At 36.2% G+C, this 57,671-nt stretch carries 56 protein-coding genes, 1 pseudogene and 1 other annotated feature (2 of these 58 running past the window's edge); of the genes and pseudogenes, 17 read left to right on the top strand and 40 right to left on the bottom strand.

Going from position 1 to position 57,671, the window contains the following annotated elements:
* Nucleotides 1-46: the start of a peptide ABC transporter substrate-binding protein gene (locus KHA94_RS01425; RefSeq protein ID WP_213100380.1), read on the bottom strand. The gene continues 1,601 nt to the left of window position 1, outside the view; 46 of the gene's 1,647 nt are visible here — the first part of the coding sequence; it begins with the start codon at nt 44-46; its stop codon lies beyond the left edge, outside the window.
* 608 nt (nt 47-654) lie between these two features.
* Nucleotides 655-869: a binding site (T-box leader), on the top strand.
* A 116-nt stretch (nt 870-985) separates the two neighbouring features.
* Here KHA94_RS01425 and trpS point away from each other — a divergent pair.
* The gene (gene trpS, locus KHA94_RS01420) at nt 986-1,975 is read left to right on the top strand and encodes a tryptophan--tRNA ligase (RefSeq protein WP_249365264.1); all 990 of its coding nucleotides are present in this window, start codon (nt 986-988) and stop codon (nt 1,973-1,975) included.
* Between the two features lie 268 nt (nt 1,976-2,243).
* Here trpS and KHA94_RS01415 read toward each other — a convergent pair whose 3' ends face one another.
* From KHA94_RS01415 to KHA94_RS01355, 13 genes are all read right to left on the bottom strand, one after another.
* The gene (locus KHA94_RS01415; protein ID WP_213100379.1) at nt 2,244-2,990 is read right to left on the bottom strand and encodes a YjbA family protein; all 747 of its coding nucleotides are present in this window, start codon (nt 2,988-2,990) and stop codon (nt 2,244-2,246) included.
* 499 nt (nt 2,991-3,489) lie between these two features.
* A complete protein-coding gene (opp4C, locus tag KHA94_RS01410; RefSeq protein WP_213101244.1) occupies nt 3,490-4,389 on the bottom strand; it encodes an oligopeptide ABC transporter permease in 900 nt (299 codons plus the stop codon).
* Nucleotides 4,390-4,417: 28 nt separating this feature from the next.
* Nucleotides 4,418-5,368, bottom strand: a complete 951-nt coding sequence (locus tag KHA94_RS01405) for an ABC transporter permease (protein WP_213100378.1) — start codon at nt 5,366-5,368, stop codon at nt 4,418-4,420.
* Between the two features lie 156 nt (nt 5,369-5,524).
* Nucleotides 5,525-7,195, bottom strand: a complete 1,671-nt coding sequence (locus KHA94_RS01400; RefSeq protein WP_213100377.1) for a peptide-binding protein — start codon at nt 7,193-7,195, stop codon at nt 5,525-5,527.
* Between the two features lie 142 nt (nt 7,196-7,337).
* Complete coding sequence (locus KHA94_RS01395) at nt 7,338-8,336, bottom strand: ABC transporter ATP-binding protein (protein WP_213101243.1); 999 nt, start codon at nt 8,334-8,336, stop codon at nt 7,338-7,340.
* A gap of 20 nt (nt 8,337-8,356) precedes the next feature.
* Nucleotides 8,357-9,340 carry an ABC transporter ATP-binding protein gene (locus KHA94_RS01390; protein WP_213100376.1) on the bottom strand — a complete coding sequence of 328 codons (984 nt, stop codon included), beginning with the start codon at nt 9,338-9,340 and terminating at the stop codon, nt 8,357-8,359.
* 323 nt (nt 9,341-9,663) lie between these two features.
* Nucleotides 9,664-10,512, bottom strand: coding sequence for a DUF2268 domain-containing putative Zn-dependent protease (locus KHA94_RS01385; protein WP_249365263.1), 849 nt, complete (start codon nt 10,510-10,512; stop codon nt 9,664-9,666).
* Nucleotides 10,513-10,677: 165 nt separating this feature from the next.
* Nucleotides 10,678-11,916 (bottom strand): beta-ketoacyl-ACP synthase II, encoded by a 1,239-nt coding sequence (gene fabF, locus KHA94_RS01380; protein ID WP_213100375.1) that lies wholly within the window; start codon nt 11,914-11,916, stop codon nt 10,678-10,680.
* 60 nt (nt 11,917-11,976) lie between these two features.
* Nucleotides 11,977-12,909, bottom strand: coding sequence for a beta-ketoacyl-ACP synthase III (locus KHA94_RS01375; protein WP_213100374.1), 933 nt, complete (start codon nt 12,907-12,909; stop codon nt 11,977-11,979).
* A gap of 640 nt (nt 12,910-13,549) precedes the next feature.
* Complete coding sequence (locus tag KHA94_RS01370) at nt 13,550-13,744, bottom strand: ComZ family protein (protein ID WP_213100373.1); 195 nt, start codon at nt 13,742-13,744, stop codon at nt 13,550-13,552.
* Between the two features lie 27 nt (nt 13,745-13,771).
* A complete protein-coding gene (locus tag KHA94_RS01365; protein ID WP_213101241.1) occupies nt 13,772-14,731 on the bottom strand; it encodes a BMP family ABC transporter substrate-binding protein in 960 nt (319 codons plus the stop codon).
* A 118-nt stretch (nt 14,732-14,849) separates the two neighbouring features.
* Nucleotides 14,850-15,674, bottom strand: a complete 825-nt coding sequence (locus tag KHA94_RS01360) for a Rossmann-fold NAD(P)-binding domain-containing protein (protein WP_213100372.1) — start codon at nt 15,672-15,674, stop codon at nt 14,850-14,852.
* 86 nt (nt 15,675-15,760) lie between these two features.
* Nucleotides 15,761-16,501, bottom strand: coding sequence for a hydrolase (locus KHA94_RS01355; protein ID WP_213100371.1), 741 nt, complete (start codon nt 16,499-16,501; stop codon nt 15,761-15,763).
* A 332-nt stretch (nt 16,502-16,833) separates the two neighbouring features.
* On the opposite strand from KHA94_RS01355, the gene KHA94_RS01350 reads away from it, so the two are divergent.
* A complete protein-coding gene (locus KHA94_RS01350) occupies nt 16,834-17,025 on the top strand; it encodes a DUF2929 family protein (protein ID WP_213100370.1) in 192 nt (63 codons plus the stop codon).
* 114 nt (nt 17,026-17,139) lie between these two features.
* Here KHA94_RS01350 and clpB read toward each other — a convergent pair whose 3' ends face one another.
* The 9 genes from clpB to argC all read right to left on the bottom strand — a co-directional run bounded on the left by clpB (nt 17,140) and on the right by argC (nt 29,148).
* On the bottom strand, nt 17,140-19,752 hold the full coding sequence (gene clpB / locus KHA94_RS01345) for an ATP-dependent chaperone ClpB (protein ID WP_213100369.1): 2,613 nt from the start codon (nt 19,750-19,752) through the stop codon (nt 17,140-17,142).
* Between the two features lie 307 nt (nt 19,753-20,059).
* Entirely contained in the window at nt 20,060-20,239 is a 180-nt protein-coding gene (locus tag KHA94_RS01340; protein WP_213100368.1) for a YjzC family protein, read from the bottom strand.
* 95 nt (nt 20,240-20,334) lie between these two features.
* Entirely contained in the window at nt 20,335-21,291 is a 957-nt protein-coding gene (gene argF, locus KHA94_RS01335) for an ornithine carbamoyltransferase (protein WP_213100367.1), read from the bottom strand.
* Between the two features lie 16 nt (nt 21,292-21,307).
* The gene (locus tag KHA94_RS01330; protein ID WP_213100366.1) at nt 21,308-24,415 is read right to left on the bottom strand and encodes a carbamoyl phosphate synthase large subunit; all 3,108 of its coding nucleotides are present in this window, start codon (nt 24,413-24,415) and stop codon (nt 21,308-21,310) included.
* Nucleotides 24,408-24,857: a carbamoyl-phosphate synthase domain-containing protein gene (locus tag KHA94_RS01325; RefSeq protein WP_213100365.1), complete on the bottom strand. Its 450-nt coding sequence runs from the start codon at nt 24,855-24,857 to the stop codon at nt 24,408-24,410. Before KHA94_RS01325 ends, KHA94_RS01330 begins: the two co-directional genes overlap by 8 nt.
* 73 nt (nt 24,858-24,930) lie before the next feature.
* The gene (locus KHA94_RS01320) at nt 24,931-26,088 is read right to left on the bottom strand and encodes an acetylornithine transaminase (protein ID WP_213100364.1); all 1,158 of its coding nucleotides are present in this window, start codon (nt 26,086-26,088) and stop codon (nt 24,931-24,933) included.
* Nucleotides 26,085-26,858 carry an acetylglutamate kinase gene (gene argB, locus KHA94_RS01315; protein WP_213100363.1) on the bottom strand — a complete coding sequence of 258 codons (774 nt, stop codon included), beginning with the start codon at nt 26,856-26,858 and terminating at the stop codon, nt 26,085-26,087. The genes KHA94_RS01320 and argB overlap by 4 nt, the downstream gene beginning before the upstream one ends.
* A gap of 12 nt (nt 26,859-26,870) precedes the next feature.
* Nucleotides 26,871-28,103: a bifunctional ornithine acetyltransferase/N-acetylglutamate synthase gene (argJ, locus tag KHA94_RS01310; protein ID WP_213100362.1), complete on the bottom strand. Its 1,233-nt coding sequence runs from the start codon at nt 28,101-28,103 to the stop codon at nt 26,871-26,873.
* 13 nt (nt 28,104-28,116) lie between these two features.
* A complete protein-coding gene (argC, locus tag KHA94_RS01305) occupies nt 28,117-29,148 on the bottom strand; it encodes an N-acetyl-gamma-glutamyl-phosphate reductase (protein WP_213100361.1) in 1,032 nt (343 codons plus the stop codon).
* A gap of 240 nt (nt 29,149-29,388) precedes the next feature.
* On the opposite strand from argC, the gene KHA94_RS01300 reads away from it, so the two are divergent.
* Nucleotides 29,389-30,081: a Crp/Fnr family transcriptional regulator gene (locus KHA94_RS01300; protein WP_213100360.1), complete on the top strand. Its 693-nt coding sequence runs from the start codon at nt 29,389-29,391 to the stop codon at nt 30,079-30,081.
* Nucleotides 30,082-30,232: 151 nt separating this feature from the next.
* On the opposite strand, the gene KHA94_RS01295 is transcribed toward KHA94_RS01300, so the two are convergent.
* The 3 genes from KHA94_RS01295 to KHA94_RS01285 form a co-directional block, all read right to left on the bottom strand.
* Nucleotides 30,233-30,949, bottom strand: coding sequence for a YwiC-like family protein (locus KHA94_RS01295; RefSeq protein ID WP_213100359.1), 717 nt, complete (start codon nt 30,947-30,949; stop codon nt 30,233-30,235).
* Nucleotides 30,950-31,067: 118 nt separating this feature from the next.
* Nucleotides 31,068-31,598 carry a molybdopterin-guanine dinucleotide biosynthesis protein B gene (mobB, locus tag KHA94_RS01290; RefSeq protein WP_213100358.1) on the bottom strand — a complete coding sequence of 177 codons (531 nt, stop codon included), beginning with the start codon at nt 31,596-31,598 and terminating at the stop codon, nt 31,068-31,070.
* Nucleotides 31,592-32,857: a molybdopterin molybdotransferase MoeA gene (locus KHA94_RS01285; protein ID WP_213100357.1), complete on the bottom strand. Its 1,266-nt coding sequence runs from the start codon at nt 32,855-32,857 to the stop codon at nt 31,592-31,594. The genes mobB and KHA94_RS01285 overlap by 7 nt, the downstream gene beginning before the upstream one ends.
* A gap of 205 nt (nt 32,858-33,062) precedes the next feature.
* On the opposite strand from KHA94_RS01285, the gene KHA94_RS01280 reads away from it, so the two are divergent.
* Nucleotides 33,063-33,686, top strand: coding sequence for a DUF542 domain-containing protein (locus tag KHA94_RS01280; protein ID WP_249365262.1), 624 nt, complete (start codon nt 33,063-33,065; stop codon nt 33,684-33,686).
* Between the two features lie 593 nt (nt 33,687-34,279).
* Here the strand turns inward: KHA94_RS01280 and moaA are convergent.
* The 5 genes and pseudogenes from moaA to KHA94_RS01255 form a co-directional block, all read right to left on the bottom strand.
* Nucleotides 34,280-35,296: a GTP 3',8-cyclase MoaA gene (gene moaA / locus KHA94_RS01275; protein ID WP_213100356.1), complete on the bottom strand. Its 1,017-nt coding sequence runs from the start codon at nt 35,294-35,296 to the stop codon at nt 34,280-34,282.
* A 150-nt stretch (nt 35,297-35,446) separates the two neighbouring features.
* A pseudogene (locus KHA94_RS01270) lies at nt 35,447-36,205 on the bottom strand (SPASM domain-containing protein); the annotation flags it as partial.
* Nucleotides 36,206-36,529: 324 nt separating this feature from the next.
* The gene (locus KHA94_RS01265; RefSeq protein ID WP_213100355.1) at nt 36,530-36,868 is read right to left on the bottom strand and encodes a DsrE family protein; all 339 of its coding nucleotides are present in this window, start codon (nt 36,866-36,868) and stop codon (nt 36,530-36,532) included.
* A 13-nt stretch (nt 36,869-36,881) separates the two neighbouring features.
* Nucleotides 36,882-37,163, bottom strand: coding sequence for a metal-sulfur cluster assembly factor (locus tag KHA94_RS01260; protein ID WP_249365340.1), 282 nt, complete (start codon nt 37,161-37,163; stop codon nt 36,882-36,884).
* Nucleotides 37,164-37,342: 179 nt separating this feature from the next.
* Nucleotides 37,343-38,110: an alpha/beta fold hydrolase gene (locus tag KHA94_RS01255; protein ID WP_213100353.1), complete on the bottom strand. Its 768-nt coding sequence runs from the start codon at nt 38,108-38,110 to the stop codon at nt 37,343-37,345.
* Between the two features lie 246 nt (nt 38,111-38,356).
* Here KHA94_RS01255 and KHA94_RS01250 point away from each other — a divergent pair, with 246 nt between their 5' ends.
* Genes KHA94_RS01250 through KHA94_RS01240 form a run of 3 tightly spaced genes read left to right on the top strand, consistent with a single transcriptional unit; the run spans nt 38,357 to nt 39,646 of the window.
* The gene (locus KHA94_RS01250) at nt 38,357-39,172 is read left to right on the top strand and encodes a Cof-type HAD-IIB family hydrolase (protein WP_249365261.1); all 816 of its coding nucleotides are present in this window, start codon (nt 38,357-38,359) and stop codon (nt 39,170-39,172) included.
* An 8-nt stretch (nt 39,173-39,180) separates the two neighbouring features.
* Nucleotides 39,181-39,444 (top strand): hypothetical protein, encoded by a 264-nt coding sequence (locus KHA94_RS01245; RefSeq protein ID WP_213101329.1) that lies wholly within the window; start codon nt 39,181-39,183, stop codon nt 39,442-39,444.
* Nucleotide 39,445: 1 nt separating this feature from the next.
* The gene (locus KHA94_RS01240) at nt 39,446-39,646 is read left to right on the top strand and encodes a DUF3813 domain-containing protein (protein ID WP_213100352.1); all 201 of its coding nucleotides are present in this window, start codon (nt 39,446-39,448) and stop codon (nt 39,644-39,646) included.
* A gap of 40 nt (nt 39,647-39,686) precedes the next feature.
* On the opposite strand, the gene KHA94_RS01235 is transcribed toward KHA94_RS01240, so the two are convergent.
* Entirely contained in the window at nt 39,687-40,088 is a 402-nt protein-coding gene (locus tag KHA94_RS01235) for an intracellular proteinase inhibitor (protein ID WP_213100351.1), read from the bottom strand.
* Nucleotides 40,089-40,107: 19 nt separating this feature from the next.
* On the bottom strand, nt 40,108-40,938 hold the full coding sequence (locus KHA94_RS01230) for a YitT family protein (protein ID WP_213100350.1): 831 nt from the start codon (nt 40,936-40,938) through the stop codon (nt 40,108-40,110).
* Between the two features lie 115 nt (nt 40,939-41,053).
* On the opposite strand from KHA94_RS01230, the gene KHA94_RS01225 reads away from it, so the two are divergent.
* Together KHA94_RS01225 and KHA94_RS01220 are read left to right on the top strand one after the other, a co-directional pair.
* A complete protein-coding gene (locus KHA94_RS01225) occupies nt 41,054-41,911 on the top strand; it encodes a DegV family protein (protein ID WP_213100349.1) in 858 nt (285 codons plus the stop codon).
* Between the two features lie 107 nt (nt 41,912-42,018).
* Nucleotides 42,019-42,150 (top strand): DUF3941 domain-containing protein, encoded by a 132-nt coding sequence (locus KHA94_RS01220; RefSeq protein WP_213100348.1) that lies wholly within the window; start codon nt 42,019-42,021, stop codon nt 42,148-42,150.
* Between the two features lie 175 nt (nt 42,151-42,325).
* On the opposite strand, the gene KHA94_RS01215 is transcribed toward KHA94_RS01220, so the two are convergent.
* On the bottom strand, nt 42,326-43,192 hold the full coding sequence (locus KHA94_RS01215; RefSeq protein ID WP_213100347.1) for a CvfB family protein: 867 nt from the start codon (nt 43,190-43,192) through the stop codon (nt 42,326-42,328).
* A 164-nt stretch (nt 43,193-43,356) separates the two neighbouring features.
* On the opposite strand from KHA94_RS01215, the gene KHA94_RS01210 reads away from it, so the two are divergent.
* Entirely contained in the window at nt 43,357-43,848 is a 492-nt protein-coding gene (locus tag KHA94_RS01210; protein ID WP_057774318.1) for a YajQ family cyclic di-GMP-binding protein, read from the top strand.
* A gap of 75 nt (nt 43,849-43,923) precedes the next feature.
* On the opposite strand, the gene KHA94_RS01205 is transcribed toward KHA94_RS01210, so the two are convergent.
* On the bottom strand, nt 43,924-45,468 hold the full coding sequence (locus tag KHA94_RS01205; RefSeq protein WP_213100346.1) for an alpha-amylase family glycosyl hydrolase: 1,545 nt from the start codon (nt 45,466-45,468) through the stop codon (nt 43,924-43,926).
* Nucleotides 45,469-45,793: 325 nt separating this feature from the next.
* Between KHA94_RS01205 and KHA94_RS01200 the strand changes: the two genes are divergently transcribed.
* A complete protein-coding gene (locus KHA94_RS01200; protein WP_213100345.1) occupies nt 45,794-46,357 on the top strand; it encodes a DUF2777 domain-containing protein in 564 nt (187 codons plus the stop codon).
* A gap of 585 nt (nt 46,358-46,942) precedes the next feature.
* Here the strand turns inward: KHA94_RS01200 and KHA94_RS01195 are convergent.
* The 4 genes from KHA94_RS01195 to KHA94_RS01180 all read right to left on the bottom strand — a co-directional run bounded on the left by KHA94_RS01195 (nt 46,943) and on the right by KHA94_RS01180 (nt 53,161).
* Nucleotides 46,943-49,861: a bifunctional diguanylate cyclase/phosphodiesterase gene (locus tag KHA94_RS01195; RefSeq protein ID WP_213100344.1), complete on the bottom strand. Its 2,919-nt coding sequence runs from the start codon at nt 49,859-49,861 to the stop codon at nt 46,943-46,945.
* A 139-nt stretch (nt 49,862-50,000) separates the two neighbouring features.
* Nucleotides 50,001-50,357, bottom strand: coding sequence for a YisL family protein (locus tag KHA94_RS01190; protein WP_213100343.1), 357 nt, complete (start codon nt 50,355-50,357; stop codon nt 50,001-50,003).
* Nucleotides 50,358-50,491: 134 nt separating this feature from the next.
* Nucleotides 50,492-51,391: a fumarylacetoacetate hydrolase family protein gene (locus tag KHA94_RS01185; protein WP_213100342.1), complete on the bottom strand. Its 900-nt coding sequence runs from the start codon at nt 51,389-51,391 to the stop codon at nt 50,492-50,494.
* Nucleotides 51,392-51,565: 174 nt separating this feature from the next.
* A complete protein-coding gene (locus KHA94_RS01180) occupies nt 51,566-53,161 on the bottom strand; it encodes a long-chain-fatty-acid--CoA ligase (RefSeq protein ID WP_213100341.1) in 1,596 nt (531 codons plus the stop codon).
* Nucleotides 53,162-53,367: 206 nt separating this feature from the next.
* Between KHA94_RS01180 and KHA94_RS01175 the strand changes: the two genes are divergently transcribed.
* The 6 genes from KHA94_RS01175 (at nt 53,368) to KHA94_RS01150 (ending at nt 55,350) form a co-directional block, all read left to right on the top strand.
* Nucleotides 53,368-53,589: a spore germination protein gene (locus KHA94_RS01175; protein ID WP_213100340.1), complete on the top strand. Its 222-nt coding sequence runs from the start codon at nt 53,368-53,370 to the stop codon at nt 53,587-53,589.
* Between the two features lie 15 nt (nt 53,590-53,604).
* Nucleotides 53,605-53,802: a spore germination protein GerPB gene (locus tag KHA94_RS01170; RefSeq protein ID WP_213100339.1), complete on the top strand. Its 198-nt coding sequence runs from the start codon at nt 53,605-53,607 to the stop codon at nt 53,800-53,802.
* Nucleotides 53,803-53,865: 63 nt separating this feature from the next.
* Complete coding sequence (gene gerPC / locus KHA94_RS01165; RefSeq protein ID WP_213100338.1) at nt 53,866-54,486, top strand: spore germination protein GerPC; 621 nt, start codon at nt 53,866-53,868, stop codon at nt 54,484-54,486.
* A complete protein-coding gene (locus KHA94_RS01160) occupies nt 54,486-54,662 on the top strand; it encodes a spore gernimation protein GerPD (RefSeq protein ID WP_213100337.1) in 177 nt (58 codons plus the stop codon). Before gerPC ends, KHA94_RS01160 begins: the two co-directional genes overlap by 1 nt.
* Before the next feature lie 2 nt (nt 54,663-54,664).
* Nucleotides 54,665-55,057 carry a spore germination protein GerPE gene (locus KHA94_RS01155; RefSeq protein WP_213100336.1) on the top strand — a complete coding sequence of 131 codons (393 nt, stop codon included), beginning with the start codon at nt 54,665-54,667 and terminating at the stop codon, nt 55,055-55,057.
* A 74-nt stretch (nt 55,058-55,131) separates the two neighbouring features.
* Nucleotides 55,132-55,350 carry a spore germination protein gene (locus KHA94_RS01150; protein WP_213100335.1) on the top strand — a complete coding sequence of 73 codons (219 nt, stop codon included), beginning with the start codon at nt 55,132-55,134 and terminating at the stop codon, nt 55,348-55,350.
* 36 nt (nt 55,351-55,386) lie between these two features.
* Here KHA94_RS01150 and addA read toward each other — a convergent pair whose 3' ends face one another.
* Nucleotides 55,387-57,671 carry the 3' portion of a helicase-exonuclease AddAB subunit AddA gene (gene addA, locus KHA94_RS01145; protein ID WP_213100334.1) on the bottom strand. The gene runs 1,474 nt beyond the window's last position, so the window shows 2,285 of its 3,759 coding nt (coding positions 1,475-3,759); the start codon falls outside the window, past its right edge; its stop codon occupies nt 55,387-55,389.

Raw genomic sequence — 57,671 nt, 5'->3', positions numbered from 1 at the left:
TAAGTACTAACAACATGCTAAAAAAGATCGACAATCTTTTCTTCACGATTTCAACCCCCTGTGTATATTTTTTGCCCCAAACAGTTTCTTTACAATTGTCACCATACAAACACAAGTGTACGCCTCGGGTATATTGCTCAAATAGTCTGTCAATTAAGAGTAAAAAAATGACATACAAGCATAAGATTAAAAAAAAGAAAGTTGATATTCTCTTAAAAGAAAGATTATCCGTTCTATTCTGATAATTTATCAGATTATATAAATGAATCTATCTTTATATGAAAGTTTACAACCTGCTTTTCTAGTATAATAATACACCTCAAAGTAATACTGTAAATTTTTTGTAATATTTGTCACAACTTCGTAAAGAATTCGTTTGTTAGATTTATTATAATTTCTAAAAAATTTTTATGCAAGTAGGTTTTAAAAGCTTTATCGCAATCTAGCAATCACTTTTTCTAATAACCCCTATGAAATAAGAGTTTTTAGACAAATAAAAAAATATTTTTATTCGCCTTTTTTCGACTTTTTTTACAAAATTAGAATAATAATCTTTATTTAAATTTTCCGAAAATAATTTTTTTGGTGTTAAACTGTAAGCCCACTTGATTTCTTCTCCAAGTTACTATATTATTACATTTAATAAAATTAATACAAATGGCTAAGATAAAGAGTAGTATATTTACTTAAGGTTTGAAGAGAGTCTGTGGGTGGTGTGAACAGATAACCCGGTAAATAGAATGGACTTTTGAGCTATCTAGTTTATAGACGTACCCTTACGTTATAGAGGGTCCATGGCTTTTGCATGGAACTAAAGTGACTCATTTTTTGAGTAATTAGGGTGGCAACGCGGACCATTCGTCCCTATTTATTAGGACGAATGGTCTTTTTTGCGTTTAATTTGTCTATCACCGAGCACAATGGACTCTCTGGACTAAGCCAATAATCGGGACTGTCCGCTTTTCTTAATTAAAGGAGGAAAATTATGAAAACTATTTTTTCTGGCATTCAGCCTAGTGGCACCATAACTCTTGGGAACTATATTGGTGCTCTAAAACAGTTTGTAGAACTGCAAAATGAATATAATTGTTATTTTTGCATCGTTGATCAGCATGCCATCACAGTGCCTCAAGATCGACTTGAGCTAAGAAAGAATATTCGCAGTCTAGCTGCACTATATTTAGCAGTGGGAATTGACCCTGAAAAAGTTACACTATTTATTCAATCTGAGGTCCCTGCACATGCACAAGCAGGTTGGATGATGCAATGCATTTCCTACATCGGCGAGCTCGAAAGAATGACACAATTTAAAGATAAATCTGCTGGTAGAGAAGCTGTTTCAGCTGCATTATTAACTTATCCGCCACTAATGGTTGCCGATATTCTTCTATATAGTACTGACCTTGTCCCGGTTGGTGAAGATCAAAAACAGCATCTTGAATTAACACGGGATTTAGCTGAACGATTCAATAAAAAATATAGTGAAATCTTCACCATCCCTGAAATTCGAATCCCTAAAGTTGGTGCACGTATCATGTCTCTGCAAGAACCAACAAAAAAAATGAGTAAATCAGATCCAAATAAAAAAGCATCGATTACTCTATTAGATGATATTAAGCAAATCGAAAAGAAAATAAAAAGTGCCGTTACAGATTCAGAGGGTATCGTCAAGTATGATATAGAAAATAAACCAGGTGTTTCTAATCTTCTATCCATCTATTCAATTTTTTCTGGAAAAGAAATTAGCGATATTGAAAAAATGTATGAAGGAAAAGGATATGGAGATTTTAAAGCAGATTTAGCAGAAATTGTTGTAAATGAAATCAAACCAATTCAAGAAAAATATTATGAGCTCATGGAATCAAGCGAGCTTGATGACATCCTTGATCAAGGGGCAGAAAAAGCACAAAAAGTTGCAAATAAAATGTTAAAGAAAATGGAAAACGCCATGGGTCTTGGAAGAAAAAGAAGATAACTGTAAAGTGAAAAAATCTATCACATTTGTGATAGATTTTTTGGTTAATTAAGGAAAATACAACCATTTGTAGGTTTTATCTTATTTGATTTATGATTTTTTTGTAAAGTTACAGCAATTTGATATAGATAGTATTCAGCACCATCATAAATTCCATAGTTATGCACTCTTCAGTTAACAGGAATTAATGAATGTTGGGAGTATTTATACGTCGTCTGCCGAGATTTTATAAAAACACAAGCAAAAAAAAGAGCGGAATCGCTCCTTTTTAATTTACTTTTGGGCCATGTTCCATTTCCCATAGCTTCTCAAAGAATGGCTGTCCCTTAATTAAATTTTCGCAAAATTGTTCGTGTTTGCTTGTCCACCCATATTTGCTTTTTTCAAAAAGCTGGAGCCAAGCCTCCTCGATATCCATCTGTTGGATTTCCGTATAAAATTCGGGACTCCATTCTGTGTACCAATATCGAACTTCAGCGACATTTTTCGAAGAATACAATTGATCTAGCGCCATAAACATTAATTGTTTTAGCTGCCTTTCCTTTCTTGTTAGACCATGCATAAGTTCTGGTGCAGGTGCTAAGATATGAAAATCCTTTAATCCCTTTTGGTCATTATATGTATAGTAAACTGCTTCATGATTCTCTAGCATTTCATAGGCTAATTGCTCTTGGCGTGGGATAAGTCTGCTTTTTCGAATCGGAATATTATAGCCAATAGTATCAACAGCAAGTATTCCTTTCCCATCTGAAACAACGAAACAATACTCCATTTGAACACGTTCATGATTTTTCCTTAAATAAGCCTTTTGAAAAATATCATCTAAAAGTTGTTGAGGCAGCTCCGATAAATCATTTTCAATGTAATTAAATAAAATGGGATCAATTTTTAATAACGGCACCTGGTCAAGCAGCTCTACGCCATCATCCTTTCGCCACTCATGAAAGTGGCAAACATTGTATCCATTTTCTTCACCTTCAAACCAGTTCACCCAAACATCATGAAGATATAACATTTTTTAACCCCCACTTCAACAAACTATTTGTCACTCAGTATGGGCAGTGGGAAGTAAAATTATTCCTTAAATAGGAGATGAAATTAGAAAACTCGGCGTTCGCCAAGCCCTTTTTGGCGAATGCCTTAGTTTTTCTTATGCGATCTTATTAGCAGAAATTTAATTGAAAACACTCTTTACTTTAGTACCTTAATAAACTTAAACTTTCCTAGTAGCTAAGAAAAGCGCAAGCACCTTTGTTCACCATTGTGATAACACAATATTTGTCTCACGGAAAGGTGTACTTTAACTTTTGGGGAATATTGGTTTATGATTGTAGAGGGTAGGTAAGTGCTGGAGCTAGACATTTCTCTATCTAGATGCTTTATAGAATAAAAAAAAACTGCGGCTGCATGATTCAGAAAATGATCCCTAAATACGAATCAAAATTTTGAACTCATACCCCACAGGTAGTTTTAATAAAAATTATTTTTCACGTTTGATAATTGTTAAAATATTTTTATTCAATTGTTTTTGGATCGAGCGCATCCCGAAGTCCATCTCCGATAAAATTAAAGCATAAAACTGTTAGGAGAATAAGTAATCCCGGGAAGAATGGATACCAAGGCGCTTTTAACATAACCGTGTAGTTTTGAGCATCTTCAAGCATATTTCCCCAGCTTGGAGTCGGAGGTTGAATTCCTAGTCCCAAATAACTTAGTGCCGCCTCTGATAGAATAACTGAACCAACTAGCAAGGTAGCTGAAACAATGATTGGCCCCATTGCATTAGGTAAAATATGACTAAAGATAATTTTATAAGATTTCGTCCCTATCGTTTTCGATGCGAGCACAAACTCTCTCGTTCTTAATGATAGAAACTCCCCCCTCACCAGACGAGCGGTAGATGTCCAGCTTATTAAAGCAAATATAAGAATTAAATTAGCAACACTTGGTTTAAAAATAGTAACGACAGTGATTAATAAAAAGATACTTGGAATAGAAATAACAATATCTACTAATCTCATTAAAATCGCATCAACGATTCCGCCGAAGTATCCGGCTACTGCCCCGACACTCACCCCAATAATAAGTGCACCTGCAACTGAACAGAAACCTACAAGTAAGGATATTCGTCCGCCGTAAAGAAGTCGGGTAAAAATATCCCTGCCGTAACGGTCAGTGCCAAGCCAATACTCCTTGCTTGGCGGTTTAAGCTTGTCCAATAAATTAATATCCTCAAATTTATATGGCGCAATCCAAGGAGCAAGGACTGCTGACATGATGATAATAAATAATACAATGGATCCTATTACAGCTAGCTTGTTTTTCGTAAATTTCTGAAAAAATATTCTCGTTAATGTATCCGGTTTGCTTTTTAAATTGGGGTTAAGTTGTAAATCTTTTTGCGATACTTCCATATTGATCTGTGACACTAATAACCCCTCCTTAATATTCAATACGCGGATCGAAAATCGCGTATAAAATATCTGCAAGTAAATTTCCAATGACGACAAATACAGCTGAAATCACAGTAAGCGCCATTATAACTGGATAGTCGCGCTGAAACGCAGAATCAATAAACAATTGACCAAGACCAGGCCATGCAAAAACCTTTTCTGTAATGGCTGCTCCTCCTATGAAGGATGGAAGCATTAAACCAAAAAGTGTGATAATTGGAATCATTCCATTGCGAATTCCATGCTTTATTACTACTTTCTTCTCTTTAAAACCTTTTGACTTGGCTGTACGAATATAATCCTGCTTCAAAACATCCAGCATCGAGGATCTCGTATAGCGTGTTAAAGCTGCCAAATCGGCTGTCGCCAGAACTAATGCCGGGAGAATTAAATGATGAATACGATCCCATAGACTAAACGGTGCATTCAATGTCGCTACTCCACCTGTTGGGAACCAGCCTAGCGTTACTGAGAAAAACATAATTAATATTAAGCCAAACCAAAAGTTTGGTGTTGCAACCCCTAGAAATGACCCAACTGTAAACGTATAATCAAGCGGCGAGTAGGGTCGCATCGCTGAATAAATTCCAATTGGAATTGCAATTAAAACAGCCAGCAAAAACGAAACAGTCATCAATAGTAAAGTATTGGGAAGTCTATTTAGAATTAGCTCACTTACAGGGGTTCCTCGTTTAATTAAAGACTCCCCAAAATCGCCTTTTGCCATATTTCCAAGCCATTTGAAGTATTGAACATATACGGGATCGTTCAACCCATATTTTTCTTCAAATTTCTCCCTATCCGATGCTTTCATTTTCGGGTCCATTAGCATGGCAACCGGTCCCCCAGGTGCTGCCTTAATAATGGCAAAGGATAATATGGTAATTCCAAGCAACAAGGGAATAGCCATTAGTGTTCGTCTGAAAATGTATGAGACCATCGTCTATTCTCCCTCTCAATAAATTTTGCGTATATTAAAATACATGGCTATAAGAAAGTAACCTGTAGAATTTTCAGAAATTAATGTAAGAATATTAAGAATAAAAAAGTAAGGGAAGGGTAAACAATCCCTTACTTTTTCATGATTAATTATCCATTATTCAGGCTTTAACCACCATTTGTGGATATTGTACATTTGAGCTTTCGGATGGAATTCGTAGCCTTCTAGATTCTTAGGCATTGCACGGAATTCTTTCGGATAGTATAAGAATGTATATGGTTGATCTTCAGCAAGAAGCGCTTGGATTTTTCCAATCATTTCTTTACGCTTATTTTTGTCAAGCTCTTTAAGCTGCTCATCCATTAGAACATCAATTTCTGGATTTGAGTAGCCAGTAAAGTTTAGACCTTTTTCAATTTCTTTCGTATGGAAAATGCCACTTGGATCTGGATCAATACCTAAGCTCCAGCCTAAAACGATAGCTTCGAAATTCCATACACCAGGATCGATATCAGCGATTAAAGAACTAAATTCAACGATTTGCGGCTTAATTTCAATGCCAACTTCTTTTAATTGTTTTTGAAGAATAACTACGATATCTTCACGCACTTTGTTTCCTTGGTTTGTTTTAACTTCAACAGAGAATTTCTTTCCATCTTTTTCAAGGATGCCGTCAGCACCAGGCTTCCAGCCTTCTTCTTCTAACATTTTCTTCGCTTTTTCTACATCGTATTCAAATTTAGGCACATCTGGATTGTAAGCCCAGCTTAATGGACTTTCTGGAACATGTGCAACCTCGCCAAGTCCAGCCATTACATGCTCAACAATTGCTTTACGGTCAATTGCATGTGTTATCGCTTGGCGGACTTTTTTATCCTTGAACTTATCGTCTCGTTGGTTAAATGCAAGATAAGTGTAAGAAAGTGCTAATCCTGATTCTAAGCGAAGGCCTGCAGCATCTGCATAGCTTTCTACTGTTGGAACATCAGGCTGTGGAATACCAGCATAATAGTCGATGTCTCCTGCTTGCAGCTGAGCAAGGATTGCGTTTGCATCTGGAACTAGCTTGTAAGTAACAGAATCTAAGTATGGACGACCATCAAAATAATCATCATTAGCAACGACCTTTACATACTCGCCATCTTTCCACTCAGAAAATTTAAATGGACCAGAACCAATAGGATTTTTTGTATTAAATTCATGTTCTCCCAAATCAGCAATCGGTACATCTTTTAAAATGTGTTCAGGAAGAATTCCAAATCCAAGGCTCACAACTGGGAACTGTGCATCTACTTGCTTTAACGTAAATTTAACTGTATATTGATCAATTTTTTCTACTTTTTCGATGTTTTCGAAATAGGATTTACGAACACCATCATAGTCTGGGCTTAATGGAATGTTGTAAGTAAATACAACGTCATCCGCATCTAATGGCTCGCCATCATGGAATTTTGCGTTTTCAACAATTTTAATTGTAAATTCTAATCCATCTTCTGAAGCTTCATATGTTTCTGCTAAATTGCCTTCTTTTACAGTATTAAGTCCAATATCTGAACCCATTAATTGACTAAAAATCATATCTTCAATATCAGAGCTTGAAGCATCATTTGAATATAAAGGATTAAACATAGTTGGTGCTCCAGTTGAACCGATTACAAGATCTCCACCTTGTACAGGACCTTCATTTTTTGTTTCTTCTTTTTCAGTACCTTTTGTTTCTCCTTTTGGTGATTCAGTCGTATTTGTTTTTCCTCCGCCGGAACATGCGGCTAAAAACATTGATAATACTAGCATTAAGCTCAATAGTAACCATGCTGGTTTTTTCATTGATTTTCCCCCTTATGTTTATTTGTTAAATCAAAATCCTTTTTTCAGAGAACGTACTACTGAATTCACCGCCCCCCTTCAAAGATTTTTATATACTAAATGCCTTTCTCCATAAAAATGAAGAGCATTTAATAAAAGAATGTTAATATAAATGACACGCAACAAAATGATCCTTTTTTAATTCCTTATATTCCGGAACCATTTGACTGCATATTTCCGTTGCTGCAGGACAACGAGTATGGAAGACACACCCTTGAGGCGGATTTGCCGGGCTTGGTAAGTCCCCTTTTAAGATAATTCTTTCTCTAGCCTGTACCCCTTTTTTCTTTGGAACAGGTACAGCGGACATAAGAGCCTGCGTATACGGATGCAGTGGATCTTCATACAAATCTTTTTTACTGGCAAATTCCATCATTTTCCCTAAATACATAACCCCTACCCTGTCGCTAATATGACGGACAACACTTAAGTCATGCGAGATAAACACATAGGTTAATCTAAAATCCTCCTGTAAATCTTCCATTAAGTTAATAATTTGGGCCTGGATAGATACATCAAGTGCGGAAACAGGCTCATCCGCGATAATTAAATCTGGATTCAGTGCCAGAGCACGCGCTATTCCAATCCTTTGTCTTTGTCCACCAGAAAACTCGTGAGGATAGCGATTAATGAATAATGGATTAAACCCTACTTTTTCAAGTAGTTCGTTAAGCTTTTCCATCCTTTCTCTTGGCCTATATAAACTATGTGTGATCATTGGTTCGGTTAAAATCGCTTTCAATGTCTTCCTCGGATTAAGAGAGGCATATGGATCCTGGAAAATCATTTGAATGTCTTTACGTACTGAACGGCGAAGTTCACCTTCACTCATCTTCGCAATATTCCGACCCTTAAAAATAATCTCTCCACTAGTTGGTTCGTAAAGCCGGATGAGTGTTCGTCCAGCTGTCGATTTTCCACAACCAGATTCACCAACGATCCCGATTGTTTCTCCTCTTTTAACGTTAAAGCTTAAACCATCAACAGCTTTAATAGATCCAACAGTCTTCTGTAAAAAGCCTGCTTTTATAGGGAAATGTTTTTTTAAGTCTTTCACTTCTAATATATAGTCTGATTCTTTTTTGTATGCTTGCTCGTTCATACCTTCAGCTGTTGTTACGCTCATAATGTTGCCTCCTTATCACCGTGTAAAAAGCAGCGGACTGATCGTGATCCTTTTATTGTAATTAATGAAGGGTCTTCATTTCGACAACGATCAAACGCATGCGGGCAGCGCGGTGCGAAACGGCAGCCTACCGGGAAGTGCTCAGGTGGCGGGACTGTTCCTTCAATAGAATAGAGGCGTTCCACATCGCCATCGAGTGATGGAATGGATCCCATTAATCCTGTGGTATATGGATGCAGAGGTTCATCAAATAAATCATCAACTGATGCCTCCTCCACTACTTGGCCACAATACATGACGACAACCCGATCAGCCACTTCTGAAACAACACCGAGGTCATGTGTAATGATTAGGATGGATGTATCAGATTTCTTACTTAAATCTTTCATTAAATCTAGTATTTGAGCTTGAATGGTTACATCCAGAGCAGTAGTTGGCTCATCAGCAATTAACAGCTTTGGATTACAGCTCATTGCAATCGCAATCATAACGCGCTGTCTCATACCTCCTGAAAGACGGTGAGGATAATCATCGATGAGCGCTTTCGCCCGAGAAAATCCTACTAATTCAAGCATTTCGATTGCTCGATTTCTGGCTGTGCTTTTTGACATTTTTTGGTGATACATAAGAACTTCAATAATCTGCTCACCTATCGTCAAAACAGGATTTAGTGATGTCATTGGTTCTTGAAAAATCATCGATATATCATTTCCACGGATTTTACACATATCATTTTCCGTAAGCTTTACAATGTCTTTTCCGTCGAAAAGAATTTCCCCGTCTACAATTTCCCCTGGCGGACTGGGAATTAGACGCATTATTGAGAGGGAGGTTATACTTTTTCCAGAACCTGATTCCCCTACAAGTGCTACTGTTTCACCCTTATTTATTTTCAAATCAACACCATCAACGGCAGGAATATTTACTTTCTTCTTCTTAAAATATGTTTTTAAGTTTTTTACTTCTAATAATGCTGTCATAATGCCCTCCGTTCATTTCAAAAATAAAGGCTATTTTCGCAATTTGCTGCTTTTATATCAGAATCTATTACTTATTAAATCTGAAAAGAGCCTTAATAATATTCGAAAATATCTTTTAACAAAATTATAAAATATTATCTTAATTGGAATTTATTGATTATTTAATTGTATATTATTACAGAAAGATTACGAATTCAAGAATTTTTTAAAATATTCTAGTTTTTGTTAAAAATCAATCTTATTAGAATTTACTAATTATTATATTTATTTGTACACCATCCGTGTACAAGAATAGGCTGGATAGATGGACTACCCAGCCTAATTCAAACATTATTTGGATGATTATTATTTTTTAAGCCCGTTATAAAGCGTTCAGACGGAAAAAGAAAAGAATCTTTTAATGTAAAATCAGTCTCCTCCTTGTACATGGAAACGATTTCATAACCCGAAGAGTATCCAAGCATTTTTGGGTAATATTTTTTTCCGAATAGAATTTCATCATGGAGTTGGGAATTCTGTTTTATCTTAATTTTCGGCTTCAAATACCTTTCCCAAAAATATAAAATATCTTTTCTAGAATAATAATTACACCATTTTGCCTTATACTTTTCCCCACAGCACTCCTCTACAGCATGTTCAGCAAGTCCTTCTAATATGATCGAGTCGAGCAATGTAAATGCCTCATTATTTTTTTTAAGATGATGAAGCCTGCAAACATGGTGGTATTCGTGTACAAAAAGAGCTTCTAGTTCCCTATCATCATCAAATGGTGATATAAATAGGAATAGTTTATCTTTAAAAGCTACGCCTGACTTATAATTATGAGTCTTAGAAAAAATAGAATTTTTCCCTTCAATCGGAAAAATGTATACTGGAATATTAGGACCTCGCCATTTTTTCTCGTATTTCCGCAAAATCCTTTCTGCCTTTCCCCAATAATCCCTTCTTTTAAGCTGCTCGAAGCATTCAAAGCTTCTCCTATTAGGTTTGTACATTCCAAATTTCTTTAAATATTGGTATATAGCACCTGATTTACCTTCTTCCTCTGAAAATACTTTCAATAGTCTTTCACAGATTTTAATGGGATTATTGAAATCCTCTTCAAGCCATTTATCTGTTCGAACTACCCCAAAGAAACCACCACCTATTCGATTTGCCATGCATGCAAACAAATTCTTTCATTCTAGTTTATGTGGTTTTATTTCTTCCGTTCTTGAAAATAAGGCCAAAAATAGTACTACCGAAATGGAGCATAACATCTAAAGGCAAACGAAACACAAAAGGGTTGTCTCTAAGTCGATAAATCGACTTAGAGACAACCCCATCTTATCAGGTTATTATTCGTATTTTTTAAATACAATTGTTGCGTTATGTCCGCCAAATCCTAATGAATTACTTAAAGCCGCTTTTATTTCTTTCTTTCTCGATTCGTTTGGAACATAATCCAAATCACATTCAGGATCTGGTGTCTCATGGTTAATGGTTGGCGGCAATTCACCTTCCTTCAAAGCTAAAACTGTAAAAATAGCTTCGACGCCGCCAGCTGCACCTAGAAGGTGGCCAGTCATTGATTTTGTTGAACTTACCGCAAGTTTATAAGCATGCTCACCGAATACTTCCTTAATCGCTAATGTTTCATATTTGTCATTATAGCCGGTGCTCGTGCCATGGGCATTCACATAATCAATTTCCTCCGGCTTTAAGTTACCATCTTGAATGGCCATATTCATAGCTCTTGCCCCGCCTTCTCCTGCAGGTGCCGGAGCAGTAATATGGTAAGCATCACCTGTTGCACCGTAACCGACAATCTCGGCATAAATTTTTGCACCTCGTGCAAGGGCATGCTCTAGTTCTTCTAAAACAACGATTCCTGCACCTTCTCCAATGACAAATCCATCCCTATTTTTATCAAATGGACGGCTTGCCGTTTTCGGATCAGGATTTGTAGAAAGGGCTGTATTTGCACAGAATCCTGCAACCGACATTTTCGTAATTGGTGCTTCAGCTCCACCTGATACCATCGCATCTGCATCCCCACGCTGGATTACTTTAAATGCATCACCAATAGAATTTGTTCCTGTTGCACATGCAGTAACTGTACAAGAGTTAAATCCTTTAGCCCCTAACGTAATAGATACTTGCCCTGTTGCCATATCAGGAATCATCATGGGAACAAAGAATGGGCTTACTCTTCTGTATCCTCGATTTAGAAATGTCTCATATTGATTTTCAAACGTCTCCATACCACCGATCCCAGAGCCAATCCATACACCGATGCGATGTGCGTTTTCTTCATTAATCGTTAAATTTGCATCTTTCACCGCCATTAATGAGGCAGCAACTGCATAATGAGTAAAGCGATCCATCTTTCTAGCATCTTTTTTATCGATAAATAATTCTGCATTAAAATCCTTTACCTCTGCAGCAACCTTAGCAGGATATTCATCTGCATTCAACCGTGTCAATGGACCGACTCCACTTACTCCAGCTAAAGCATTTTTCCAAGTTGTTTCAGCGTCATTTCCAAGCGGTGTTACAGCTCCAATACCTGTAATGACGACTCTTCTTTTATTCATGCTCATAATATCTCCTTTGCCATCTAGTTAGTAATCATTAATTTTTTATGAATAATGTTATTATCTTCCCCATCGTAAGGCAATGGCTCCCCATGTCAAGCCGCCGCCGAAGCCAACCATAACGATTAAATCATCATCCTTTACTTTACCAGCTTCCAACTCCTCAACAAGTGCAATTGGAATTGAAGACGAGGAAGTATTTCCATATTTATGAACTGTCTTTGACATTTTCTCCTCTGGCAGTTCAAGCCGTTGTCTAGCAGCTTCCATAATGCGAATATTCGCCTGATGAGGGATGAGTAAATCAACATCTTCTTTTGAAAGGCCAGCTTTTTCTAAAACATGGATACAGCTTTCTCCCATTTGACGGACTGCGAATTTAAAAACTTCACGACCGTTCATAATGATGTATTCGTCCTGATATAAATGCTTTGCTCCTGTTCCATCTGCACCAAGTTCAAAAGAAAGAATTCCTCTTCCTTCCGAAACCGGACCAATAATCGCTGCCCCTGCACCATCCCCAAATAAAACAGCTGTATTTCGGTCTTCCCAATCCGTAATTCTTGAAAGCTTTTCGACACCCACAACTAAGATATGTTTATAAGCTCCCGTTTCAATAAATTGTTTTGCTGTAATCATACCATACATGAAGCCTGCGCATGCAGCACTAATGTCCATCGCTGCAGCATTAAATGCACCTAACCTCTCCTGAAGGAAGCACGCAACGGATGGAAACGGATGATCTGATGTTACAGTTGCAACCAAGATTAAATCAATATCTTCAGGAGAAATGTTCGCGTTAGCTAAAGCGTTTTTAGCAGCTTCATATGCAAGATCCGATGTATTTGTGTCATCATCTGCAATTCTTCTTTCTTCGATACCTGTTCTCGTCCTAATCCATTCATCTGAAGTTTCAACCATTTTTTCTAAATCTTGATTAGTGAGAATTTTCTCAGGCAGACATCTGCCCATTCCTAAAATTCCTGCATTCATTGAGCCACTCCCTTTTCCTTATTCTGATTCCTGTTCGAGACAAGCTATTTTAATTAAGCATTTTTTCTATTTTATTATCAATTATTATGACTTGGTACTAATTTTATCAAATTAATAGGTTAGTTCGCAACCATTACTCTCTTTACTTTCAATCATTTTGCTGCATACATTTACCAAAACAAACAACATAGATTGATCGAAATTTAAATAATTAATTGGTCACCACCAACATTAATATTGCTGAACTGATGAACAAAATTGCTATTCTCGTCAATTCTGTAATCCTTGTATCATAAAGTTAGTCCCTATAGACCAAATTTTAAGAAAAAATTCATAAAGTGAAACTTCCATCAGTGTGGGTTTTTCGACGCACAGGACGTGCTAGTGCCGACGTTGCCACAGGACGTGGCGTTCTTAGTCGGCTTCCATCCCCCGCTGATGGTTAGTTGAACCAATCACGCTCAAAACGCCACGTCCTGTGGCTTTCGCCTGACTAGGACATCGTGTCCGTCGTCGGGCCTTTACGGGCAGTTGATCCCCACTTAGGTTTCTTTGATTCTCTCGTAACCTTGAAGTGGGGGTCTTACTGCCCGTTAATCTGCGATAAAAAACCGGCCTTCCTCGAAAAGACCGGTTCATTCTATTCCTTATCAGCAAGAGCATCTGCCTTGCCCATTTCATAGGCCTCGTTCATAACCTTAGTAAAAAGGTTCATGAAGGGCTGAATCATATCTAATGATAATTCAATACCCGCATTTTCTAATTGTTGTTTTGCTTCAGGTAAATGTTTCATCGCAATTTGCATAAATTCCATTGTTTTATCTGTTGATTGCATAGTAATTTTACCTCCTCAAAAGTTGCATTATTCGTTTGGTAGTTTTCCCGTTTTTTTATAATCTTCAATTGCTTTATTTATTTTTTCAATAAACTCTTGATCCACGTCAGAACTAAATTTTCCTAAAGTGATGACATCATCTTGAAAATCGAATGAAAGATTTCCAGATTTTAGTTCCCCTTTATCAAACATATCTGCCACTAATTCATATAGAACATCTACATGCTGCACCGTACTTGTTAATACTGCAGATTTTCCAAGATCTGATTGGTCCGATATATACCCAATAGCATAGTGTCCTTTTTCTTTGACCTCTTCAATAACGGGAACATTATAGCCATCCCCTGCTGGATAAACAACATCTACACCTTTTGCAAGTACTTTATCCAAAAGTTCAATCGCCTTTTTAACATTATCCCAATTACCAACATATTCAATTATGACATTAACGTTTTTATTCTCAAAATTTGCTCCTTCGTAAAAGCCTTCGATTTCAGGCTGCCACTCATAAGCAGCGATGATTCCAACGGTGTCTGTTTTTGTCATATGTCCAGCGATCATTCCGCCAAAAAAACCCATTGCATATGCTTCAAAATTTAAACTTGTTGTATTCGAGTTTTCAGCATTTCCGTTGAAGCTAACAAAATGAATATTTGGATACTTTGGAGAAATTTCATTAAAATATTCCGCATATTCATTTCCATGACCGAAAATGATGTTAACACCTTTCTGGTCAAATTCTTTAACAGCACGTTCCACAACCAATTGTGAATTCATGCCCTCTTTATAGTAAACATCTATATTATGGTGGGATTGAATCTTTAACATTCCTTTATAGCCCGTTGTTCCCCACACCTGATCATTAATAGTATCAGGGATTAGTAAGCCTGCTTTCTTAAGATTACCTGAAGACATTGCTTGTCCACAGGAGGCCAATAAAAGAAGGCATAAAAGAAGAATCCCAAATTGTGCAAATAATTTTTGCATCTCCCTTTGATCCGCCTCTCCGTAATAGCCGCATAATATTTTCATTTCACCATATTCATCCAACACTTTTTATTCTACCCTTAATAAGCAAAATTTGAAAAGACTTTTTTCCTATCCTTCATATTCGTCCTGCTTGCAATAACTTTAAATGCCGTTTTTGTTTTTCTATTCCTTCTGAAAAAAGGAAATGACTTTTAACTATTATTATATTTATATGCGTGGTATTAAGTGTCCCATTGTGATGTTTAAATTTATCTTCCTCATTGGGAATAGAAAGGTAATCTGCACATTTCCTCCAATGATTTGGATCCTCACTTTTAAGAATACTAGAAGCTGACGTTTTTTCCGCCAACATTAAAATAGGATCTACAATATCTTCAATGTATAGTGTATCGTGGAACCATTCACGATCATTTATTGAAATCCTTGTATCAGGAATCATGCTTTTTAATAAGTATTGCTGAAATATAAATGCGCTTGATTGCCATGGACCATATATGGAAGGGAGATAGATACGATGACTGATAGCTTCTTTTTGAAGGATATGATCGATTTTGTCACTCATTTGTTGAAGCCATTGAACAGGTAGAAGGGAAACAACTCGTGAATCTGTTTCTATTATATTTTTTTCGTTATTTATTAAATAGGTTTCAAGCAAATGGAGTTTTTCGAAAAAATCAGTATGGCGATTGATGAAATAGTCATAAAAATCTATAAGGATTAGTGTTTGTTCACTAATGCTGTCACAGTTTAGCCAGTCTGAAAATGCTTCTTCTTTAAAGTTTGCATTCCTTCCTATTTCCAAGCGTTTTTCTATTAGAATTGCATCATCCTCACCATTATCTAAATGAACTCCTGTTACTTCGTATCCCCTCTCTAATAAAGTCTGACAAAAATGAAATCCTAAAAATTCGAATGCTCCAATGATAACTGCACTGTCCAAAAAAATCCCCCCATACCATTCTAAAGAGTATCCTATGTTTCATCACATTTAATTATTTCTTATTTGATTTCAGCATATGAGAATGATTATAATGTCATTTCATTTTTTTTCATAAAATGAACGATTTGGAAACCAATGGATTGCTTTTTTTCAGGCAATAAGAAGCAAATGGATACAGGAGGCTCTTTTTCCTTCCATTTTTCTAATAGACTCTTTATATGTTTAGATTGGTTATATGTCCTTGCATTTGACAAAATATGAATGATTCTTACTGGTATATTCCCTGTATCCTCAAAACATTCCTTTTTGTTCTTTATTTCATTTTCAACTTTCGGTAAATCTATTTGAAATGCAGTGGCAATTTCTTTTAATAAGTTTTTATAAAAAAATTTATGCTCTTTTTCCATTTCCAAATGGTCTTTAAGGGATATAATTGGGTTTATTAATACACATGTGCGAATAAAACCGGGACCCATTTCATCCATTAATTTTAAAGCAATTAATGCCCCCATTCCTTCTGCAAGCAAATGAATTTTTCCATTTAAAATTTCCGAACGAATCACATGCTCATACAATCTTCTTGCTAATCTTACTGCCTTATCGTTCCCCCAATTCTTTCCATATAAATTGGAATAAAAAATCGTATAGCCCGATTCTTTAAATTTTTTCAATAACTCTATTTTCCCCTCGTTCTGTGTCCAAAAACTTCCTTTATCAGTTACAAAGTGCTTTTCATCACCGATGATTAGGATACCGAAACCATTTGGCTTATTAGGATAATGGATCATATTCCACTCGGTATCCAATTTAAAGTTCCGGCTTTCCATTTTTATTTACTCCTTTACGCCATAGTTCATAATAATGTATGAAGGTTCACATAAAATGAACGGGGATTTGCCTAAATTTTCATAGAAACTATCTGATTATTTACCCCTATGGGTAATTTTATCCCGATTTTGATTCGAGCTTGCTTGATTACTCTCCTTATAATATCTGTGTCATCTGTGGCATCCGTAGGAGGCTTTAGTTTAATTCAGCATGAAATTGGACTTTATCCAAAAAATTGCATAAAGTTAATATCAATTTCAGTATAGACGTTTATTAATTATGCACCATATGGTAATATGATAAGGGATTTTAAAATGTTGAGGTGAGAAAGATGAGATTCTTTTGGACATTTTTCTGGACTTTTCTACTTGTTCAAATGGTAACTTACGTTGTTAGTTCAATGATTGCTGTTTCTTATGATTTTAAAACTGCTTCTATACTTGGAGTAGCATTAACACTTTTAATTTTTGTTGTAACTTCCATAATTCCTGCTGGACCAACTGAAAAAGAGGGTTTACATTAAGAAATTCGTAATCCCCTTTGCAACAATCAAAGTTCAGATTGTTCCGAAGGCGCTGGATTTAGACAATGAAAAGTACTAGTTCCTTTTGAAGCTAGTAAAAAGTCATCCTGATTCTCAGGATGACTTTTTTTCATGAATGCTCAAGTCGACTTCACCGTTATCGATTGAAATATTAACTTCAGAATTATCTTTAATTTGCCCAGCAATGATTTTTTTAGCCAATATCGTTTCGACATTTCTTTGAATATAGCGTTTTAACGGTCTTGCACCATAGATTGGATCAAATCCATTTTCAGCAATAAAAACTTTTGCATCATCTGTAATATTTAATTGAATATGTTGATCAGATAATCGAGCTTGGAGCTGATCGATTAGCTTTGCAACAATCTCTTTAATATTATTTATAGAAAGAGGCTTGAATAAAATGATCTCATCTACTCTATTTAAAAACTCTGGACGGAAGTGACCTCGTAAATGCCCCATCACTTTATTCCGAGTTTCTTCATTTATATGTTCTTCTACACTAACGCGTTCAAGCAGGAATTGTGACCCAATATTAGAGGTCATGATGATGACTGTATTTTTAAAGTCTACCGTTCTTCCTTGTGAGTCCGTAATTCTTCCATCATCAAGCATTTGTAGGAGAATATTAAAAACCTCAGGATGAGCCTTTTCAATTTCATCTAGCAATATAACCGAATATGGCTTCCTGCGGACCGCTTCAGTCAACTGGCCGCCCTCTTCGTATCCAACATATCCTGGAGGGGCACCAATCAATCTTGAAACAGCATGCTTCTCCATATATTCAGACATATCGATGCGAATCATTTGTTCATCACTATCAAACAGGCTTTGTGCTAACGCCTTCGCTAGCTCCGTCTTCCCTACACCTGTTGGGCCAAGAAAAATGAATGAACCGATTGGACGGTTTGGATCTTTGATTCCCGCTCTTGCACGAAGGACTGCATCAGAAACAAGCTGAACCGCTTCATCTTGCCCAATAACACGTTCATGCAAGATGCTTTCTAATCGTAAAAGCTTATCTCGTTCACCTTCCACAAGCTTAACAACGGGAATACCTGTCCATCTTGCGACGATATTAGCAATTTCTTCTTCCGTTACTACTTCTCTTAATAGTCTTTCCCCTTCATTCTCATTCACTTCCTGCTCAAGCTGTTTTAATTCTTTTTCTAGTGCAGGAATTTTTCCATGACGGAGCTCTGCAGCTTTATTTAAATTATATTCATTTTCTGCTTCTTCAAGCTCACGGCGCATTTTTTCAAGTATCTCTCTTTTTTCTTGCACCTTTTGAATACCTTCTTTTTCAAGCTGCCATTTGGCCTTCATTGTATAAGCTTTTTCCTTTTGTTCTGCCAATTCCTTTTGTAAGGACAACAGCCTTGATTTACTTGCCTCGTCACTTTCTTTCCTCAATGCCGCTTCTTCAATTTCAAGCTGCATAACTCTTCTCGTCACTTCATCTAACTCTGAAGGCATTGAATCAATTTCTGTTCTGATCATTGCACATGCTTCGTCAACTAAATCAATGGCCTTATCTGGAAGAAATCGATCAGAAATGTATCTGTCAGATAATGTAACTGCAGCAACTAAGGCCCGATCATGAATATTTACTCCATGATGGATTTCATATCTTTCTTTTAATCCTCTCAAAATGGAAATGGAATCCTCCACATTTGGCTCCTGAACGAGTACTTGCTGAAATCGCCTTTCTAACGCAGGATCCTTTTCAATGTATTTTCTATGCTCATCTAATGTAGTCGCACCGATACAATGTAGTTCACCTCGAGCGAGCATAGGCTTCAGCATATTTCCCGCATCCATGGCTCCTTCTGTTTTCCCTGCTCCTACAATGGTATGAATCTCATCAATAAATAGAAGAATTCGTCCTTCACTTTTTCTAATTTCATTTAAAACAGCTTTGAGGCGCTCTTCAAATTCCCCTCTAAATTTCGCTCCAGCTATTAGGGCGCTCATATCAAGAGAAAAAATTGTTTTATCCTTTAATCCTTCAGGCACATCTCTACGTACAATTCTTTGAGCCAATCCTTCCACTATCGCAGTTTTACCAACACCAGGCTCTCCTATTAATACTGGATTATTCTTTGTTTTTCTTGAAAGAATTCTGATTACATTCCTGATTTCACTATCCCTTCCTATTACAGGATCAACCTTTCCAGCCTTTACTTCTGCGACTAAATCCCTGCCATATTTTTTTAATGAATCATATGTAGCTTCTGGATTTTGAGATGCCACTCTTTGATTCCCCCTTATATCTTTAATTGCTAGCTCCAGCGTTTCCCTATTCACACCTATTTGCTTTAAAATATCCGCAACGTCTGATTTTGATAAAATAGCGGCAAGTAAAATATGTTCAACTGAGAGGTAATCGTCACCAAGATCCTTCATGATTGAATCTGCTTCAGCTAATATCCGTTGTAGATTCCCTGTAATATACAGCTTTCCTTGCTCAATCCCAGTACCAGATACTTGCGGTTTTTTTCTTAAAAGCTGCTGCAGATCACTAACTAATTTGTCAGTCGAAACATGTATTTTTTGCAGAATTGATGTCATCAAACTATTGTCTTGTTCTAAAAGTGCTAAAAATAAGTGGACGTCGTCTACCTCTTGATGATGCTCTCGGATAGCAATATTTTGCGCAGTCATGAAGCCATCCTGCATCCGTTCTGTCATTTTGTTAATATCCATGCTTTTCCTCCTTTTTAAAAAGCTGGCGCTCAAAGCTAGATAATGATTCTGACCTTTTTTGACCTTTGTGTATATTATAGCATATGTAAGGCCACCCATAAAAGGATGGCCAATGTAAGTTCATTCATTTTTGTAAATACTTTCACTTTTCTTTTTTATCCCGCATTAACGGGCAGTAATACTCCCACCTCAAAATTCAGCGAAAGCAAAGAAGTTAGGTGGGAGATAAACTGCCCGTAAATGCCCGATTGGTTCAACTAATAATCAGTAGGGGATGAAGAAAACCCCCACTGATTAAAGTTTCACTTTACGGCTTTCTTTGATACGTCCAAACACGATTGTGATTTGCGTTTTCTGGAAACCGGTCCCCTGCTTTTAGCCTAATCATTTGTGGATTGTTTACATTGCTTCCTGTTTCCCCAACTTCAATATAAACTCCATTATTAGGCGCTTTCTGTCCAGGTCTAAATTGTCGATTTTGTCCCATAGTTTATGCCCCTCCTTTATTACTAATATTATTTCCAAGTTCAAAAATCATCATGAAAACATCTTTTTCCATTCTTTATTGACTTTTCAAACATTCTACATTATTTCTGATAGAAGTGCTTTTTGCACATGAAGTCTATTTCCAGCCTGTTGAAAAACAGCTGAATTTGGTCCATCAATGACATCTGCTGATACTTCTTCCCCTCTGTGAGCAGGCAAACAATGAAGAAAAATGAAGTCATCTTTCGCATTTTGTACAAGACTTTCATTTACTTGAAAGCTTGAAAAAACCTTTAGTCTCTGTTTGTTTTCTGATTCCTGCCCCATACTTGTCCAGACATCCGTATAAATAGCGTCTGCGCCATTCACAGCTTCTGCAGCATTGTTTGTAATCGTCACGTTAGAACCGCTTCCAGTAGCAAATTCCTTCGCCGTCTTCACAATTTCTTTTTTAGGCTCATAACCAACAGGACAGGCAATCGTAATGTCCATGCCTATTTTTGAAGCAGCAATCATTAAGGAATGAGCCACATTATTTCCATCACCTACATATACAAGCTTTAATCCAGGAAGATCGCCTTTTTTCTCCTGAAGAGTTAATAAATCTGCAAGTGCCTGGCATGGGTGAAATAGATCTGTTAAACCATTAATGACTGGAACTGTTGCATGGTAGGCAAGTTCTTCAATTGTATGATGGGAAAAGGTGCGAATCATAATCGCATCAACATAATGTGAGAGCACCTTAGCTGTATCAGCAATAGACTCTCCTCTTCCTAATTGCAAGTCTTGACTGTTTAAATATAAGGCATTACCGCCTAATTGAAGCATACCTGCCTCAAATGATACTCTTGTTCGTGTCGAAGATTTCTCAAAAATCATTCCCAATATTTTTCCTTTCAGAGGTGTAGAATGATATCCAAGTAAAGACGCACTTTTTAGCTTTTTTGCTTTTAATAGTAAGCCATTAATAACCTCAGGGGAAAAATCAGCTAATGTTAAAAAATTCTTACCTTTTATATTTATTTTGTTTTCATCAGCTTGAATTGAAATCAAAATGTCTTCACTCCCTTTAAATTAAACTTTTACTTATTTTTTCTTGCCAATCATGAATGGAACGAACGTCCCAATCCTTTATTTTCATTGATTGCAATAATGCAATAAATGTTTCCTTTTCAGTAAACGTAAGAAGCCGATTCCTAACAGCAATCTCTCTCATTTTAATGTCTTCATCACTTTGATTTGGATTATAGAGGACAATCGTTTCATTTTCAGTTATAGTTTGATCCATCGTTTTTGTATGCACTGGGATGATTCCAGATTGAATAGCAAGCGATGATAACTCATTCTTTTCTTCTACATCAGCAATGATAACTTTCGTGATTTCTTTTTGGTTTATGGTAGTATGAAAGGATTTTCTCATTGCTTCGTTAAAGCTAGATGCTATTGATATTCCTTCCCCTGTTGATTTCATTTCTGGTCCTACTTTCGAATCAAGCCCCTTTAATGCGTAATTGGAAAAAACAGGGTATTTAACACATATAAATTCCCACTTCTTATCAAAAGGCAATATATCTTTCGACAAATGATATTTCCCGAGCAATATCTTTGTCGCAATTTGAACAAGTGGAACATTGCTTACCTTACTAATAATGGGTGCAGTTCTACTTGCACGAGGATTTATTTCCAATAAATAAACTTTATCACCCTGTATGATAAATTGGATATTCATAAGACCTTTGTATTGTAGCTTTTGAACAATAATTTTACCATAATTAACCATTTTATCTTGAGCTTTTTTTGATAGATTAATCGGTGGCAAAACGGACATACTATCACCAGAATGGACGCCTGTTTTTTCAATATGCTCCATGATAGCTGGAACACAGATATTTTTCCCATCTGCTGCTAGGTCGAGTTCAGCTTCTAAAGCATGAAGGAATTTATCTACAAGAATTGGATATGAAATATTTCCTTTTTGAAGATATTGTTCGAACTCGTATTGGCTGTTCATTAACTCCATCCCTCTACCGCCAATAACATAGGACGGGCGAACTAATATAGGAAACCCAATTTTTTGAACAGCCTTTGTCAGCTCATCTTTAGAAAAAGCAATTTCTCCCTCAATATGTGGAATCTTAAGTTCATCAAGCAATTGGTAAAAACTTTTTCTATCTTCGAGGATATCAATCGTTTTTGAGTTCGTTCCTAATAATGAAATTCCATATTCCTCAATCTCTGCAGCAAGATTCAATGCTGTTTGACCACCAAGCTGTACAATAACTTCTGTAATACCTTCCGCTTCGATCACATTTAATATCGCTTCAATTGTAAGTGGTTCAAAATAGAGGCGATCTGCTGTTGTATAATCCGTACTGACCGTTTCTGGATTATTATTGATCATGATTGTTTCTATACCTTCTTCTTTCAAAGCAAATACACCTTGAACGGAACAGTAGTCAAATTCAATTCCTTGGCCAATTCGTATTGGCCCGCTGCCAATAATAAGCACTTTCCTATTCTCACTTTTTACTTGTTCATTTTCCCCAAAATAGCTCGAATAAAAATAATTAGATTCAGTCTCATAAGCTCCAGCGCATGAATCGACTGATTTATATACCGGAAGAACTCCATGAATTTTTCGCAAATTCCTTATTTCCTTTTCCGTCACTTTCCATTCATACGCTAAATAGTTATCACTAAAACCTTTTTCCTTGAAAAGCTGCAGTTCCTCATTCGTAACCTTTAACAGAGAAAGTGAGGAGATTTGATTTTCTAATTTTACTAATTGCCTAAAGGATCGCAGGAATAAATAATCGATTTTCGTTTTTTCATGTAAATCCTGTAATGTATATCCACGTCTGATTAGCTCAAATATAATAAAAAATCTTTCATCTGTTTGCTGTGCAAGAAGAAACTCTAATTGATCATTTGTTTTATTGGTTATATCAGGCATTTTTAAGTCACTGGAGTGAAGTTCAAGAGAATGGACAGCTTTTAATAGAGCCCTCTCAAAATTTCTGTCAATTCCCATCACTTCTCCAGTTGCCTTCATCTGTGTTCCAAGCTTGCGATCAGCAGAAGGAAATTTATCAAATGTCCACTTTGGAAATTTCACGACGACATAATCAAGCTCAGGTTCAAAATTCTCAAATGTCTGGCCTGTAAATGGATTGATTATTTCTGATAATGTGTATCCGACTGCTAGCTTCGTGGCTATACGTGCAATTGGATATCCAGTTGCCTTTGAAGCAAGAGCTGAAGAGCGACTAACTCTTGGATTAACCTCAATTAAATAATATTTTTTACTAAATGGATCCAAGGCGAATTGAATATTACATCCGCCAATAATCCCTAGAGCCGAGATAATTTTAATGGATGCAGATCTTAGCATGTGAACTTCTTCATGTGTTAGTGTTTGCGTGGGGGCTACTACAATGGAATCACCAGTATGAATTCCTACTGGATCAATATTCTCCATATTACAGATGGTAATACAATTATTTTGTGAGTCCCTCATCGCTTCAAACTCTATTTCTTTAAATCCAGCGATGCTTTTCTCGATCAAGCATTGATGAATTGCACTTTCACTTAAGCCTCCTTGAACGAGTGAGATTAGCTCATGTTCGTTATTGGCAATGCCTCCTCCTGTTCCCCCAAGTGTATAGGCAGGACGCACGATAATAGGAAAGCCTATTTCATTTGCAAAAGTTAGAGCATTTTCTATATCGTGAACGATTTCGCTTTCAGGCACTGGTTCTCCAAGTACCTTCATTAGCTTTCGAAAGGCCTCGCGATCCTCTCCATTCTTTATTGATTCTATTGAACTTCCAAGAAGCATTATTTTATAGCGATCTAAAATTCCTTCTTTATTTAGCTGAAAAGCCAAATTTAAACCTGTTTGACCACCTAATGTAGCTAGAAGTCCATCTGGTCTTTCTTTTTCAATAATTTTTTCCAAGCTATCAACCGTTAAGGGCTCAAAATATATTTGATCTGCAAATGTTTGATCAGTCATAATGGTTGCAGGGTTATTATTAACAAGAATGACTTTATAGCCCTCTTCCTTAAGAGCTGCACATGCCTGTGTCCCAGCATAATCAAATTCCGCTGCCTGGCCAATTACAATCGGACCTGATCCAATTACTAGAATCGAGTGAATACTGGGGTCTTTAGGCATACCCAACCACACTCCTTTTCTCTGTTTTTTGATGTTCTGTACTGGAAATAATCGCAATAGCCGATACTTGATTCCGAATTTTTTTTGCAATTGCTCTCGTATCCATATGAACAAGCATAGGAATATTCCACTTCTGCAAATATTCATTAAGCGTATATTCAGACTCGTAATGCGAAGGGGACAAACACTCTTCATAAACAATCATGCCGGCCAAATAAGGTCTTTTATAAGAAAAATCATTTTTCGTGATGCCACAATTTCCTAAAATGGGGCAAGTAAAGACAACAATTTTATCTTCATAAGAAGGATCTGTAAGTAACTCTTCATAGCCAGTCATACCTGTAAATAATACGATTTCCCCCATTATGTCTTTATTAGGCGGTTCTGTAGCCCAACGACCCTTGAAGCACTGTCCGCTATTCAAATGCAAATATCCTTCCATGTTTCACCTCATATGATTTGTATATTTATTTGTTTACCTACATGTTTATGCATAAATATGAAAAAGAATCAGCCTACACGGCTGTCTTTGAAAAATGAATTACGGCTTCTTGAATGATGTTTACTGCTTCATCTATTTCCTCAGTAACTACTGTCAATGGGGGCAATAATCGAACAACATTATTCCCTGCAGGCAGTGCTAGCAATCCCATTTCCCTTAGCTTTTTTAATAGTGTCGGTAAATCAATAATAGTTTCAATTCCAATCATCATACCAAGCTGCCTTATTTCCAATATTTCAGGAATTAATTGAAGACTAATTGACAGTTTCTCAAGCAGGTATTGGCTTTTATGCTCCACTTGCTTCAAAAACTCTTCACAAAAAATGGTCTCCATGGTTGCAATCGAAGCAGAAATGGATAATGGATTTCCGCCAAATGTTGATCCATGGCTTCCGGGACCGAATACAGATTCAAGTTCCTTCCTCCCAATCACTGCTCCAATTGGCAATCCATTTCCTAATCCTTTTGCAGAGGTAATGATATCCGGTGCTAATTGAAAATGTTGGAATGCAAACGGTTTGGCGGTCCTGCCGATCCCCGTTTGGATTTCATCAATGATAAAGAGAGCTCCGTACTCTTTACATAGATGCTCAACTTCACTTAAAAACTCTCTTTCTCCAATATGAATACCGCCTTCGCCTTGAACTATCTCGACCATAATAGCAGCTGTTTCTGAATTCACTTCTTGTTTTAGCGCATCAATATCATTATAAGGAACATAAATAAATGTTTCTAACATTGGTCCGTATCCTGTTTTGATCTTATCTTGACCAGTTGCAGACATTGCAGCAAAAGTACGGCCGTGAAAGGAGTTATGAAACGTAATAATTTTCGTTCGACCAGTCGCTTTTCTAGCTAGTTTTATTGCTGCTTCATTCGCTTCTGCTCCGCTATTAGCAAAGAACACCAATTCCATTTCCGCGGCATCTGCTAATAGCTTTGCAGCCACTTCCTGCTCTTCTTGAATAAATAAGTTTGAGACATGCCAGAAACGAATAAGCTGCTTGCTAACGGCATGATGAACAGCCTCTGGACGATGCCCAAGATTGCAAACACCAATACCAGATGTAAAGTCAATATATCTTTTTCCATCTTTATCAATAATGATGCTGCCTTCGGCGAAATCTGGCTCAATCTCCCAACGTGAATAAGTAGGAAATAAATGGCTCATTGTAAAACCCTCTCTTTTGCAAGTATTTCTGTTCCGATCCATTCTGATCCTTCAAAAAACTTCTTTTCTCCAGAAACAATCATCACACTATGAAGACCTTTTTCAATTGCGGATATCGCGGATTTAACCTTAGGAATCATGCCGCCCGTTATTTTTTCTTCAGTAATATATCTTTGGACTTCAGCTGTATCGGTTTGTTGAATTAGCTTGCCATCAATCATAATTCCATCTACATCTGTGACAAAAATGCATTTTTCGGCTTGTAGGGCGTTAGCAATTGCTGCAGCAGCAAAATCGGCATTTATATTAAGCTTAATTCCATTTTCAGTCACAGCAATAGGAGTAATAACTGGTATATATTTTTCACGTAAAAGCAAAGACACTATACGAAGGTTGATTTTCACTACTTCACCAACAAAACCAAGCCTCTCTTGATCAATAAATCTCCCCTGTAAAAATTTGCTGTCACTGCCATTCAATCCGAAAGCATTTAATCCAGTAGATTCAAGGTTTGATACAAGCTTCCTATTTGTATGACCTGACAAAACCATTTCCACAATCTCCATTGCTTTTGCAGTTGTCTTACGTAAACCATCTGCAAATTCATGTGGAATCTGGAATAAATCAAGCATCCTATTAATATCTGGTCCTCCACCGTGCACAAATATAAGCTGATACCCGTTGCTCTCTAATTCTTTAAGACTTTCAAAAAATGTTGGTGCTAGCTTATCCATCACACTTCCACCGCATTTTATTAGAATGGTTTTCATGCGATTTCCTCCTTAAGTTCGATAACTTGCGTTAATTTTCACATAATCATACGATAGGTCACATCCCCATGCTTTCCCATTCCCTTTGCCATTTTTTAAGTCTACAAAAATATGAATTGTTTTATTTTTTAAATACTCACTAGCCAGTTCCTCTGAAAAGGTTTGAGGTTCACTATTTTTTAGCATTACAATAGGACCGATAGCAATATCTACAGAACTAGGATTAATATTGACACTCGATTGGCCTATTGCTCCTATGATTCTCCCCCAGTTGGCATCCTCACCGTAAATCGCTGTTTTGACAAGATTTGAACCCACAATTTGCTTAGCTACCTTTCTTGCATCTAAATCCGTTTCAGCACCTATAACCTCAACCTCAATTAACTTCGTTGCACCCTCGCCATCTTTCGCAATTTGCTGTGCTAGACTTTCACAGCTTTGTGTCAGCAATTGCAAGAATACACCCCAATCTGGATGATCAGGTGTAAGAGATGTATTTCCGCTTAAACCATTAGCCATAACTAGAACCATATCATTTGTTGATGTATCGCCGTCAACTGTAATTTGATTAAATGTTGTATCTGTCACTTCCCTAAGTGCAGCTAAAAGGTGATTACTTTCAATATTTGCGTCAGTAGTGATAAATCCAAGCATAGTTGCCATGTTCGGGTGGATCATACCGGACCCTTTTGCCGCCCCACCCATAACAACTGATTTGCCGTCTATTATTGCTGAATAACAGCAATTTTTCATCACTAAATCAGTTGTTAAAATAGCTGTTTGAAAGGCATCCGCGTGAGTAGAGTCATTAACAGGCTGAAAATTCCGAATTCCTGAGTCGATCTTTTCCATTGCTAAATATTCTCCTATGACACCTGTAGATGCTACAGCAACAAAATGTTCAGGCAAATCAAACTTTTCCGCCGTCCAATTTCTCATCTGGAATGCATCTCTAATACCACGCTCTCCCGTACATGCATTGGCACAAGCACTATTCACTACTAGTGCTTGGATCATTTCCTCTATTGCAATGCTTTCTTGTGTCACTATTAATGGTGCTGCTTGAAACTGACTCGTAGTATAAACAGCACCGCAATTTGCTGGAACATCACTAATAATAATTCCTAAATCTTTTTTCGAATATCTTAAACCTGCATGAACGCCGTCAGTTTTATAACCTTTGGGTGTAATGATACTTCCTCCTGCAATTTCATTAATTAACCCAGTTTGGGATAGTGCTTGCATTATTCGTTCCTCCTTATGGATACATTGGGACAAAATCTAGTCCTGTTTCATCATTAAAGCCACACATAATGTTTGCATTTTGTACAGCCTGGCCTGCTGCACCCTTCATCAAATTATCAATGACTGATATAATTGTTAGCCTGCCTGTTCTCGGATCAGCATGAAGACCAATATCACAATAATTCGAACCAGCAACCTCTTTTACAGATGGAAAGCTGTTTTCAGGACGAATCCTAACAAATGGATGTCCGTTATAGATTTCTTTATATAGCTCGAGTAACTGATGAGTAGTATAAGCTGTTAATAATTGAGAATAGCTAGTAGTCATAATTCCTCTCGTAATAGGCAATAGATGTGTTGTAAATGTTATTGGTTTTATTTCTTTATTCCATAACAGAAGCTGCTTCTCAATTTCTGGTGTATGCTGATGTTCATTTACTTTATAGGCTCTGAAGTTCTCATTCGCCTCTGAAAAACTAGTATTTCTTGATAAAGATCTTCCAGCACCAGAAACACCTGATTTCGCATCAATTATGATGCTTGCTGGGTCAATCAAATTTTCTTTCACTACGGGTGCAAGACTTAATAATGCTGATGTTGGATAACATCCTGGATTAGCAATCAACGATGACCTTTTAATTTCTTCCTTATACCATTCTGACAGCCCATAAACTGCCTTGACAGTCAAGTCTTCATTGACAGGTTCATGTTTGTACCATTGCAAATACGTATCAGGAGGTAATCTTAAATCTCCTGATAAATCAATTACTTTTATATCTTTATTAGCGAAATCTGCTGCTAGCTTCCCGGAAATTCCCGATGGTGTTGCAAGAAAAACGATGTCCGATTGTTCCGCAATTTTTTCTGAGTTGATGCTTTGCAATTTTTCGTCCAATACATCATAGAGGTGTGGATATTCCTTCCAAATGGGAAGGTCTTCTTTCGTTGAATGAATTGATTGAATTTCAAATTCAGGATGTCTATATAAAATACGCAGTAATTCCGCTCCTCCATATCCAGTTGTTCCAATTATTGAAACCTTCATAGCTATTCCCTTCATCCCCCTTTTGCATATTTAATCATTTAAATTTATATTTATAAATTTGTATTTCCCTTATTATAGAAAGTTAGAAAGATAAAATCAACTGTTTTTTCTTGAAGTTTTACATCTTTACAATATAATAGTAGTATTATCTTAGTATTTATTTATTTACACTTATATAATTGAATTATAGAAGTTCGTTTTCCCACGGACAGAAACTACGGGAAAAGGTGGTTATTTTCTATGCAGTCTTTTGCTGAGCTTTCAGAAGAACTGAAAGAAATATTAATGATGGCTCATCATAAAAGAAAAATAATAAAAGGAACATTTCTCTTTCAAGAGGGTATGAATGCAAATGAGCTTTTCATTGTGGAAAGTGGATTAATCCAAGTTAGTAAAATTGTCCCTGATGGCCGCGAGCTCACGTTAAGAATGTGCTCAAAAGGTGATTTAATTGGGGAATTATCGCTTTTTTGTCTTTCACCTAAGTATATGATGAATGCTAAAGTAATGGAAAGTGGAGAAGTTTCGGTTATTTTTCAAGACGAACTTGAGGAAAAGCTTGAGCAAAATCATCAACTTGCACTTGAATTAATGAAATGGATCAGTCTTCAATACCGTAAAACACAAACAAAATTTAGAGATCTTGTTCTTCATGGAAAAAAAGGGGCGCTATACTCAACCTTAATACGTCTTGCTAATAGCTATGGAGAATTATCAAAGGAAGGAATAATAATTAAAGTACCTTTAACCAATCAAGAACTAGCCAATTTTTGCGGAACATCAAGAGAAGTAGTAAATCGAATGCTAGGTGAATTGAGGAAAATTGGGGTCCTTTCTATTGATAAAGGAATTATTACCATCCATAAGCTTTCCTACTTAAAAACTGAAATTGATTGTGAGAACTGTCCTCTTGATATTTGTAATATTGAATAGAAAGACTTAAGCGCCTTCAGAAAAATCATAGTTCCGATTGTTCCTGAGATGATTATTCTTAGAAGCTTTCCTTATGGAGCTGGCCATTTCTCGAACTCATAAACTGCATAACTTATTTTAAAGACCGCTTAGAAACTTCTAAGCGGTTTTTCTAGATAATAACGATAAGAATAACGATAAAGAAGAAAGCTGTATTAACAATTTCGAGTACTCCCAGTTTGTTCATTGTCATTGGCTTCCCATAGAATACAAATGCCCTTATCATGCTCGGAAGGAATGCAATAGCAATTTGCCACTCACCGAGTATGAGCCATGCAATAATCAAACCAATATGGTAAACCCATGATAGCCATTTATATGTTTGATTCTTTTTTTCTCTAATCATTGTTTTTACATAAAATGTACAGCCAGTAAAAAATAAGATTGAACTAAAAAAGACGATAATTGCCGATGAGTTGATTTCACCGCTTGGCAGAAAACTGCTTGCTAGTCCAGGAAGTGAGAAAGCAAAAATAGCACTTAAATCATTACCAAGTGCCCGATCTCTATTTTTCGATGAATAATAAGCATTAAGAATGAAAAAAGGTGTCATCAACAGGCCAAATATTATAATGGAGGGCCTTACCAATAATGGAATAAGTAGCACGGCTAATGCAGGAATAAAATAAATTAGCGTCCATTTTACATAAAAGGATGTTTTTTTCTTTTTAAATAATAAAAGCATAGGATAAGTAGCTAAATATAATAATAGCCATCCAATGAAAAAAGGAATATGAGCCCAGTTAAATTCAGATGCTGCAACCCCAAGCCAAAAAGGGATAATTAACATTGCCCATGCACCATGCTGTTTTGGTAAAAAAAGCTTCATTTTCATTACCTCCTTACTGAAGCTGTCTTTACTATAAACATAAATTCATATTTTTAAAGTGAAAAGCATCACAGATATTGAAAAAACCGTCAAAATTTGACGGTTCTTTGAAGAAGCTCTATTTATTTAATTGTTTCATCAAGTATTGGCAAATCCATTCTAACCCTTTATTGTCATGAAAATTGAAAAAGGAGATTGGAGAATATGTATTTTGGATTTCTTCAGCTATATTGTTCCAAGAAATAACAGCTTTAATATTTTCCAAACTTGATAAAAGAGCACGATCTTCTTTTTCCTTTATGATCACAACTTTAGGATACTCTTCAAATTTATGTCCTTCAATGATGATAAAATCAGGCTTAATAGACTCCAGAATTCTAATTTGTTCTTGTAAAGTCCAGGCCAATTTTTCGGCTTGCAACAGAAGCCTGCCATTTCCTTCAACGATAGAATATTGTGCACCTGAAGCTATATGCTGCCCTGAGTCTTTACTATCAATAATGTCCGGTTTGCCTCCATGCCCATGATGCTTGATAGTGGCAACTGCAAATCCATTTCTAGATAAACATTCAATCACTTTTTTCACTAGCGTGGTTTTTCCGCTGTTCTGGTATCCAACTATTTGAAGAATTATTGGTACCTTTACCATGGCCACTCATTTCCAGTAAAGTCTTCCAGCAATAAAACATCAACTTCTGTTCCTGCCTCGAAGCCTCTTGTACCTCCAGGTAAAATAATAAAGGAGTTAGCCCCAGCAAGACTCATCACAATATTAGATTTATCTAATCCGCTTGGAGAAACTGCCAATTTACCTTCTTTATAGGTTAAGTCACTCCTTACAAAGCGAGTAAAAGGATTTGCCTTTAAAAAGTCTTCTTCAAGAATTGCTTTTTCTTTACGAAGATGAGGCTTCTCTGTAAATAGCATTTTCCTTATAATTGGCCTGGTATAAAGTTCAAATCCAACATAACATGCGGATGGGTTTCCAGATAATCCAAATAAAAGCTTTCCATTAAATTGAGCTACAGTCGTTACACTGCCCGGTCGCATAGCCACCTTATTGAACAAAACTTCTGCCTTTATTTTTTCATAAATGGCAGGTAAGTAATCAAAGTCGCCTACAGAAACTCCACCTGTTGTAATTAACATGTCTACTTTATCAAGTGCTTGTTTAACTGCTTCATAGCAGGTTTCAAATTCATCAGGAAGCTTGCCGAAATAATGGACTTCTGCACCTGCTCTTTCAATTTGAGCAGCAATCATATGTGAATTGCTATTCCTGATTTTTCCTGGCTCTAGTGGATCTTCAACATCCAATAGCTCTGTACCCGTAGCAAAAAAACCTACTATTGGTTTCCTTGCCACTGGAACTTTTGCATAGCCGAATGTAGCAAGAATCGCTTGTATTCCAGGATTAATTTTTGTCCCTTTTCTAATGAGAACATCGCCGTCCTTAGCATCTTCCCCTCGAAATGAAACATTATCACCTGGATTAAATGGACGTTTAATTGACATAAAGCTTTTTCCGTCCTTTTCATATACCTTTGCTAACTCAAGCATGACAACTGCATCACATTCAGAAGGCATTTGAGCGCCAGTCATAATACGAACAGCTTGAAAAGCTTCTACACTCTTTGTTGTGATCAATCCTGCTCCAATATGGTCGACAACCTCGAATTCCACTGGATTTGTTTGTGACGCTGCTTTAGTATCTATCGCTCTAACAGCAAAACCATCATAGGGGGCACGATCAAAGTGTGGAACGTCATTTGTCGCAGTAATATCTTCAGACAAATATCTACCAAAACTCTTAGTTATTGAAATAAATTCTGTTTGTCCCTGTATTGAAAAGTCCATCACTCGTTTGACTGCTTCTCCTACAGGTATTGGTGTTCTTCTTTCAACCAATAGTATCAGCTCCTAAGCCTTTATCTTCTACTTTATTATATCTGTAATACATTTGATTCAACATGACAAACCTCACATCCTTTCTCTCTTCAAAGTTTTTTTAAAAAAAATAAGAAAGTGTGATGGGGGTCACCAGCTTCATATTATTAATTCTTTATGCTAAGCATGAATACAATAGAATTTTTATAAGGAGGATATTCAAAAAATGAACATGCCATTTACAGAAACATCTTTAGTTAAAGATATTATCAATGAACTACCGAAAACAAGTGATGTGTTTAAACGCTATCGAATAGATTTTTGCTGCGGCGGAAATACTCCATTAATTTCAGCAGCAACTAAGCTATCCATAAATATGAAGCAATTAATGAACGATTTAAATGATATTTACACAAAGGAAAAAAATAATAGCGATGATATGGAAGTATGGATAGACAGCAGTTCCGAAGACATTATCAATCATATCAGTGTCCATTATCATACACTTCTTCTAGATGAGCTTGCCCAATTAAGCCCTTATGTGACAAAGGTATCTAAAGTTCACGGTGCTAATCATCCAGAGTTAATAAAAGTCTATGAATTATTTAGTGTGTTTAAAAAAGAAATGATTGAGCATACATCTAAAGAAGAGGAAACTGTTTTCCCTTTGTTGAAGAAATTAGACAATCCAGAATTAGAAAATCGCGAAGAAATAGTAAATTATATAAGAGAACTCGAAAAAGAGCATGACCAAGTTGGCGAAATTTTAAGAGAGCTTAGAGAGGCAACATCTGATTATAAGCTGCTTATGGCACATATACACTTGTATATAAGCGCCTTGAAATGCTAGAAGAACAAACATTTATGCATGTACATTTGGAGAACAATATTTTATTTCCGAGATATATGTAAATACTAAAATTTTTTCATTTCCAAAATCAGCGAATTAACTTATAAAAACAGAATGGGAGAAATCGGCGAGTTTGCCGATTTCTTTTTTGCGAAATGTTTATAAAAAAAGATTTCTGTTCATTTCATTTTTAGAAAAACTTGGCGTTCGCCAAGTCTTTTTTTGGCGAATGCCTTAGTTTTTCTTATGCGATCTTATTAGCAGATATTTAATTGAAAACACACTTTACTTTAGTACGTTAATAAACTTAAACTTTCCTATTAGCTAAAGAAAACTCGCCAATTGGCGAGACTTGGAAAGGCGATGACAGAGGCGTATTTGTACTTATCGCGCTCATACATGCCACGTCCTCCCAATAGCTTCTCTTTTTGGTCGTGCGATGTTAATCGCTATCGAAGCCTTCCATGTCCTGTCCGTCGTACTTAATTCCTAAAATTGGCAACCGCATCGAAACATCTTCTACGCTGACAATTATATTTTCTTATTGTATTAAAAAAATCCCCTGCCTAGTCATTCCGCTAGACAGGGTTAAACTAACCACCTATATATGACATTTCTATCTTTTTCCGATTTCTTGCTGTTTCTTTTGTTCTTTCATCAGAGTAGCGGTCTCTCCTGCCACTCCATATGTCTTTTATGCGCTTACTTATTTCTTCGTCTGTTGCACCTTGTCTCATCAATTCTTTCATATCATGTCCTTCTCCATTAAAGAGACATGTAAAAATTTGTCCATTTGCAGATAATCTGGAGCGGGTGCAGCTTGAGCAGAATGATTCCGATACAGAAGGGATAAATCCAACATCAATATTCGTTCCTTCATATCGATAACGCTTGGCAACCTCCCCAAAATAGTCTGGTTCAACTGGATCCAATAAATAATGTTCTTTAAGTAGCTCAAATATTTCTTTTTTTGTAATAACATCATCCATCTTCCAGCCATTAGTGCTGCCGACATCCATGAACTCTATAAATCGAAGCTGAATTCCATTTTCCTTACAAAAATTAGCCATAGGAACAATTTCAGAATCGTTTAAGCCTTTTTTCACAACCATATTGATCTTTACACCAAGGCCTGCTTCTTGAGCCGCTTTGATGCCATCTAGAACAGCTTGAACTCCAACATTTCTACCGTTAATTTTACCAAACAATTCACTATTTAAGGAATCCAAACTGACATTTACTCGTAATAAACCAGCTTCCTTCAATTCCTTAGCATGCCTTGGCAGTAATACTCCATTGGTTGTTAAGCCGATATCTTTTAAACCTTGAATGTTAGAAAGTTTTTTTACTAAAATTGGCAAATCTTTTCTGAGCAAGGGTTCTCCGCCTGTAAGCCTTATCTTTTCTACACCAAGATCTACAAATATTTTGGCAAGCCGTTCAATTTCCTCATAAGTTAATAATTCACTTTTCGGTAGGAAAGCAAAATCTGGTCCAAATTTGTCTGCAGGCATGCAATAAGTACAGCGAAAATTACAGCGATCAATAACAGAAATTCGTAAATCTCTTAGAGGTCTATTTAATTGATCTTTTATGATTAATTTTTTCATTATATCAACTCCAATAAAGAGTGATCTCTTTTTCAATATTGTAGCATATGTTGTTATTAAAAATGGTATTATTCACATATTATTCTTATTCTATTTGCCGTGATAATGTCCTATCCCAATAAAGTTAATCTATAGATTTTGTTGTTATGTTTACGATGTTGCTTTCTTTCTTAAAGCTTTAGGAATATAGACACAGAATGGCTCGCCTTCCATGTAATCCCCCGTCATAGCATTGGCACGAGAGCGTGAACCTCCACAAACATGCCTAAATTCACAAACTCCACATTTTCCTTTATATTTATCCGGATTTCTTAAATCTCTAAAGATCGAGGAATCTCGATAGATTTCAGCTAATGATTGTTCTCTTATATTGCCTGCTTTTACCGGAAGCAAGCCGCTCGGATACACGTCACCAATATGAGAGATAAAGATAAAGATAAAGATAAAGACAAAGCCATTGCCTTCATTAACCCCTTTTGGTGCTCTTCCAAGCCCATCAATCGATCCTGTCAAGCCTTGTTCTGTTAATGCATCCAAATATTGAATATCCTCATTATTGCCCTTTGCTTCTCTTATTTTTTGCTGAATAACAACACGGCGATAATGCTGTGCAGCTGTGGTTTTAATATCAAAGGAAACTCTTTTGCTTAAATCATACAGCCATGTGAAAACTCTTTCATGTTCAACTGGTGAAACCATATCACTTTCTTGTCCTCTGCCTCGAAAATGGTCGTGAATTTCAGCAGTGGGTCCATCAAGACTAAAAGCCCAGCGGGAAAGCCCCACTTCCTTCGCTTTTTCAATTGCTTCTTTCGTTACATTAGGTGTTGCACTAGGGGTCATTGACACGCGAACGCCCTTTTCAACCGCATATTTTGCGATATCGAAAACATCCTCACGCATTAAAGGGCATAATATATCCTCCTTTTAGTTCCTCAGTTACCATTCAAAAACCCAAAACTAATATATTAATCATCTTGGCTGCTATTGTATTATATGGGAAATTACAAATAAAAAAAGTGAAGAATCTCACATATATGACAGATGATAATGCTAGGGGGATTATTAGAAAAACTTGGCGTTCGCCAAGTCTTTTTTGGCGAATGCCTTAGTTTTACTTATGCGATCTTATTAGCAGATATTTAATTGAACACACACTTTACTTTAGTACGTTAATAAACTTAAACTTTCCTATTAGCTAAAAAAATAACAGGAGCATATTGCTCCTGCTATTTATGATATCGTTATTACCTCATATTTAGATGCTAAATCAATAAAATGCGGCATTCCACTAATTTTTCCTGCGACTAATTTGTTCTCAATCTCATAATAATCAACACAAGTTTTGCAGGCAAACACTTCGACACCTTTTTCTTCAAGCTCTTTAAGGTGAACCGAAACAAAAGAATCCTCAGTTAAGGTAATTACTCCTCTATTCATGCAAAAAATAGCGACAGGAAGCTCTTCCCTTTGTTTTAGCAATGTAAAAAAGGTTTCAAGGACTCCTTCTCCAAGCTCCTTTTCTCCTTTGCCGAGTTGATCAGAGCTGACTAAAATCACTTTATTTTTCATTAATTTTCACCTCTTAACGAATTCCTAAAGCAATTTTTGCATAACGAGACATTCTTTCTTTCGACCATGGCGGATTCCATACAATATTTACTTCTGTTTGCTTTACTTCCGGTATATCTGCAAGAGCGGTTTTTACATTATCCACAATCGTCCCTGCTAACGGGCAGCCCATTGAAGTTAAGGTCATATCAATTGTTGTCTTTCCATCATCATCCATTTTAACATCGTATACTAAACCAAGATTCACAATATCTATACCTAATTCAGGGTCAACAACAAGCTCAAGAGCACCCATTATATTATCTTTTACTTCTTGATCCACGCTTCAACACTCCCTATGTTTGTCTACATATTGTTATCATATCAAATTTGTATCGAATTATGAATGATAGAAACCGAATAAAGTGAAACTTCCATCAGTGGGGGTCTTACTACCCGTTAATCTGCGATAAACATATGACAATATCATAAAGCTTATACGTATGTTTCAAACCATTCAATTGTCCTCATTACCCCCGCTGTACTGACTTTATGACCAGCGTTTTCTTCAGAAATAAATTTTAGACGTTCAGGCTTATCTTGATATAAAGGTCTAATGGATTCATAAAAATGATAAGTAGGCGAATAAGGTACGACTGAATCCTGCTTACCATGCCAAAAAAGCAAAGGTCTATTTCCAAGCTTTTGAGGCTGCAAGCTTAAATCCAGCTCCCGAAGCTTACTCATTAATTGTGACATTTCCTCTTCCGAGACTGGAATTTTAATCCCTTTCTTTTTCATTTCATTTATTTGCAGGTTAGCAAATTTTTCATAGTAGGGCATCCCCATTAAGCTTGTAGCTGCTTTTATCCAAGGGTATTTTGTCAAAGCACCTAAAGTAATAATTCCTCCCATTGAAGTTCCTACAATCCCTATCCTAGAAGGATCTATTAATTTTTGCTCTTCAAATGTTTGCTTTAAAATTTCAAGTTCATCAATGGTTCGAAGCACAATATCCCAAAAATAAAAATTCAATTCGTTACCAGAAAGGCCAGAGCTTCTTTCCCCATGATAAATGGCTTCTGGAAGTATCACCCTGAATCCTTTTTCTGCTAGTAAATAAGCATAGTGTAGATTAAATTCCTTTCTGCTTGTATAGCCATGTATAAAAATAATGAATGGCAGCTTTTCTTCCCATTTATTATTATCCGCTATTTGCAAAACAGGTATTTCTTTTATTTTTGCATGTTCAACAGTAATCACTTTAAAGCCTCCTAATATTAAGCAAATCTATAAATTATGTTAAGATTGATTAACATAGTAAGTTTTTTTTACAAAACATATGTATATTTGTTAACATAGTGGTAATGATACAATCTCTTGTTTCACCAATTTCCTTTTGATATGAAATCATGACTAATTCATTTTTAGTGTATCATGTGAACATTTATTTTCCTAAAACTTTACACTCCAATATAGAAAAATATGCATAAAGTAGGTGTTGGCATTATGGCAGAAAAACATTTAATTGCGCTAGACCTTGACGGAACATTATTAAGAGACGATAAAACTATATCAATCAAAACCAAAAAAGTCATACAGAAAGCAAGAGATGAAGGCCATATCGTCATGATCGCAACCGGAAGGCCTTTTCGCTCAAGTGAAATGTATTATAAGGAAATGAACCTTGATACTCCCATTGTAAATTTCAACGGAGCGTTCATTCATAACCCTAAAGATAAAAATTGGGGCGTCTATCATACTCCCCTTGAGGTTAATGTAGCTAAGGAAATCGTGGAAGCTTGCAGCTCATTCCAGTTTCATAATATTATTGCGGAAGTAATGGATGATGTGTACTTCCATTTTCAAGATAAAAAGCTGTTAGAAATATTTAAATTTGGTGATCCCAATGTAACGACTGGTGATTTACGTAATTTCTTAAATTCCTCTCCAACAAGTATGTTAATTCATACGGATGAAGAGAATATTAATTCCATTCGTGATCATCTCTCAAGCATTCACGCAGAAGTAATTGACCATCGAAGCTGGGCTGCCCCTTGGCATGTTATTGAAATTGTAAAGGCTGGTTTAAATAAAGCTGTAGGTCTTAAAAAGGCTTCCGATTATTTTAATATTCCACCTGAAAGAATCATTGCTTTTGGTGATGAGGATAATGATCTGGAAATGCTTGAATATGCCGGATTAGGAATAGCTATGGAAAATGGAATTGATCAAGTAAAAACAGTTGCTAATGAAATAACACTAACAAATGAAGAAGATGGGGTTGCCGTTTATTTAAACGAATTATTAAATTTAAAGGTGTGAAGTGCTTTATGTTTATATCATACCCAGAAAATTCCCTTTTTAAAAAAGTTGATTGGAGCATACTAACAAATGAGGCAGCAAGAATGCTGTTTCAACTTTCTTCTTTGGAGGGGATTCGATTGGGTAAAACTAATAAATCGAAACGTTTTGTGCAACAAGGTGTAGATTCTGTTACCAAGCATGCGGAACGTATCCCTTATCATATGACATACGCTGATGCCGAAGCACAAAAGCTGGCTAATGTGAAAAATTCTTCTATCGGAGGAGCCTAAAATGGGAAACAGACTATTTCAAGAAGCGAGACGATCTGTTGACCTGACCAAGACGGCTGAAGCTACTCAGCATGAAACGATGATGCTGCAAGCAAAAAATGCATTAAGTTCAGCGTACGCCAATTCAACTAGAGCTGAACAGGAACAGCTGGCTGAAATGCAACGAGAGCTTGACCAAATCTCAATCAAAAATCTTCAATAATAATGTAACTAAACAGCTGACATATAAATATCTCAGCTGTTTAGCTTCTCTCTAATATTATGGGTAAGGTATGTATCCTCTGATTTTCATTATTCTCTTCAAAAAAGTATAGGATCAATGTACCATTATTGGGAAGTTTTTCTTTAGGGATATGGATTTCCATCTCAAATTTTGACCAATTAGGGAAACTCGGCTCAACCTTTTTCTTAGTTGCTGGAATTAACTCATCATGGCCATCCTCAACGACATAAAAAAATTCTCCTTTTTTAAGACGGAATTCACCTGTTATTTTATACTTCATATTTTCTTTCCTTACCTTTACCATTCGAAACACTTCATTGTCCTGAAGCCTCTCGTTCGATTCAATTGGGTTCATCAAGATCCCAGTGTAATAATGGGACGCGCTAATTACTAATATGAACGCCATTAAAACTTGAAGCATAGACATCCCTCCAAGATCATTAATCCTTACGGAATAAACCGAAAACCCCGACTGTTTGCACAATATTAGTAAAAGCATTTGGATCTATTTCTTTAATTATTCTTTCTAGATCAAATAATTCATATCGCGTGATAACTACCATCATCATCTCCTTATTCTCATTTGTAAAAGAGCCTTTTGCAGGCATAATAGTAATTCCTCTTATTAGCTTTTCATGAATTGCCTTTTTCATTTCCTCTGTTTTTTTCGTAACGATCATAGCTGTCAGTTTCACATGCCTTGTATGAATCGTATCAATGACCCTTGTAGAGGCGTATAACGTAACAATTGTATACAATGCCTTTTCCCATCCATATAGTGCTCCAGCAGTAATAATAATGATGGAATTGAGTGTGAAAAAATATGTTCCAATGGACTTATCAGTCATTCGAGATAAAACCATGGCAATTATGTCCATTCCACCGGTTGAAGCTCCCCATTTTAAAGTTAACCCAACACCAACTGCAGCAATCACTCCCCCAAAAACTGCATTTAGCAAAATATCATGTGAGAATTGCCTAATTGGGATTACTTCCAAAAAGAATGATGTTGATAATACACTAATAAAGCTATAAAGAGTAAAAGATTTTCCGACTTTTTTCCAGCCTAAAATTGTAACAGGTATATTCAATATTAAAAGCAAAACACCTGTAGAGACATGCCCCCCAAATATATTTGAAAGCAATTGGGCAACTCCAGTGAATCCACTTGCATAAACATTTGCTGGGATTAAGAAATAATTCATTGAAATTGCACCTAATAGTGCACCAATTAATACGATCCCTATTTTTTTTGCACATAACCAATACATTTTTATCTCCTATCTAACTTAATAGTATTTACCCAAATTTGGAATTTTCATTGTCTTTTCTACCTATTTTCTATAAACTTAAAGAATATATAGTTTTGAAAGCAGGTGAATATGTATGTCAGTTAAAATATTGGCAGACAGTGCATGTGATTTACCACTACATTTTTTTAAAGAAAATGATGTCACATTATTTCCATTAAAGGTCCACTTAGATGATACAGAATATGAAGACTTAGTAACGATAGATCCAAAAAAAGTGTATCAGGCTATTCGAGAGGGAAAAGTTCCGAAAACTTCTCAAGCCTCTCCCCTCGCCTTTGAAGAAGCTTTTACGAATATGGCAAAAAATAATGAAGATGGAATTTATATTGCGTTTTCCTCTGAATTGTCAGGAACCTATCAAACAGCTGTTATGATGCTTGACCAAGTAAAAGAAAAATATCCAAACTTCAATCTAACCATTATTGATACAAAATGTGCTTCACTTGGTTTTGGTTTAATTGTCCAAGAAGCGGCTAAATTAGCAAAAGAAGATGCTTCCAAAGAGGACATATTAGCTGAAATTAAATTCCGCTGTGAGCACATGGAGCATTTATTCACTGTCCATGATCTTGATTACCTTGCTAAAGGCGGACGTGTTTCCAAGGCGTCTGCATTTTTGGGCGGACTGCTAAACATTAAGCCTCTATTAAATGTTGAGGATGGAAAGCTTGTTCCAATTGAAAAACATCGAGGCAAAAAGAAACTCCTTCGACGAATTATTGAAATAATGAAAGAAAGAGGAGATTCCTTTGAAAGTCAAATCATTGGAATCAGCCACGCTGACGATGAAGAAACAGCACTAGAAATGAAAGAACTAATCATTCAGGAATTAAACGCCAAAAATTTCTTTATTTCTTCCATTGGTGCTACCATTGGTTCACACACAGGCTCTGGAACGATAGCTATTTTCTTTTTAAATAAAGTAAAATAATAGATCCTAGACCGCATACTCCTTTTCATTTTGACAGACAATAACATAGGCCAAACTCATTAAGTTGAGATTGAACGACTATAGAAATGGAAAGGAGTCTTTATATTATGTCCCAAACTACTGATAATGATAAAAAAGCCAAGGATAATAATGCCTTTCGTCATGAAAAGAACATGATGCGCGAAAAAAACAGGAAGGCAGGAAAAAACCAGTATTCAAAAACGACAGATCATATATAAAAGCGCAAGCGCCTTCGGACAATTAAAGGACAATTAAAGGACAATTGTTCCTGCGATGATTACGCTGCCGTAACCTTCATTGTGGAGCTAGACATTTCTCTAATTCGAGAAAAATTTACTTGTTTTTAAATAGAAAAACGAGCAAGCAGGTGCAGTTCACCACCCGCTTGCTCGTTTATTTTTCGTCTTTTATATAAGTCCATCCAGCTTCTTGATAAATTCTCCCTTCCTTCATTAATCGTCCTAGTGCACGTTTGAATGAGGCTTTACTTAGTTGAAAACGATCCAGTATATCTTCGGGTGTACTTTTATCTCCATAAGGCATTGCCCCATTGCGTGATGCCAAATAGGATAAAATAATTTCCGAATCCTGATCAAGTGCCTCATGTTTTCTCGGAGACAAAGAAACATTAATGGTTCCATCTTCTTTAATATCAATGATTCTGCCTTCTACCTTTTCACCAAGTCGTGGTTCTGTTTTCCTCTGAGATTCATGAATAAATCCCTTATAACCTTCTGCTGTATATAACCAGCTTCCTACCTTCGCAGTTCGGTATATGTAACCATGAATATTTTTATTAAAATCTTTTCTTGTTGCTTTTTCAGATATTTCTTCAATAATAGGATCAGTAGCTAATTTAACATATATTCGATTGTTTTTATTTACTCTTAGAGTAATGTAAAGCATATCCCCTTCAATTGGCCATACAGAGCTATGTACAGGGAGATCTTCTTCTCCTAACAGCATGTCCTTATTAATACCAATATTCAAAAATACACCTATTCCAGGCTTTATATCACTAACCTTTGCCCATCCATAGGAGTCCGTTGTTATTTCGGGAATTTGCGTTGTGGCGGCTACTCGCCCCTTCGAATCTGTGTAAAGAAATACCTCAACTTCCTGACCTTCCTCTAACTGCATATCTGTATCGTTTTTGTGCAATAAAACGTCCTCATTGCCGTCAGTCAAAAAATAGCCAAAATCTGCAAGTCTTTCAGTCTTTAATTGAACTGAACGGCCAATTAATTCATTTAAAGCCATATTAGCTCCTCCTTCATATACATCCAATTATATTAAATTTTACTATTATCCTTAATGTTGTTTAGACTGCTATATTTTACTATAATTAATGTAAAAGTAAAACTTCTTTCAAAAGTCCGTATCAATTTGAACTTTTTGATTAGAGGATGTTTAAGGAGGCAGTCATGTCAAAAGAAAGCTCATTTGATATTGTATCCAAAGTTGATTTTTCTGAGGTTACAAATGCAATTAACATTGCAATGAAGGAGATTCAAACTCGCTATGATTTCAAAGGAAGTAAAAGCAATGCTTCACTTGATAAAGAGGAACTCGTACTTATTTCTGATGATGAGTACAAGCTTGGCCAGCTTAAAGATGTCCTAATTAGCAAAATGATTAGAAGGGGCATTCCAATAAAGAATCTGGATTATGGTAAAATTGAAGGCGCTTCTGGTGGAACAGTTCGCCAAAGAGCTAAAATTGCACAAGGAATCGACAAAGAAGATGCAAAAAAAATCAATACCCTCATTAAAAACAGCGGTTTAAAGGTTAAAAGCCAAGTACAAGATGACCAAATTCGTGTCACTGGCAAAAACCGTGATGATCTTCAAAAAATCATTGCAGCCGTAAAAGAAGCAGACCTCAACGTTGAAGTTCAATTTGTAAATTATCGATAGAAATTCAAAGAGCACCTGCTAAAGTGGAACAATAAAAACAAGCCAAAGGAAGCTTAATCCTTTGGCTTTATCTTCTTATTCTTCCTGCGCTCTCTTCCTTTTTGATCTTCTCCAAACCATGAAAATAAACACAATAAAGGCTCCATAAACTAAAATTGTAGCGGTAACATATGGGATATTGATACCTGATTTTTGTGATAAAACATAAACCTCAGCTTCTTCCCTGTCAATAATAAGCTCATAATGACCATCTTTACTTTTGACAAGGTCATTTGTTAATAATCCCCGAAGCTCTTTATCATCTTCTAATTGATCAGCATTGATTGAAATATTTTGCGACTCAGATGTATTATTAATAGCAATCACAGTGGTTTCATTTTCAAATGTCCTTTTATAAACAGTTACACCGTCTTCATTAGCAAGCCACTTCATTTCTCCTCTAGTTAAGCTTGGGAAATTAATCCGCAGTTCACCAAGTTTGGTAATATAGTCAATGAGATCCTTATCCGTTCTGAAATCCATTTGTCGATGATTGTCTGCTCCCACACCGCCTTCTAATGCAATTTCACTGCCATAGTATACAACTGGAATTCCCGGTGTCGTATACAAATAAGTTAAGGCTAGCTTCCACCTAGGCCCTGGATGTTGATTCTTCTCAACTGTATCATGTGTAAAGCGGACTGTATTGAGATTATCCATGGATGATCCCATTAAATAAGGATTTTTATAAATGGAAAGCAATTCTTCTTTCTGCTTATTCATCTCAATTAAAGATTTGTCTACTTGATCAAAAGCTGGTCTTAAGGATGCTGTAAGAGGATAATCAATAAATCCATCCATTCCGGTTTCTTGATATTCGGCAATCCTATGAGGATCGTTAGAGCTTACCTCTCCAAGGAGATAGAAGTTATCCTTAGCAGCTTTTACCTCTTTGGCAAAATCAGTCATAAAATTTTTGGATACTTGATCAACTGAATCTATATAATAACCATCAATATTTGTTTCGGTAATCCACCACTTTGCAGCATCAATTAAATAATTCTTAAGCTCCTGATTTTCTTGATTCAATTTAGGGAGACCTTCTAACCAATCCTTTACAATGGGCTGCCCGCTATCTGTTAGTTGATTTCCTTCTTGATTATTGAACCAATCCTTCTTGTCAGCTTCCTGCATCCATGAATGATTTGGGCCAACATGACTAACAGCAAAACTCATCATTACTTTCATATCTCTTTTATGAGCTTCCTGAACGAGCTTTTTAAATTCATCTATTGTTCCAAAATGTTCTTCCGTATTATAGAAGTCTTTAACCCAGTAGCCATGGTAGCCATTATCTTCATTATCAAATACAGGTGTCAGCAAAATGGTTGTAAAGCCCATATCCTTAATATAATCTAGTTTTTCGATAATTCCCTGAAAATCACCTCCGTGAAAGCTTTTCGGATCTTTTACATTAACATGATAATCATTTTTGAAATCCCCATTATTAAAGCGATCCACCATTAAAAAATAGATGGATTCATCTTGCCATTTTCGATCTTCTTTTTCGACCGCTCCTACAGGTAGGGCGTAAAAAAGAAGCAACGGGATTAAGATAAGAGTCCATACTCTTTTTTTCATCGTCGCTCCCCCTCCTTCAAAATCAAAACAAAAAATAATTTCTATTTGCTAGTATTAAATACACAACTCTTTAAGATTAGCCTGTAACCCCCTGTTACGTCAAATTACATACATTGGAATTGAACTTTAATATTTTGTTATAAAGCAAATCTAATTTGGGTATTTAGCCATATCCGTTTTGTATCCGAAAGACATTTATGCGAATAACCTACTATAGGGAATTATATTGGAATGGTATAAAAATAGGTAAATATCACTTATAAAGTTATAAAAATTGAAGAATCTGTCTAAAAAGATTGTTGAGGAAATCAAATGGAGGTTTTTTATGAATAGACAGCAGCGCACTAAACTTTTAGAATACCAAACCCGCGCATTCACTGAAGGGACCATTGAATACATTAATGATCAATGGGTATTTTTTGATAAAGATACTGAAGATGCTTCATTATTGGATGAATTCCTCCACCAGGAAATTGAATTATATCGTTTTAAGCGCTGGAAAAAGGGGTTATTACTTGAAGAAGGAAAGATTTCATTGGAAAATGAAGTATTTTCTCTAAAGGATCAAGATTCTTTGAGAATACGTAAGCTTCTTGTTTTTTCTTTAGAAAAATTGTTAGATGAAATGAATGATGATGCTTTTTTCCAATTTATCACCACATTAAACTCTTTGCAGTTCTCAATTCATGATTGTATATATTGCTATAATCAATTATCCTATCTTGAAAATAGCGATAGGAAAAGTGGAGTTAATATTATTGTTTTCGATAATCAAGAGCATATTTGCAATGTACAGCATCATTTCAGTTACTTTGAGAAAACAAACGATCGCTTTGAATTCACATTAAATAGCGGGAAAAGAATGGTAATTGAAAAAATTTCTTTATAAGAAAAGCGCAAGCGCCTTCGAAACAATCAAAAGTCAGATTGTTCCTGCGATGATTATTCAAAGCAGCTTTCCTTAGTGCTCACCCCCGACAAGCATAAGACAGGCAGACGGGAAAGTTGTTCTTTAACTTTCTTGGCGGACTGACTTATGACCTCGAGGTCGACAAAAACGCGACGTCCTGTACGTCGGGGGTAGGCGCTGGAGCTAGACAATTCTCAAACTCGAGAAAAGTTATACTTTCTTATTTTATAAAGAAAACTTGCCGATTGGCGAGCCTTGGAAAGGCGAAGACAGAGGCGTAGTTGCACTTATCGCGCTCATACATGCCACGTCCTCCCAAAAGCTTCTCTTTTGGTCGTGCGATGTATCTCTGACGAAGCTTTCCTTATCCTGTGGCATTCGCCCGACTAGGACATCCTCGTAAAAGCTATCGCTTTTCCTTCGTGCGATGTTAATCGCTATCGAAGCCCTCCTTGTCCTGTCCGTCGTACTTAATTCCTAAAATTGGCAACTACGTCGAATCATCTTCTGCGATGGCAATTTATACTTACTTAAGATTTACTGAGCCCCTTTCCATTATATTCACTAATGATTATTCACAGTCTGTCCTAATCCTTTTTCAAAATCAATTGCTGGGAGTGGTCTATGGATATAGTAGCCTTGAGCATAGTGGCAATTTAATTCTTTCAAAAGTTCAATTTGTTCCTTTGTTTCTACCCCTTCTGCTACAACCTTAACTTCTAACCCATGTCCCATTGTTATGATCGCTTTTACAATTGCAATATCATATGTATCGACTCGTAGATTATTAATAAACGATCGATCAATTTTCAATGTATTAATTGGTAAGTCCTTTAAATAACTCAATGATGAATACCCAGTACCAAAATCATCGATTGACACTTTAACACCTAGCTTTTGAAGAGATCTCATAACCGGAATGCTATAATCGATATTTGTGAGCATTGTACTCTCTGTAAGCTCTAATGTTAAATATTGTGGATCTAGTTTTGATTCAGCTAATGCTTGTTTAACTTCATTTAAGAAGCCTGGCTGCTGAAACTGATACGCCGATACATTGACAGACACTGACAGACGATCATTTCCAAGTGATTGCCATTTATTATTTTGAATACAAGCAGTTCTTAGGACCCAACGGCCAATTTCCTGGATGATTCCAGTTTCTTCAGCTAATGGAATAAAATCTGCCGGCGATACGAGCCCCAATTTCGGATGATTCCACCGAATCAATGCTTCACTTCCAAATATTTTTCCTGTCTCTAAATCGATCAACGGCTGAAACATTAAATAGAATTCGTTTTTCTGAAGGGCCTTTCGTAAGTAGCTTTCTAATTCTAATCTTGTCATAGCCTGATCATTCATTTCAGTAGAGAAAAAAGTAATTCGATTTCCTCCCTGTTCTTTTGAACGATTTGTGGCAATATCAGCATTTTTCAATAGATCATGCTCATTCAGGCCATCTCCTGGAAAAAAGCTAACTCCAATGCTTGCTGTAACAAAGAATTCTTGATCCTTGTGATGAACAGGATCAGCAATTTCTGTGAGAATAGATTTCGCTGTCTTCATGGCCTCTTCAATTTGAACATCCTTTGAAAGAATGACTGTAAACTTATCTCCGCTAAATCTTCCAATATACGATCCACTTGGAAGAACTTTTTCCATTCGATAGGCGAGCTCCTTTAAAATCATATCTCCAGCAAAATGACCAAGGCTATCATTAATAAGTTTAAAACGATCAATATCAACAGAAAGGACGGCAAGCATTCTCTTTTTCTTCTTTGCTCGCTGTAGCATGATTTCGAGCTGCTCAGTAAATTTCATACGATTTGGAAGACCGGTATCATGATCATAATTAGAAAGCTCAGTAATTTTTTCTTCAATTTTCTTCTGTTCTGTAATATTTCTTCCAATCCCATATATTCCAACACATTCTCCATCAACTGTAATCGGAATATTTTTTATCTGGAAGAGATTCATTTCCCCTGATTTATTCATCAGTTTTACATTATAATACTGTTCTTTTCCTTTAAGTGCTTTGTATAAATGCATCTTAACACGGGCAACGTCTTCACTTAAAACATACTTCATTGCTGATGTTCCAAGTAATTCATTATTGCTTTCACCAAACATTTTCTCAAAAGCAGGATTGACACTAGTAAAATGTCCCTGTAAATCAGCAGAATAAACAATATCTGTATTATTATTAAAAAGAGATTTATAATATTGCTCAGATATTTTTAAGCTCTCATTTAATTGGTAAAAATCATTCTGTGATGCTTCCATTAAGTGAGTAAGCGATGATAATGTTTTCAATTGGTCAGGCATTGTATATTTAAATACAAGCCGTTGATCCTCTCCTCGCAGGGACTGTTGTTCGGATAAGGATAAATATGTAAGAGTTAACCCGACTAGCTGCGGCTCCCCTGATTTTCTGGAGGCTATTTCCCCTTGAGAGAAAAATCCATTTGCAGGAGCAATGCTCTGCAGCATAGCCAATTCTTTTTCAGAAAAATCTCGAGAAAATTGTTTTCTTGACAAACAATTATAGACAAAAATGGTTTCAACCTGTTTTTTCGCTAGCTGTTTAAAGCCTTGCAATGAACTATTAATAGTCCCTTCAATATTTGGATAAGCAAAGGTTAGCTGCTCCCCTTCTGCTACTTTCCTATTTACTTTAATAGCTCCATTTTTCAATATCTCTAAAATAAATAAAGTGACTTTTTCACCTTTATGCTCCTTAATGAATGGAAATTCTGCCCCTGAATTTGGAATGCCTTTAGGAAAGCCTTCACCTAAGTAATGTATTAAAAGTTGAAGAGGCTTTTTCTTGTCTATGGAATAAATAATGTCTCCAGTTGCCTTCGTAATGGTAAAAGCCTTCCCTATTTCCTGCCACTCGAAATGACTGTTAGACTGAACTATAAGCTGTTTGCTTTGAAGGGAAACCGCCACTACACCTTGATTTGTTAATTCGTCTTTCGTAATTGCATAAGATTCATTCGTAAATTTATTATTACTCGCTGCTCCACCTGCAACAATTAATTGTGGGTTGACATGATAAACCCCATTTATCAGCGATTGAGCATCTATTTTATTTCCGACTGGAAATAATATTAGTGCCTTTGTGTCAAAATCTGAAAGCTGCTCAGCCAAACTTATCCCCATATCAAAACTATTTTCATAAAAATCTTGATGCAGCAAAATCGATTTTAATTCTGTCTTTTCAAAGATAGTGAAGGAAAGAATAGCCTCATTATCGATCATTCTACCCTCAATAATTTCACCAGAGGACGTACAGCCTATGACAGTTGCGTAAGGAAGATATTCTTTTATTGTGCTTTGGAGCTGCAGAATAAAAGATCTATCTGATTTTCCAGAGAAAACTTGAATAAGCAGATTAGGATATTCATTCAGCTCATGATTTTCAATAAAACGATTTAATTGACTATTATTTTCAAAAATACATGTGATTGTTTTAGCCATGAGAATCACCATAAATTCTGAGACATAATTATAAGATAAAAATACCATAAAAAATGATTTCATGATATGTCAAAAAAACAAAAAACTGCCTTTTTCGGCAGCTTTTTTCAAGAAATTGAAGTTTTTTATCGATTTTTGTTTAAGAAAGAAAGGTTAAAGGCAGTTTCATAAATCCTAAATATAGTACAAGAATAAGAGAAATGACGAATAGAAGCCAGAACATTGTTGTGCTCTTTCCCTTAGCTAAACGGACAAGGATCATTTCAATACTTGCAATGACGACAATACCGATTAATGACTTTATAATATAAAGCATACTAATACTGTGAAGAGAACTCAAAATCCATATTCCCGTTCCAATGATCAGAAGATAAAATAATCTTAAAATCATATGAACAACCTTTAATCCTCTTGCTTTCCCACTTCTATGTAATCCCAGTGCAACGAAAAATAATACAAGTGCTAAAACCCATGTTGTTATGTGTGCATGTATCATAGATTTGCCTCCTTAACTAAAATCGATTACATCATATCATATTTTAAACATAAAACCTAAGGTTAAGGTTTAATGTTTTTATTATTAACTATATGATTATATGAGTAATACCTTTTCACATAGAAACCAAATAATTAATCTTGTATTTTATTAGATAAGATCCCGATTTTTTCTACTGTAATGTCGATGACATCCCCTTTTTTCAGGAATCGAGGTGGCTTGAAACCTTTTCCTACTCCTGCAGGTGTTCCTGTTGCAATGATATCTCCCGGTTCAAGAGTCATTCCTTCAGAAAGAACGGAGATTATTTCTTCAATAGGAAAAATAAAGTTTTCAGTATTGGAACTTTGTCTAATTTCTCCGTTAATGGTTGTTTGGATATTCAGCCTATTTGGGTTTTCAACAGCTGATGAGTGCAAAATCCATGGGCCCATTGGACAAGTGGTATCAAGGCTTTTTCCAATAAAAAACTGCTTATGACGAGCCTGAATATCTCTTGCTGTTATATCGTTAATGATCGTATACCCAAATATATAATCAAGGGCTTCTTCTCTCTTAATCCCTTTTCCTTCTTTTCCGATAATGACTGCGAGTTCTCCCTCATAATCTAGCTCCTCAGTTAAATCATGATGACTTAGAACCGTTTCCTTATGACCGATAACAGTTGTTGGCGCTTTAGTAAAAACCATTATATGCTCTGGAATGTCATCTTTGCTCCCCATCTCAATTGCATGATCTGCATAGTTTTTGCCAACACAGAAAATATTTTTGCTTGGGCGTGGAATGGGTGCCAATAGTTTTACAGATTTAATTGGAAGAAATACATCTCCATTGCTATCTGCCCAATCTAATAAATTATTTACCTTTTGAATAAATGTATCCCCCAATGCAATGCATTCTAGCATCGTCTCTGGAAAGTCTTTGCTGCCTGATTTTCTTTCAGAGGCTTTATTTAGCGGCAGGAATTGTGTTTCAGCTTCATTTACTAGTCCTACAAAGATTTCACTGCTCATTTCTGCTGTTACAAACTTCATATGAACACCTCATTTTTATTTTCACGTTTCTATAATGGAATACTGAAATAACTAAAACTTCTCTTTTACTATTCTAACAGGACCATAATAATGTTGGCTAATTCAAAGTCGACTGAATTCGAAAAGCTGCAACACTATGCTGCAGCTTTTCTTTTGAGATTATAAGATCGAAGACTAATTTACAAACCTCCCAGGGGTATTCCCCTTTACTTCCCAATAGTCATTTCTTAGGTGGATTTTTTGAATTTTTCCAGATGCAGTTTTTGGCAATGCTTCGACAAATGTGACAGCGGTTACTGCCTTAAAATGTGCTAGCTTTTCCCTTGTAAATGTAATAATATCCTGCTCAGTTACTTCATGATTTTCTTTAAGAACAATAAAAGCATGAGGTGTCTCTCCCCATTTTTCATGAGGAACAGCAATGACAGCTGCCTCTATAACTGCAGGATGTTCATATAGAGCACCTTCAATTTCAATTGACGAAATATTTTCTCCTCCACTAATAATAATATCCTTCTTACGATCAACAATATCAATATTTCCATACATATCGACAGTTGCCATATCCCCGGTGTGCAGCCAGCCGTCACGGATTGCCTCCATTGTCGCCTCTTTATTTTTCCAGTAGCCCTTCATAACGCCATTACTTCTCGTAATGACTTCTCCTATTTCCTTTCCGTTATGAGCAACTTCCTCCCCAAACCCATTTACTACCTTTACTTCACAGCCGATCATTTGGTAACCAGCTTTTGCTTTCATCCGATATTGTTCCTCAATCGGCAAGGATTTCAAATGGGAGCGAATAACTGAGAACGTACTTAATGGAGATGACTCTGTCATGCCATATACTTGAATAAATTCCCATCCAATTTCCCTTTCTAACCTTGAAACAAACGCAGGTGGCGGAGCTGAACCGGCAATAACTACTCTTAATTTCTGTGTAATATCCGGATCGTTCTTTTCAAAATATTGGATTAGAGAGTTAAGAACGGTTGGAGCCATATGCATGATTGATACTTTATGGTTTTGGATGGCTTGAAAGATTAACTCAGGCGAAGCCTTTCTTAAGCAAACCTGTGCAGCACCATTAGCAGTGTAATAAAATGGAGACCCCCACCCATTCACATGAAACATTGGCAATACATGCAGCAGTACATCTTGATCTTGAACTCGAAGATGATGCATCGTAGTTAGTGCATGCAAATAATTATTTCGATGAGTCAGCATAACTCCCTTTGGATTCCCAGTTGTTCCACTCGTATACAAGAGGCTACATACATCGTTCTCGTCGATAAATTCTCTTTGGAATGGAAGATCTGATTGGCTTGAAAGCCATTGATCGTAATCCGTTTCTTCAGAATAATCTTCTTTATAATGGATAATAATTTTTTCAACTGTTTTTAACTGACTTTTGACAGGTTCAATGAGATTGTATAAATCTTGATCAACAAACAGCACCTTTGTTTCACTGTGGTTCAAAATGAAAACATAATCATCTGGCTTAAGGCGAATATTTAACGGAACCATTACAGCCCCCAGCTGGAAAACTCCATAAAACCCTTCCAGCATCTCTACAGTATTGGGTGCCAAATAAGCTACACGTTCTCCTTTTTTTACGCCCAGACCTTTTAATCCATGGGATAGACGATTAACCCTGTGGTTTAGCTCATTATATGTAAAAACTCTTGTATCACAATAAATTGCTTCTTTAGATCCATATAAAGAAACAGCACGATCTAAAAACTGATTTAAAATTAAAGGGACATTCATAATCAGACACCTCACCGAATATTTATTAAATTCTAATAATATTTTACCATATTTATTCAAACAGTTAAGAACTTTTTTATCTGTTATAGTACAATATTTCGCTAATATGAGTGGGAATCGTTGTTTTAAAGAATTATTAGGCTTTTTAATCACAATCTTTTTCTAGGCACATACGATATTAGAGAAAATAATAAAGGATGACGTATATGCCAGCAATTGTAGGTGTTGCCCAAGTTATGTCTATTGGATCCGGTTCAGTTTTCAACATTGGGGATGTATATAAAATAATGCCTATAGCAAATGCAAAAACCTATTCTGGGGCAGGTTCTTTTAATACTGGTGATGGATTAAATGTTTACAACCACCAAAGCAGTACGAACACATATGATTCAGACGGAACAGATCAAGGGATTATTTTAAATGCATAGTTAAAGGTGATAATTATGAATTTTTATATCCAACAATCCATTCAAATAAATTTCATTAAGATTGGAGGAGTATCTAACTCATCCGTATTTCAGATCGGCAGTGCAGGTATGATTATTCCATCTTCTTATTTATACAATACTGGAGGTTTTACTCAACCTGCACCAACAGCAGCTGCTGTTGCAACACCTTTAGTACCATTATCAAGACAATAATTAAACTGTTATGGATATGCACTCTTATTCTTGATTCTTGAAAGTCAAAAATGAGGTGGGAAAATGACTTCAGACTTATATTCTTATCTGCAAAAATTACATGTATTTATCGAGCATCAGGAGAAGAGAATCCTTAGCTTAGAGAGAAAGGTTTCTAAACTAACAGAGGAAACAAAAACACTAAAAGATCGTCCAGCGGTTAATGTTGACAAAATTGAGTATAAATTTGATCAGCTTAAGGTAGAAACCTTAGAGGGAACATTAAACATCGGACTAAATCCATCCGATTTAAATAATATTGATGATTTTTCCATTGAAAATAAAGGTATAAAAACTCCATTCTCACCAAATGATCAAATGTATAGGACAATTGATATTGAAAATGCCATTAATCATTATTTAGATAATGAACTGACCGAATTCATCACCGAAATTGGCAAGAATCAGAATATAGATATTGGTGAACCACAAATATCCTTTATTAAAGAGGATATTAAAAAACAATTACCAAGCAGAATTGACTTTTATCTTAAAAAATATCAATCTCCTGAATATGAAAACAATGCTGATCGAACTAATAATTTGAATGATGAAATCATAAATCAGCTGAAAATGGAAATTCAAAAAGGAGTTCAAACCTTTTTAAACCATTTGCCTGATAATGTGAAAGGATTGAAGAATTAGTGAACTTCCATGTTTATAATCGGGATCTTTCAGTAGGAAGTATACGAATCATCGGGGTATCCAGCTCCTCCATATTAATGATTGGAGATACACAAACAATTCAGTTGGCATCCGTTTTTGATACACCTCCAGAGTCTTTAATAATCGGACCTTTTGTTCCACTGGCACGGGAGTAACTATGTTTCGAAGAACATCGATTGTCGATGAGGTTAAAATAGGTACCATGTTCTATTCTTCTATTTTTGAAATTGGAGACTCCTCCATCATACAAGGCTTTTCACGGGCACTGGCAGTTCAAAGGGAACAGGAAACTTTTTATGGAAACGAAGGAAACTTTAATATCTATCCAGTTTTTACTCAACCCATTCCATTGCAGCCCGTTGAAATAAGTATTCCTATGTATACAGAAAATCTGAATCCGATTATTAAAGTTAATCATATAAATATTAATGGTGTATCCGTAGCTTCCGTCGTCCATATTGGAAGCAGCAATCATGTCTCAATGGAGACAAGAATTAAGCATATTCGCCAGCTGTTTCCGAAAAATAAAACTCAATCTGTAGACAGATAAAACTTAAACAGCAGGTTAATCTTTGATAAATCATCTCTTTTGAAAAATCGTCAAAATAGAAAAGGATGTTTTGTATGCCAGCAATTATTGGCCCCGTTCAAATTATTAATGTTTCTGGCGGAGTTGTTCAATTCGGTGATGCGGTAATTATCTCTCCAAAAAGCAGCTCAAAAACAACTTCAGGGCAAGGAGCATCAAATAATGGAGGTTTCATTATTACAAATAATGGATTGAATGCAAGCAATGTTCTGGATACAAACCTAATTGATCAGCCAATTGTTGGAAATAATTAAAACAGGCTAGGGAAATGTACTCCCATGCCTGTTTTATTAAAGCTTGATAATATGTGCTCCATCAAAAAAGAATAAATACCTCTCACTAATTTCCCTTTTTAAAATTTTCTCCAACGCCTTCGAGTACATGTCTATTTGCACTCGGTATCGTTCCTCTAGCACTGGCTTTGCTTCAGCAAATCCTCCCTTAAAACGATTGGTAATTCCATCTGTTTTATAATCTAGGAGCACTAGACCATGTTCATCTTCAAACAGACAATCTATAATTCCTTGGATCAAAACATGCTCATTTTCGCCTTCCCATTCATGGTAGATATCACTAGTAGGAAATGAAACACTAAAGGGAATTTCACGCTTAATATCCTTGGCTTGCATCATCCTTTTTCCAATGTCTGTTTTGAAAAACTGTATAATTAAATCCGGATCAATCGCCTCACACTGCTCAGCAGTCAACAGCTCTTTCTGAACCATTTCTTCCATTTTTAATACAATTGATAAATCAGTTGGCTCCTTACTGAAATCAACATGCTGCATCACCATGTGCATAGCAGTCCCTTTTTCCGCGGGAGTTAATGACTTCTCCTGCATGAATTGAGGACGGTTTAATAATGGCTTCTTAAATTTATGAATGATTTCAATTCCACCATCTTCAGAAGCGAATATTTCCTTCTGCCTCTTTACTTCAGATACAGACTGTTTCGAACGATGATTAGACGCTTGCAAATGCGTGTATTCCCATGATAACTGAGCTTCAATCATATCTTTAAATGGTGATTCCACTGGGATAGCTTCTCCACTAAATACTTTATCCAATAAATCTTCACTTTGAATATTCATTTCTTCTGCAATACTCGCAGCTTCATTGCCGTTTAATATTTGGACATTCCAGCATGATGGGTGTGCAATAATTTCTTCTGAAATTAGCGGATTTATTCCTGACCCATTAACTCTCAATTGTTCACAGTCTTTATGTCTCACTAGCGAAGGCCCTATCCAGTCTAAGTATGTGTTTGCCGATGCCCGATCAAATTCATTAAGGAGCCAATCTTGCGCTTCAGCACTTTGCCCCCACCCGCTCAGCTTCTTCTCAGCACTTTTTACAGAGGCAACTAAATATAGCTTCTCTTTCGCTCTTGTTAAAGCCACATAAAGAACACGAAGCTCCTCTGCCAGCATTTCCATTTTCTTTTTCCGTTTAAAAGCAAGCTGAGGAAGGGACGGATACGAGATTCTTTTTTCAGCGTTAACGTATTTTGCTGCAAAACCGTATTCCTTATCAAGCATATAGGCTTTTTTCAAATCCATCGTATTAAAATTACGGCCAAGCCCTGCTATAAATACAATTGGAAATTCAAGCCCTTTACTGCTATGAATCGTCATCAGGCGTACAACATCCTCCTGTTCCCCTAATGCACGAGCTGCACCAAGATCATCTCCGCGGTCACGCATCCTTTCGATAAATCTTAAGAAGCGGAATAATCCTCGAAAAGATGTAGATTCATATTGCCGCGCACGATCATAAAGTGCACGGAGATTGGCTTGTCTTTGTTTCCCTCCAGGCATTCCGCCTACAAAGTCATAAAACTTTGTTTCTCGGTATAAGTGCCAAATTAGCTCAGATAATGAACCCTGTCTTGCTTTCACACGCCATTCCTTTAAATCTTCAAAGAATGGCAATAGTTTTTCGTACAAATTCTCTGTTTGAATTGAAGGCTTTTCCAAACAAAAGGCTGATAAAGCTTCATAAAAAACACCTTTTTTATGATGAATCCTAATCTGCGCCAGTTCTTCCTCTGTTAACCCAACTATCGGCGATCTAAGGACAGATGCAAGCGGAATATCTTGATACGGATTATCAATAATTTTCAAAAGTGACATCATGATAGCTACCTCAGTTGCTTCAAAATAACCAGAGGACAAATTCGCATATACTGGAATACCCTGTTGCTTAAATTCTTCCATGATTTGCGGTGCCCAAGTCATGGAACGAAGTAAAATAACGATGTCACGGTACATCGCAGGTCTTCCAGTTTTTGTTTTGGGATTATAAACTTCTTTCCGTTCAGTTATTATTTCTTTTATTCTTGAAGCCATATATCTTGCTTCAAGCTGAGACTGAGCTAAATCAGCACTATCAAAGGCATCCTCTTCTATTTCTTGAGGCTCATCTTCTTCTTTTCCTTCTAAATCGATTACCGTCAATTCTATTGGATAGGATTCATCCGCTGGGTATGGGGCTCCATTTATCAATTCTGCTGCTTCATCATATTCAATTTCCCCTACAGAAACATCCATCAGCTGCTTAAAAAGATAGTTTGTTC

It is taken from the genome of Cytobacillus citreus, assembly GCF_018343665.1.
Taxonomy (GTDB): domain Bacteria; phylum Bacillota; class Bacilli; order Bacillales; family Cytobacillaceae; genus Cytobacillus; species Cytobacillus citreus.
The sequence above is the reverse complement of the archived record's forward strand: the minus strand, read 5'-3'. Positions and strand labels throughout refer to the sequence as shown.

Coding starts and splice junctions, on each gene's coding strand:
- trpS (WP_249365264.1), top strand. CDS start 986: ATGAAAACTATTTTTTCTGGCATTCAGCCTAGTGGCACCATAACTCTT.
- KHA94_RS01415 (WP_213100379.1), bottom strand. CDS start 2,990: ATGTTATATCTTCATGATGTTTGGGTGAACTGGTTTGAAGGTGAAGAA.
- opp4C (WP_213101244.1), bottom strand. CDS start 4,389: ATGGAAGTATCGCAAAAAGATTTACAACTTAACCCCAATTTAAAAAGC.
- KHA94_RS01405 (WP_213100378.1), bottom strand. CDS start 5,368: ATGGTCTCATACATTTTCAGACGAACACTAATGGCTATTCCCTTGTTG.
- KHA94_RS01400 (WP_213100377.1), bottom strand. CDS start 7,195: ATGAAAAAACCAGCATGGTTACTATTGAGCTTAATGCTAGTATTATCA.
- KHA94_RS01395 (WP_213101243.1), bottom strand. CDS start 8,336: ATGAACGAGCAAGCATACAAAAAAGAATCAGACTATATATTAGAAGTG.
- KHA94_RS01390 (WP_213100376.1), bottom strand. CDS start 9,340: ATGACAGCATTATTAGAAGTAAAAAACTTAAAAACATATTTTAAGAAG.
- fabF (WP_213100375.1), bottom strand. CDS start 11,916: ATGAATAAAAGAAGAGTCGTCATTACAGGTATTGGAGCTGTAACACCG.
- KHA94_RS01375 (WP_213100374.1), bottom strand. CDS start 12,909: ATGAATGCAGGAATTTTAGGAATGGGCAGATGTCTGCCTGAGAAAATT.
- KHA94_RS01370 (WP_213100373.1), bottom strand. CDS start 13,744: ATGCAATCAACAGATAAAACAATGGAATTTATGCAAATTGCGATGAAA.
- KHA94_RS01365 (WP_213101241.1), bottom strand. CDS start 14,731: ATGCAAAAATTATTTGCACAATTTGGGATTCTTCTTTTATGCCTTCTT.
- KHA94_RS01355 (WP_213100371.1), bottom strand. CDS start 16,501: ATGGAAAGCCGGAACTTTAAATTGGATACCGAGTGGAATATGATCCAT.
- KHA94_RS01350 (WP_213100370.1), top strand. CDS start 16,834: ATGAGATTCTTTTGGACATTTTTCTGGACTTTTCTACTTGTTCAAATG.
- clpB (WP_213100369.1), bottom strand. CDS start 19,752: ATGGATATTAACAAAATGACAGAACGGATGCAGGATGGCTTCATGACT.
- KHA94_RS01340 (WP_213100368.1), bottom strand. CDS start 20,239: ATGGGACAAAATCGACAATTTAGACCTGGACAGAAAGCGCCTAATAAT.
- KHA94_RS01330 (WP_213100366.1), bottom strand. CDS start 24,415: ATGCCTAAAGACCCCAGTATTCACTCGATTCTAGTAATTGGATCAGGT.
- KHA94_RS01325 (WP_213100365.1), bottom strand. CDS start 24,857: ATGGAAGGATATTTGCATTTGAATAGCGGACAGTGCTTCAAGGGTCGT.
- KHA94_RS01320 (WP_213100364.1), bottom strand. CDS start 26,088: ATGAGCCATTTATTTCCTACTTATTCACGTTGGGAGATTGAGCCAGAT.
- argB (WP_213100363.1), bottom strand. CDS start 26,858: ATGAAAACCATTCTAATAAAATGCGGTGGAAGTGTGATGGATAAGCTA.
- argJ (WP_213100362.1), bottom strand. CDS start 28,103: ATGCAAGCACTATCCCAAACTGGGTTAATTAATGAAATTGCAGGAGGA.
- argC (WP_213100361.1), bottom strand. CDS start 29,148: ATGAAGGTTTCAATAATTGGAACAACTGGATATGGAGGAGCGGAATTA.
- KHA94_RS01300 (WP_213100360.1), top strand. CDS start 29,389: ATGCAGTCTTTTGCTGAGCTTTCAGAAGAACTGAAAGAAATATTAATG.
- KHA94_RS01295 (WP_213100359.1), bottom strand. CDS start 30,949: ATGAAGCTTTTTTTACCAAAACAGCATGGTGCATGGGCAATGTTAATT.
- mobB (WP_213100358.1), bottom strand. CDS start 31,598: ATGGTAAAGGTACCAATAATTCTTCAAATAGTTGGATACCAGAACAGC.
- KHA94_RS01280 (WP_249365262.1), top strand. CDS start 33,063: ATGAACATGCCATTTACAGAAACATCTTTAGTTAAAGATATTATCAAT.
- moaA (WP_213100356.1), bottom strand. CDS start 35,296: ATGAAAAAATTAATCATAAAAGATCAATTAAATAGACCTCTAAGAGAT.
- KHA94_RS01265 (WP_213100355.1), bottom strand. CDS start 36,868: ATGAAAAATAAAGTGATTTTAGTCAGCTCTGATCAACTCGGCAAAGGA.
- KHA94_RS01260 (WP_249365340.1), bottom strand. CDS start 37,163: ATGGGTGCTCTTGAGCTTGTTGTTGACCCTGAATTAGGTATAGATATT.
- KHA94_RS01250 (WP_249365261.1), top strand. CDS start 38,357: ATGGCAGAAAAACATTTAATTGCGCTAGACCTTGACGGAACATTATTA.
- KHA94_RS01245 (WP_213101329.1), top strand. CDS start 39,181: ATGTTTATATCATACCCAGAAAATTCCCTTTTTAAAAAAGTTGATTGG.
- KHA94_RS01240 (WP_213100352.1), top strand. CDS start 39,446: ATGGGAAACAGACTATTTCAAGAAGCGAGACGATCTGTTGACCTGACC.
- KHA94_RS01235 (WP_213100351.1), bottom strand. CDS start 40,088: ATGCTTCAAGTTTTAATGGCGTTCATATTAGTAATTAGCGCGTCCCAT.
- KHA94_RS01230 (WP_213100350.1), bottom strand. CDS start 40,938: ATGTATTGGTTATGTGCAAAAAAAATAGGGATCGTATTAATTGGTGCA.
- KHA94_RS01225 (WP_213100349.1), top strand. CDS start 41,054: ATGTCAGTTAAAATATTGGCAGACAGTGCATGTGATTTACCACTACAT.
- KHA94_RS01220 (WP_213100348.1), top strand. CDS start 42,019: ATGTCCCAAACTACTGATAATGATAAAAAAGCCAAGGATAATAATGCC.
- KHA94_RS01215 (WP_213100347.1), bottom strand. CDS start 43,192: ATGGCTTTAAATGAATTAATTGGCCGTTCAGTTCAATTAAAGACTGAA.
- KHA94_RS01210 (WP_057774318.1), top strand. CDS start 43,357: ATGTCAAAAGAAAGCTCATTTGATATTGTATCCAAAGTTGATTTTTCT.
- KHA94_RS01205 (WP_213100346.1), bottom strand. CDS start 45,468: ATGAAAAAAAGAGTATGGACTCTTATCTTAATCCCGTTGCTTCTTTTT.
- KHA94_RS01200 (WP_213100345.1), top strand. CDS start 45,794: ATGAATAGACAGCAGCGCACTAAACTTTTAGAATACCAAACCCGCGCA.
- KHA94_RS01195 (WP_213100344.1), bottom strand. CDS start 49,861: ATGGCTAAAACAATCACATGTATTTTTGAAAATAATAGTCAATTAAAT.
- KHA94_RS01190 (WP_213100343.1), bottom strand. CDS start 50,357: ATGATACATGCACACATAACAACATGGGTTTTAGCACTTGTATTATTT.
- KHA94_RS01185 (WP_213100342.1), bottom strand. CDS start 51,391: ATGAAGTTTGTAACAGCAGAAATGAGCAGTGAAATCTTTGTAGGACTA.
- KHA94_RS01180 (WP_213100341.1), bottom strand. CDS start 53,161: ATGAATGTCCCTTTAATTTTAAATCAGTTTTTAGATCGTGCTGTTTCT.
- KHA94_RS01175 (WP_213100340.1), top strand. CDS start 53,368: ATGCCAGCAATTGTAGGTGTTGCCCAAGTTATGTCTATTGGATCCGGT.
- KHA94_RS01170 (WP_213100339.1), top strand. CDS start 53,605: ATGAATTTTTATATCCAACAATCCATTCAAATAAATTTCATTAAGATT.
- gerPC (WP_213100338.1), top strand. CDS start 53,866: ATGACTTCAGACTTATATTCTTATCTGCAAAAATTACATGTATTTATC.
- KHA94_RS01155 (WP_213100336.1), top strand. CDS start 54,665: ATGTTTCGAAGAACATCGATTGTCGATGAGGTTAAAATAGGTACCATG.
- KHA94_RS01150 (WP_213100335.1), top strand. CDS start 55,132: ATGCCAGCAATTATTGGCCCCGTTCAAATTATTAATGTTTCTGGCGGA.